Below are 57,671 nucleotides of genomic sequence, written 5' to 3' on the forward strand. Positions count from 1 at the left end.
GCATGTATTAGGCCTGCCGCTAGCGTTCATCCTGAGCCAGGATCAAACTCTCCATTGTAAAATGTTTTGTTTGTCTCTGACCCTATTATTAATAATAGAATCTGTATTATGTATCTTTATACAGTATCCTGCTATTCTTATAACTCACCGGAAGGGGTTTATTTCTTCCGATCGTTACGCTACATGATTTTCTATTTCTTAAAAGAACTTTTCGCTTCCCCGTCCCGGTTCCGCTTTTTATATGTTTTGTACTTCTTGCGTTGTACCTAACTTTTCATTTTCTCTCCGCAGGAATCGCTCCTGCTTCGCTTCTTTGTTACTCGTTAACCTTTGTCAACTTTCACTTGTTTTTCCCCTCAACCTCACTCGGCGTTGCCGCCTTTTTTCTTCCTTCGTTTCGGGAGTGCAAAGGTAAAAACCTTTTCCTATTTTCCAAAACTTATTTTTTTTATTTTTCTTTCGAATTTTTATAAGTTTCAGAACCCTTTCCTCTCAGACTTTCGTCCTCCGTAGCGGGCTGCAAAAGTGCAAATTGTTTTTCATATCCGAAAATTTATTTGAAGTTTTATTTGGTGCTCTTTTCGCTCTTCTTCTTTCTCTCCTACCTTCAAAAGCTCCACTTCAACTAACCTTTCTAAGAACAATCCCACTTCCTCGTTTGCGGGGTGCAAAGATAGCCACTTTTCTACCTCATCCAAACTTTTTTATCCCAATTTCATCGATTACTTTCAAGAGCCTGGTTATCAGGCAGGAAAAAATTGAAGACTGTAGCCTTTTTGATTTCATATTCCCTAAATCATCCTAATGTATAGCTCTAAAGCCACAACCGGGGGCTAAATTATCTCCTTTGTTATATCACCAATAGCGTTATCCTATTGACTACAAGTACAGGAGAGAAATCGCGCATATCTAATTTAATCTTTACTTATTTAAAATTATACAGGCTACAGTTGATGATGCCCAGTTTGTTTCAGGTATTTCAACCATTCTTCAGGAAGATTGGTTTGAATAACATTTACATACTTTGTTCTTGTAAGTAATGCTTTAAAACCAAAATGTGATGCCAATTCAAGATCATCATACGTTCCAAGAGAGTTACTCCAGATCCTGATATGCTGATCGGCTATTTTTTTCATTAAGCTATCGGTATAAAACTTTTCATCTATATGGATCACTTTAGCAATTTTCATGTCCAAAATTTTATTAACATCGTCTTGCTTGTAAGCGCGTGGCATTATTTTAACATCGGGATTTATAGCATGTACCGATGGTGTGTTTTTATATTGATACAGAAAAAATAAAACCTGGTTGGTAATTTGAGTTTCTTCAATGGTTTTGTAAGTCCTTTTTAAAGCGTCTTCGTCTCCCAGCTTAAAATCAATATCAACCAGAATTTTCCCTTTAGCCATTTTAAGAACCTGCTCCAGAGTAGGAACTTTTTCATCGGTTGGCTTTCCATTCTGCACTAACCGCAGTTCCATTAACTGCTGGTAGGTAAAATCGACTAAATTGCCTTTGCCATTTGTTGTACGATCAACTTTATCGTCATGCATAATAACTAACACATGATCTTTCGTTTGCCTGATATCCAACTCCACAATATCTATTCCCAGACGAATAGCTTCCTGAAGAGCCCCTAAAGAGTTTTCGGGATAATGGGTATGTACCGCACGATGAGCGGCTACCATGATCTGCTCGGGATGATTAATAAAAATATCGGTCAGCTTATCTGCCTTAGTTTGTGCTTCAGAAAGCTGTATCATAAATAAAAATGAATATACGGCTAAGAAAAGGCTTTTTTTTAAATATAGTATTCATAAATGATAATTTTAACAACCTGCACTTTGCAGGAATTTAATCAATGAAGTCTCAATTTTAATTCCAAATAAAAAGCAGGTCATTATAGCGTCTGCACAGCTAAACACGTAAGATGCGTGTTACAAACGATTCTTCAGAAATTTATTGAGTGGCTAATAAAAATTAATACTAATCAGCAGTTGCCCCATGGCTGTTGAAAACAACAATATGAGATTTTTGGGTGTATCTGTAATTTGCTTATCTATTCATAAATCCGATAGACCGGTTTTCCTGTTGCTTAACAGCTAAGCCTTGAACAAATAGCTGGCCTTCTTCTATTTTAAATTGCAGACTATGCTCGTCTGGTTTAAAACCATCGATTTTGAGCATTTCTTTGATTTTTTCGATAAGTTCTTTACGATCGAAAACTGGGCTAACCTTTAGCTGATCATTTAATGGTTCTAATACTATACCCTCTGCTTTGTATGAAAATAACTTTGATTCCATAGGATAAATATAGTGGATTAAATGGTTTTAAAATTCCACTTTTATAAACTACCTTAAATTGTTAAAAATCAGTATAAATTATGCTTAAGCAATTAATAGGTATTATTCTGATCATTGCTTTTGCGGCAAAAGTTTCCGCTCAAAATTATGATGAAACTAAAGTTCCCGCTTTTACGCTGCCGGATATTTTAAAAACTACAGATGGGCGAACTGTTAAGACAATTGAAGCCTGGGAGCAAAGTAGAAGACCTGAGATACTCCGTATGTTTGAGGAAAATGTTTATGGTACAATGCCCAAAACCTATGACCGTATAACATTTAAAATAACTGCTGAGGATAAAAATGCGATGGGTGGTAAAGCGCATTTAAAGGAAGTTACGGTAACCATCTATAATTCTAATACATCCGTTAATATCCATTTAACCTTATTTACTCCAAACAATGGAAAAACTTCAAACCCCGCTTTCTTATTCATTAACAATCGCGATACGACTAATACAGATCCAACTCGAAAAGTTAAAAGTGATTTTTGGCCCGCTGAAATGGTTATTGACAGTGGGTATGCTATTGCCGCGTTTAACGTTAATGATGCTGCACCTGACAATAAAGATAATTACACAAACGGCGTATTAAAATTATATCCCGACCAGCTAAACGCTGATAAAGGCATGAAAGCCATAGGTTGCTGGGCCTGGGCCGCAAGCCGGGTAATGGATTATTTAAAAACTGATAAAGATATTGATTTTACTAAAGTGAGCATTGTGGGCCATTCCCGTGGTGGAAAGGCAACTTTATGGGCCGCAGCTGAGGATGAGCGCTTTGCTATGGTATTTGCCAATTGTTCTGGAAATACAGGTGCTGCCTTAGCCCGACGACAGTTTGGCGAAACTGTAAAAATTATTAATACCCATTACCCTTATTGGTTTAACAACAATTATAAAAATTACAATGATGCTATAAACAGCCTGCCAGTTGATCAACACATGCTTATAGCATTAATGGCTCCGCGGCCGGTTTACACTACCAACGCTACAAAAGATCTGTGGGCCGACCCTTTAGGCTCATATCTCTCGGTTTATTATGCTCAAAAAGCTTATGAATTATATGGAATTAATCCCGAACTTAAATTTACTCCACCTCCTGCCAACAGCCCAATTATCAATCAAACCATAGGTTATCACATCAGAGAGGGTATTCATGATTTAACCCTGTATGACTGGAGCAACTTTATCAGGTTTGCCAATATTCAATATTCCCGTCTTGTTGCAAATAAATAACCAGCAAAAAACAAAACCCCGCTTTATACATATAAAACGGGGTTTGATAAACGATGTCTTTTGTTTACGCAGCGTTTTCTTCTCTATTATAAAAAGGATAATCTGTATAACCACGGGCGTTGCCACCGTAAAAGGTTTCACGATCATAATCATTAAGTGGCAAACCTTCCCTGATGCGTTCAACCAGATCAGGGTTGGAGATAAAATATCTGCCAAACGCCACCAGATCAGCATCTCCATTTTCTATTACGGAGTCTGCTGTATCGGGCTTATAACCACCAGCAGAAATGATAGTTCCATTATATACTTCCCTCAGGTGAACGACAGCCGTAGGTTCAAGGTTTTCTGCAACTTCAAAGCTACCGTTTATACGCGGTTCAATAATATGCAGATAAGCCAAACCAAACCTGTTAAGTTGCGCTGCTGCGTAGCTGAATAGGGCGTTAGGGTCTCTGTCAAACATATTGCCGAATGAGCCGCTTGGCCCCAGGCGCACACCTACCCTATTACCTCCCCATACAGAAACCAAACCCTCCACTATTTCTAACAAAAAACGCACCCTGTTTTCAATTGGGCCACCATAAATATCTGTTCTTTTATTAGAGCCGTCCTGCAAAAACTGGTCAACCAGGTACCCGTTTGCTCCGTGCAGTTCAACACCGTCAAATCCAGCCATTTTAGCCAGTTTGGCTGCATTTATATAATCCTGTACTTGCTGACTAACTTCGTAGGTTGTTAAAGCTCGGTTTAAAGTAACCGGCACCCAGCCATTTTTGGTAAATGTAACATCGTCATGCTCAACAACTGATGCGCCTAAAGGTAAAGCTCCATTAGGTTGTAAATCAGCGTGCGATTGCCTGCCTACGTGAAATAGTTGCATAAAAATATATCCACCCTTAGCATGCACGGCCTCGGTGATTTTTTTCCAGCCTTCTACCTGTTCATCTGTATATATACCAGGGGCACCAAGATAGCCATGCCCGGTAGGCGATATTACTGTACCTTCCGAAATTATTAATCCGCCTTTGGTAGCTCGTTGGGTATAATATTCCTCCATCAGATCGTTCGGAATGAAGCGATGATCTGATGTACGCATTCTGGTTAAGGGAGCCATTACTACGCGATGTGTTAATTGTAATGCTCCAAGTTTTATAGGTGAAAATAATCCGTCGTTATTATTTGACTGTTGATTAATTACTGATGAATGTTTCATTTTGAACTTTAATTATCTGATTTTGATAAATCAAAGTTCCGGCAAAATGCTATCCTTAAAAATGAAGTTTACCAAGAAATAAGGTTGAAGTTTTTCAACTTTTTTTAACCCTCTTGTTACGGATCTTGCTTAATAGTTCATGAGAAATTCCGAGGTATGAGGCCAGCGCATATTGCGGTACACGGGCGGCAACAAGAGGATACCTGTTTAAAAAGTTTTCATATCGTTCTGTAGCTGTCAGGCTGATATCCGCCAATATTCTTTTTTGCAGATATACATATCCATTTTCTGCCAGTTTACGGTAAAACTTATTAAACTTAGGCAGGGTTTCTGTGAGCTTTTGCTCATCATCATAAGATATTTGTATCAGCGTACTATCTTCCAGCGCCTCTACAAACAGCGTTGCAGGTTGTCTGAATAAATAACTGTCAAAATCTGCTATCCACCAGTCATCTATACCAAATGCAACAGTATGATCCTGGCCATTTGCATCTATCAGGTATGAGCGCAATGCACCTTTTACAATATAAGTACGATGATTGCAAACAAAATCGGGCTGAACGATGAACTGTTTTTTCCTGATCTTTTTTATCTTGAGTAAGGATACATAATAAGCTATCTCCTCATCTGTTAAATGAATATGCCTTCCTACATAATCAAGAATAGGTAAAAAATCATCCATTATGTAAAAATAACTTATTGCAGTATACTAATACAAAATATGTTTACTGCAATAATGTTATTCTTAAAGCCAGGTCTTTCACCATTTAAACTAATTATCTACGATATCTTATTGCCTGATTAAGAACAATCTTCTCCCTGTTTATGATTGATAAAAATAAAACTTTCGCAAGCATTGATAACATATATACCTTCGTATCGGCAACCAGGCCAATACTGTTTTGAATAAAGGGCCACGGGAGATTCTTTCCATGGAAGCATTTTTACAATTAGGACAATCTATGTGAGAGTTTATTTTAGTCATGATTTCTTAATTTTCAAGCCCGGTCATCAAATTGACAGCCGCTTGTGTTCTTAAAAATCTGTGAACCTGTATAATTTAATGAGGACACAGTTACATTGTGCGTGAATCAATAGTTCTATTGATCAGACGGTTAGCAGATAGTTAAATCTGCCCCATTTGTGAGAATTAGGATATTGCTAAAGTAAATTTTAAACAAAACGCAAGAAGTCTGCTCAGGCCCACTTTTTGGCTGCTAAGGCTCATCATGCCTAAGTAATCACTCCTACCGTTTGCAATAGAATAGCTGTTATTTACAATTCTTATTATGTAAACCTTAAAATTTAATATAACTTTATAGTATACAGCCTATTACCCCACATGGCAATTAAAAAAGATATTTCATCATTAAGCTGGGTTATAATAACAGGTGCAGGTTTTGTGCTTTTTGTTGCTGCCGCTATACTTCTGATTATTTTCAGCAACAAAATGGACAGCTTAAATAAGCAGGTCTATTTCTTTTTGCTGGTGTTTGTTGCACTAATAGCAGCAGGCTTTTTATTCGGCTCATTAAAATCACACGCGAAATACAGTGGTCAGGTATATAATGGTAAACTTGAACTTGGCGGGCCTACAGTAATTTTTTGCCTGATCATATATTTTGGATTAAAGCTTGCTCCTACTGCCGATTCGTTCAGCTTGAAATTTATTGTTTTTGGCGGTGAAAATAAAGACGAACTGGTAAGCAATGGCATGCTAAAAGTTCTGTTCAATAAACCCGACTCGGCCAGGATTGAGAACGGCGTTGTTACTTTTACTGATCTGCCGAGCAGTCTGTTAGGCAAGTCAATAGACGTTATTCCTGCAGTAAGCGGCTATTTCAGGCAATCTCAACAGGTTACTATCCCAACAGACAGGCAATCTCCTGTTGAACTGCATCTTAAAAAGCAAGCTGATTCATTAACCGTTAGCGGTTTGGTTATAGATACCAAAGGGCAACCCGTTCCTGGTGTACAAATTGTAATTGCCGATGGTTTGTATAAAGCTCAGGCTGATGAGCTGGGCAATTTCCGCATTACCTTACCTCTTAAAGATGGTACAGAATTACCTGTAAGGGTTTATACAAAAAACAAACTTCGCTACAACAACACACAGGTCTTCTCTTCAAAAACACCACTAACCTTTCAATTGCATTGATCATGAAAGCAATTATCAGCATCATGGTTTTGTGTAGTATGTGGCTGGGCGGCTTCAGTCAAACAGTTGTATTTAAAGGCCAGCTGTTAAACAACAATGTTGTGGTGAAAAATTATACGGTGATCATTAACGGAAAACCGGCTACTACAGATGATTCGGGGGTATTTACAACTGCCATAGATGGTAAGATGACCCAGGTTAACATTCAACCATCCGATAAAAGTTACATTATTGCATACCCCCTTGCTGGTAGGATATTAGTACCCAAAGACCCAACCTTATTAACCCAGATAATACTGGAAGGCTTTCAATCAAACGATAAGCTTAAAACTTACCTTTCATCATTATCTAAACTAAAAGATGCGGCCAGCAAAGGACAATCAGAAACAAAAGCGCTACAGGTTAAGATAGATTCGATAGCTGCGAATCTTAAAAAATTAGGATATACTAATGATGACCTTAGAATTGCCCGCGAAAAACAAGATGGTATTGATCTGTTTTATCCGGAGATCAGCAGTACGTTGCAGAACTATATTTTTCAGGCGCAAAATGTAAAGAATGCTTTTTTATACACTTCAGATTATGCTTTTACCAATTCAAATGCATTGATCCAGCTGGCTCAGATCACGAATGCATATAACCTTGCCTTTGAAAAACTTAACACTAATTACCCTACCTACTCTAAAAAAATAGCCGATTACTGGGACGATCCATCACTGAAAACTACATTTGATGGGATAGCCGATACCCTAGTTAATATCATTCATATTAAAGACATACTGCCTTTAAATGATCTTAAAAATCAGATCAATGAATATTTCCTTTTAAAAGGCTCAGATAAAAGTAAAGAGCCAACCAAACAAAAAATACAGTCACAGATCAAAGCCTTAGCGCCCATGCTTACAGATCAGCTGAATAATATGGAACTATGTATACAAAAATTTATTGGCCGCCTAAAAAACTAATACATAATCATACACGCCATGAAAAAAACAACCCCTTGTTTGTATATTATTATAGTAATAATTGCAGCATTCGCTTTTAGTAATTGCAGTAATTCAAGTGATCCGGCACCTACGGATATCTACTTACCTGACTTTAGCCGAAACTGGGTTAATAATGCCAACCCGGACGATCAGTTTTTCTTTTTGAACGCACCAAGCAATCAGGCCACCGGAACATTTACAGGAAATGAGTTTACAGGAGGCGAACAGGTTGCAACATTTGAAGGCACGTTTGATCATTCTAAAGTGAGCTTTAAACTTACTTTTTTAAACAATAGCCCGGGCAAAACTTATACCGGTACTATGAGCGGAACCGGGAACCGAGTATTAACACTTACATCTGCAGGCCAAACTCTTGTTTTAAAACAACAGTAGAAAAGAAAATATCATTTTTATTAGCATTAATTTCGCATATGCAGATTCCGCCCTCTCCAGATTTAGCTCCATATATCAGGCATTACCTCCTGATCAACCGGCATTCAGGAGAGGCAGAAAGGCTGCGTTTTTTTTCTGATGGCAGCACAGGCCTATTTTTTAGCTCTGAAGAAGCGGGCTTATTGCAAATGGATAATGAATCAGGTAGTAGATTCTCTGACGCATTTTTCTATGGCCAGCTTTCCAATTACCGGGATATTACCTTCCAGGGAAACGGCTCATGGTTTATCATTGTTCTTAAGCCCGACGCAATTAACCGCTTACTCGCTATTCCGGCCATTGAACTGAAAGATCAGGTAATTGATTTGACCGATCTGTTTGGCCCATCTTCAAGGGAATTGCCTGAACGTTTAAAGGAGAAAACTTCGATTTCGGATAAAATCAACGTAGCAGAAGCTTTTTTTCGCAAGCTTATTAAAACCAAACATGTGCTTAATGACCCTATGGTATCCGCCGCAATTGCTTACATGGCTCGGCACAACGGTATTGTTTCTGTAGAACAGCTGGCTTATTTCACCGGCTATCAACAGCGCCAGCTCGAAAGGCGTTTTAATCTGGCCGTGGGTTTAAGTCCAAAAGTGTTGGGCAACATTATTCGCTTGCATGTTTTCTTAAAACAACTGCGGTTAAACTCATTTTCTGAACTGACAGCCCTGGGCTACGAAAGCGGATTTTATGATCAATCGCATCTCATAAGAGAGTTCAAAAAAATAACCGGCCTTACTCCTTCCCAATACAAGGCACATACAAATCCACTGGCCGTCAACTTTTTGCGTATCGACGATAAGACTTAGGTAAATCCCCTGAAAATGCTTTGATGTCGCATTCGTACAATTCGGAGCCGAATGAATCATTGAACTTTACGAAAAAAAATCAATGGAAAATCTAAAAATCGCGACTGTACAGTTTGAGCACAAAAGTGCTGATAAAGCTTATAATTTGGCCATGATAGAAAAGTTTACTGCCCTGGCTGCTGCAGATGGAGCCAAAGTGGTTGCTTTTCATGAATGTTCTGTAACGGGCTATACTTTTGCCCGCAAGCTTAACCGGGAACAAATGCTTGATCTGGCCGAACCTATTCCTTCAGGACCAAGTATTATTAGGTTAAGGGAGATTGCCGCGGCTAACAACATGGTGATCTTAGCCGGGCTTTTTGAAAAGGATGATAACGAAAACTTATACAAAGCTTATATATGTGTAGACGGCAACGGAGTGGTTGCCAAGTTTCGCAAACTACACCCGTTTATTAATCCGCATCTTTTGCCTGGTAATGAATATTGCGTTTTTGATCTTTTTGGCTGGAAGTGTGGTATACTCATTTGCTACGACAATAACATTATTGAGAATGTACGTGCCACACGTTTACTCGGTGCCAATATCATCTTTATGCCACACGTAACTATGTGTACGCCATCAACACGCCCCGGTGCAGGTTTTGTTGATGCCAGATTATGGGATAATCGTATAGCCGACCCTACTTCTCTGCGCATTGAATTTGAAGGAATGAAGGGCCGTGATTGGTTGATGAAGTGGCTGCCAGCAAGGGCTTATGATAATGGTATTTACTGTGTATTTGCCAACCCGATAGGTATGGACGATGATCAGCTTAAAAACGGACATTCCATGATCATTGATCCCTTTGGTGATATTCTGGCAGAGTGTACTGAATTAAATGACCAATTTGTAAGCGTAGTATTTACACCCGAAAAACTGGGGCAAGCTGGCGGATACCGCTATATTGAAGCCCGCCGACCAGAACTTTACCGCGACATTATTGGGCAGGACCATCAATCGGCTCAAAAAGTTTCATGGCTGAATGAAAATTCTCAAAGTTAAACGTACCTGGTACCTCCTTAGTTTTTAGCAGGTAGCTTTATTCGCTCATATGATTTATGAGGGTTGGCAGGGTCAGTGATTCAGTAGGTAAGCGCATGCCAGGAAGCTCCATAAGCTATATCATTGTCTGGTCGCAATGTTACCGGCTCCCTGCCCAACCCTATTTCCTTCTGCCTGATGAAACCAATTCAAAAGGTTCTTAACTTGCTCGTACAGATTAACCACGACATCTCACGAGCTATTTTCAGAATTGACGATATATAGTACCTAACATACCTTATCAATCAGTTTAATTAATTGATATACAACATATTTTCGAAATGGCATGAAAATAGATTAACATTTAAAACTCAGAATCAAATGCTTAAGAGTTTGTGTTCATGCAACTATCATGAGCCAGGCGTCAGCAAATAATCTTTGTTACGGTCTATTCTGAATAATATCATTTAATGAGCATACTAATTATCATGAAAAAGCAAAAACTCATATTGACTGTATTGTTTGCTGGTGTTTTTTTGGGTGCGAACGAAGCTTTGGCACAAGGGATCTCCTCCAAAAAATTCGGAGTCATTTACCAGGAAAATATCAAGTGGTTGCAATTTCCGGCATTTCCACCCGAAGCCCGTTTAGCCATTTTGGTGGGTAATCCTAAACAGGCCGGTCCTTATGTGATTAGGGTTAAAGTACCTGCCGGTGTAATCCTCATGCCACATATTCATCCCGAAGACCGGATATATACTGTTATATCAGGTGTGTTTTATATAGGTTTAGGTACCAAGTTCGATGCTTCTAAATTAACGGCTTACTCTCCTGGCAGCGTGGTCATATTGCCCGGTAACACACCGCACTTTCATTGGGCAAAATCTGGCGAATACGTAACACAAGTTACAACTAACGGCCCGCTCGGAATTAGTTATATTAATCCTGCAGATGATCCCCGGAATAAGAAGAAATAAAAGCCGATGGCATACTGTTTCCATGCTATGAATGATTAACCCCATAAATGCTTATACAAAATATTAAAATATGACTATGAAAGAGATACAACCATTGGAAAAAATCAGTCAATTTGTAAAAGAGCGCTTCAATGAACATCACCATAATGAGTTAAAGTTTCACAATTTTGAATTGGTAAAAAAAACGCTTGCAGCGGCTCGCCTGATTGCAGGCCATTATAACTTATCTGAAGATGACCGGTTTGTTCTTTACGCCGCCTTATGGCTGAAAGATATAGGCTTTACAGAAGACCCGAGAAACCATGAAGCTGCCGGATTAAGTATAATTCTGAATTTTCTTCAAACACTTAATTTAGATGAAACAGTTGATCAACGCATTCAGAGATTGTTAGGGTTAACTCCCTCCACTCAACAGCCTTTAAGCCTTATTGAGCAAATATTTTTAGATTCCTCAACATTTTACTTTAGTAAGAAGTCGTTCTCCAAAATGAATGAACTACAACGACAAGAACAATCTAAATTACAATTCAGGAAAATAAACAAGATGGAATGGCTGCAGCAATCAATCAACTTAATGCAGGATCATAAATATTATACAGAGGCCGCCCAAAGCCTCATGGATATCAAAAAACAACGCAATGCAGCCTTACTTAAAAGTCAACTCCCCGAAATCAATGAACAACAGGTTAATGTATTGCCAGAAGATATTCTGAATCACCTATCGGCTTCACCAAAGAAAAGTAAAGAGTTTCAGGAAAAAGGAATAGACACCTTATTCAGGATAGCACTGGCCAATAACCAGCGCATCAGCGGACTTGCCGACAATAAAGCCCGTATTCTGATTACCGTTAATGCTATTATACTTTCGGCTATTATAAGCTTGCTATTAAAAAAGCTTGATCAGGAACCCTATCTATCCTTTCCTACATTCACCTTAATAGCTGTGAGTTTGGTTACCATCATCCTGGCGATTTTAGCTATCCGCCCACATAACTCCATAGGAAAATTCAGACAGGAGGATCTGGAAAATAACGATGTTAATATACTTTTTTATGGTAACTTTTATAAAATGGACCTTCCTGATTTCAGGTATGCCATGCTTCATTTGATTAAGGATAATAACCTCATTTACGGGGCACTGATACAGGACATGTACGGCCAGGGCCATGCCGTAGGCCGCAAGTATGATTTGCTCAGGATAGCGTATACCATATTTATGTTTGGTTTAACAATATCAATCATTGCCTTCGTTGCCGCTACAATTATCCACTACGAATTTTCACCATCCATTTCTGCAGAGCATTAATGACTATTTAATAACAATGTTTTAAGTGATGTAATTAAATCTTAGGCGGCAGTCATGTATTAGAAAATAATCTCTTATCGCAGTCACCGGCCGATCAATAAGGGGCGAAATAATCCGCCCCTAACCTTTTATGTTTGTTGTTAAAGCCGTGCTGTATAATCAAGCAGGGTATCAACTGCTAAAACCGATGATGATGGGTTTTGTCCGGTGATCAGATGTCCGTCACGGGTAACAAATGGTTTCCAGTCTTCTCCTTTTTGAAATTTGGCGTCCCTCTGTTTCAGCATGTCTTCTAAAAGAAAAGGCACTACATTAGTGAGCTGTGCTGTTTCTTCCTCTGTATTGGTAAAAGCTGTTACACGCTTCCCTTCAATCAACCACCGACCATCTGGCCTTCTTACATACTTTAAGGCTGCCGGTGCATGACAAACCAGCGTAACGGGTTTGCCGGCAAAATAAAAAGACTCAATAAGCTTGGCCGAATCCCTGTCTTCGGCCAGATCCCACATCGGGCCATGGCCACCGGGGTAAAAAATGGTATCAAAATCACTTTCAGATACAGTATTTAATTTTACAGTATTGCTTAATCTGTTGATCGTTTCCTGGTCATTATAATATCTTATTGTGGCCTCAGTTCTATTTTCCGGAAAATCACTTTTAGGGTCAATGGGAGTTTGGCCTCCTTTGGGCGATGCGATGACAATTTGCTTTCCGAGGTCATGAAGCTTAAAGTAAGGAGCGGCAAATTCTTCGATCCATAGACCTGTTTTTTTGCCTGTGTTGCCCAGCTCACTATGAGAGGTGACAATAAATAGAATTTTCTCGATTTTCATAACTTTTCATTTAATTTAATCCCTGTATATTGTTTGTGGTTGAAGTTTTAATCTTAACCTGTTGATGAAATACTTAATATATTTGCTGCTCCCCTATAGCATTAAGTTTTCCCAAACCTATTTTCGTGCCACATTCAAACAACTGTATTTCAACGCTATATATACATAATAAAAAATAAACATTACTAAATATCATTATTAACCGACATTGATCGTGATATTTCACTGGGGAGTATCTTGTCTTTTAAAAGATGTCTGATATATTCTTTTTAATTTCAGGCAAACACACTATGGGTTGGTGTTTAATTCAGTAAAATATATTCAACAAGTTTTCATCTCTTAACAATTTCCCCTACCAGACCCACGCAGGTTTAAAAAATCGATCTTAAAACCACGCTATATCGTGACCTTTTTTCGCTTAATAACGACAAGCCGTGGTACACTTACCATATAAATATTTTTAATTAACTAATTATCAATTAATTAAAAATTGGAATGAAAATTATTTAAGAATCAATAGGTTTTCAAAAAATAAAAATTGAAAACATTCCCAAGAACTCAAAAATTCTTGCAATCACCTGTCCAGTTAAAACAATTAATAGATAATATATGAGCAGTAAACTGATTTCTTTGACCCGGCAATCACCAACTATCTGGCGGGTGACTTTAAATAACCCACCGGTAAATATTTTTGGCCCCAAATCAATTCCGCAGCTTAACGAGATCATTACGGAATTAGAGTCTGATAAAGAATTAAAGGTTGTTATTTTCGAAAGTGCTATCGAAGGCTTTTTTATGACCCATTACGATTTTCTTTCACCAGCCGAAGAAACAAATAATATTCCTCCCGGCCCTACAGGATTACTGCCCTTACCTGATATGCTTGTTCGGCTGAGCAGAGCTCCTGTAGTATCAATTGCCAAAATCAGGGGCCGTGCAACTGGTGTGGGGAGTGAGCTTTCACTTGCTTGCGATATGCGCTTTGCCAGCCGTGAGAAAACAATTATGGGTCATTTTGAAGTTGGAGCCGGTATAGTACCCGGCGGTGGCCCAATGGCCCGCCTCCCCCGGCTTATGGGACGTGGGCGTGCCCTTGAAGTACTTTTAAGTGCGAATGATTTTCCAGGCGACATTGCCGAACAATACGGATATGTAAACAGGGCCTTTCCCGATAATGAACTTGACAATTTTGTTGATTCGCTTGCCGAACGGATAGCTTCATTTGACAAACAGGCCATCAGCGAAACTAAACGTTTTGTAGATATAGCAAGCTTACCATCTGACATTGAAGCCGGAGCTGAAATGGTAGTTTGCTACGCATCGATCGGCCGCCCAGAAGCCCAAAGAAGGATTAAATTACTCCTGGACAGAGGATTACATCAGGCCGGAGATGTAGAAACCCGGTTAGGTTATCATGTTGGACAATTAGGCAATCATTAAAAAGTAAATTATGAATATCACACTTGAACAGGCCGAAATTGTCATCAAGACAGCAAAGGAAAAAGCCAAACAAATAGGCAAATTGATGAATATTGCCGTGGTAGACGCAGGAAATAACCTGGTTGCATTCGCCCGTATGGACGATGCCTGGCTCGGCAGCATAGATCTTGCCATTTGCAAAGCTAAAACAGCAAGGTATTTTAATATGACAACTGCGGAATTAGGTAAACTATCACAGCCGGGATGTCCTGCCTGGCAAATTGAGCAATCCAACGGCGGTTTGGTCACTTTGCCAGGAGGTATTCCTATTAAAAATAATAACGGCCAAATTATCGGGGCTGTGGGAGCATCAGGCGATTTCCCGGAAAACGATCAGGCTGTGGCGCAAGCCGGAGCGGATGCCCTGGCATGAGATAAAGCTATTAGAATGAATGAATTAATAAGGCCAGTTAGTTAAGGTGAAAGTCTTGCTTTAGTTTACAGTGTTATCAATTGATCCACTCCAAATAACGAAAACTTTCTGGCCGAACCGAAATAACCGCCGGGAACTGTTTGGACACAGACAGTCCTATAACAGCTGTTTTACGTAGTCCAACAGCATTGGCAGAACTATGGGTATGAAATACATAATACAGCATGCCATCCTTCGCTGTAAAAACATCGCCATGCCCACTGCCATTTTGCCCGGTATTTTTCCTGCTTAATATTGGATTGCCGCTATACTTTATCCAGGGACCGACAGGGCTTGCCGAAGTAGCGTAGCCTATTGCATAATTGATATTTCTGAAATCATTGGCCGAATAAAACAAATAATATAGTTTTCCAATTTTAGTTACCGTAGGCCCCTCTGATACAGGCCATTGTGAACCTTCGGCATTTTCCCAACCCGTTTCTGCATGGATACATTCTTTTATCGTTGTTTGATCAATATCGCTTAAATCGTCCTTTAACTTTGCCACATAGATCCGGTTACCGTTATCAAGCCGTACGTGATAGAGGTACAATTTACCGTCAGTATCTTTAAAGATAAATGGATCAATCTGTTTTCCATTTCCTGAAATTGGTTGATGTACAAGTTGAGTAAAAGGCCCTAAAGGACTATTACTTGTAGCTATTGCAATATGTTCATCGGCAGTGTAGGCCATATAGTATTTATTATCATGCTTAAATAGCTGGGGTGCCCAAAAGCCTTTGGTTCCATAACTATTCCCTTTTTCCAGAGCAAGCCGATTGTGGCGCTTCCAGGTTTTCAGATCAGATGATGTGTAAACCTCAAAACCATTGGGGTTGCCGGTTCCATACAGGTAATATACATTATGCTCAAAAAATATGGTTGGGTCAGCTAACCGGATGGTATCTTTCCTGCTTTGTGCCCGAACCGCACTCATTGCGCTCAAAAGAATCAAGATTAAAAGATGTTTTTTCATTAATGTATGATGTCGATAAGATTTGAAAGGTCAAGATAGTTTAGTTTATGAATAATATCCTACACTATTATAAATTTCTGATCATTCGGAAATACAGCCTGTCTTTCTAAAGACTTCAAATTATTTCCGAAAAAGAATAATAGGCTCAACTCATAAATTGGGGCAAACGACTACCTCATATTGTGAAGTATTTTCCTCAAAAAATTTATTTATCAACCAATAACTCCATGTTTAACAGCATATTTACCTTAGGTTAACAATTGGCATTGCATTTGAATTATACTTATTACCCTTCTAAAAGGGTTGTTTTTCATAGGTAGATGTAGGGCCGAAACACTGCGAGAGGGTTTCGGCCTTTTTTTGTCCAAAATTTCCAGCAGTAATTTAGTTCTCGCTTAAAGATATACAGTTTCAACATTAACAGCATCCAGACATCTTCTAAACTTATGATTGCACATCAAGTGGATCAGGTAATGTAAAAGTTACACCTTTTAGTTGTAAATGGTATGCAATTAAAAACCATAATTTATTCATATTTGTTATGTAGTTATGTTTAATAACTATAGATACCTAAGCGCCTTATCAATATGAATACAACGTACACGCAATTATACATTGAGTATTTGCAAGCTCATTCCCTTATTAATAAGTATTTTCATATATCTTTTGAAAGAATGCATACTACATCAGGTACCATTGTATTCCATAGAAAAAGTGACGATCAGCATTTCAAATGCAAATTCATTATCAGGAAACATTTAAGGGATACTGGTTATGACATTACTCTCATATCATTGAAACATCAGTTCAGTTATATAAACAACGGTTGCATTAAGCGGTCTCATTTCCTGACATCGGAAACCGATCTGTTTCAGGAAAAATTAGCTCAACTTATAGATATTGTATAATAGTTGTTTTTATGACAACTTCCTGTTTACTTACCAGCCATTGCAATTCACAAGGGCAAATGTATTGTAAACGCAGTACCTTGCCCCCGCCCGGTTTCCACAGTAAATTGTCCGTTATGCGCCTTCACTATAATATCATAACTCAATGATAAACCAAGGCCTACACCCTCTCCTGTTGGTTTTGTTGTAAAAAACGGCTGCATGATCTTGTCTTTAATATCATCAGGAATACCAACACCGTTATCCTGTACGGTAATTTTAATCTGGTTGGCCTCCTGCTCAATAAATACTTTCACAGTTGGCTTGTAATCAATACTCATGGTTTCTTCCTTTTGTCGCATAGCATAAAAAGCATTGTTAAAAAGGTTAATCAGCACGCGCCCAATATCTTGCGGAATCAAACTAACCAAGGGTAAGTTTGATTCAAATTTGGTGATTAATTCAACATTAAACTTTTCATCTTTTAGTTGAACCGACTCGTACGTTAAATTAAAGCACTCGCTAACAAGCTTTCGCACATCTGTAAGTTCCTTTTGCCCTTTGTGCGCTTTGCTATGCTCCAGCATACTTTTCACAATGCCGCTGGCACGCTGCCCGTGCTGGTAAATTTTCTCCAGATTTTGGTTCAGGTCATTGGTAATGGCATATACACCTTCTTTATTGCCGCTTTGAATTTCATCCTTCAACTCGTTCAGGAGTTCAACACTTACCTCGCTAAAATTATTCACAAAATTAAGCGGGTTTTGAATTTCATGAGCTATACCCGCCGTGAGTTCTGCCAGCGATGCCATTTTTTCGGCTTGTATCAATTGGGCTTGCGTATCCTGAAGCTGATAGAGTGTACGCTCGGTATTTGCCTTTTCATTTGCAATTACCTGATTTTTATCTTTTAATATTTTATTGGCCTGGTTTAGTTTTTTCCGGTTGTGATTAATGATCCATAAAATTATACAAAGAGTAGTAAGCGCCGCCAAAGCCGAAAAAATAAGCCAGTTCTGCTGTGAAGCTTTACGCTGATATTCAACCTCTTTTTTAGAGAAGGTATAGTCTGCCTTTAAAGCCATTGCCATACGCTCACTTTCCAGGTTCCTGATGCTGTCTGAATAAGTTTTAAACTTTTGATAATGCAGCAGGGCATCTTTACCATTACCCATACTGGCGTAAACCGTGGAAACAGTTTCCTGTGCATCGCGAAGTAAGTATACCTGCCCTATTTTTTGTGCCAGTTGTAAGGCCTCCAGTGCATTATCCAGTGCCGGTTTAAACATACCCTGCTTGTTTTGAACTTTGGCCAGGCCAATGAGTGCCTTTGCTGTATACGTTAAATTACCTTGCTTTTTGGCCAATACAACCGTATTGTTAAAATGAGCAGTAGCAGCTGGCAGGCTATCTAACTGGTAGGCAATATCGCCCAGGGTTTTGGAGCTGCTCATCAGCATTTCTGCATCGTTGATCTTGTGGGCTAATTGGCTTGCAATGTTCAGGATTGTTAAAGCTTCACGGGGCTTATGCCGCTCAAGCATAATTTCACCGATGTTATTGTAGGCTATAATAAGTCCTACTGTATCAGCCGTTTCCTTGGCTATCCCAAGCATTTGCCGGTAATCGCTTTCGGCCTCAGGCATTTTGTTTTGAAAGAAATGGATAGTGCCTATGTTATTCAAAATACTACCCGTTACAAACTGGTTATGATCAGCCTCAGCTCCTTTTAAAGCTTCATAAAAAATACGCAGCGCGGGGCTGTAGTTCCCCTGGTTTGAATATATGAGTCCAATATTATTTTGAATGCCCGGCAAAGCGCTATTATAGCCGTTCTTTTTGGCCAGCTGGTAAGCCTGTTGATAATATGCCAACGATTTGGCAAAATCACCTTTAGTTTGATAGGCGTTACCTAAAATTTTAAAGGCCGTAAACTCACCTTTTAAAAAACCAACCGCCTTACAATACCCGGCCTGCCGATTAAGTAACGCAATAGCACTATCGGGATAAATATCAGCATATATAAATCCGAGTTGATTAACAGTAGCGAGATAAGAAGTATCCTTAAAATAGTCTTCCCTTTGCTTAAAAGCGTTTATTTTTTGTTTGAGATTAACAAGATTGCCGGCCTGTGCAAATGCAGTTACTGTAAACAATAAGGGTAAAACGGGAGCAAAAAAAAGATGAAGATATTTTTTTATCATTTCGTGCAAAATCGGCACAAATAAGCCTCATTAAACATACATAAACTTTTCCTAACAAAAAAAGACCTTTTAACCGGAAATATTTCTGTGTGAGCAAATTACACCGTATATTCACTTGAATAATCCCTTTATTTAAACCAAACTTAAACACATGCAAAACACAACTAAACTATTCCGTAAAATAACCGGTATGGCATGCCTTATTGCGGCTATTAACCTTGCAGGCTGTAGCTGTAATTCTAAAAACACCAGCAGTACATCCTCAGATTCTTCAGCAACAAAAGATTCGGCCAGCGTGAAAACAGACTCGGCAAGTGTAATGAAAGCAGCCCCGGACAGTGCCTCTTTGAAAATGGCCCCGGTTGATTCGTTGGCAAGCCCTACAAGCAATGCTCCCAAAAAGGATACTACCATAAAACCCAGGCCAATTGACAGAAAAACCAGATCATAGCAGTTAGTTATGAACTTTCCATTTTTTAGTAAAGACAGATGTTGTTTTATATTAAAAACAACCATATGCAGCATTGCATTTTATTTACTAATGGCGTTTTGTACCAGCGCTTACGGACAAGTTTTTTTCTATTTTGAAGCAAAGGTGCTTACTGCAGATAAAAAGCCTTTGACGTACAACATCTTTTTAAACTCAAAATGGGACGGATCGGCAGCAGCGCGGATAAACTTTAAAGACCCTGCTACAGGTAAAAGCCGGCTGGTTAAATTAAGTTTGGTAGACAATGATTTTCCGGATGCCAGCGATACCGATAAGGTGGTGAATCTATTACCTTTTGGGGATGCTTATGACGAGAGCGATAAACCTGAAAAAAACTTTATGTTTCCGAGGTTTCAGTTTACTAAAACTAAATCATACGGCAACTTGGTTGGTGCAGCCGCAAAGGTTTATTTTAGTTATAACAACAAACAATGGTATGCACCAATATCAAGTACTTATCAAGAGTTTGAATATCGGACAGACGGTCCTGCCGGCCTGAAAACACAGGCTCTGGTAAAACGCTTTTTTAATAAAAACGAGGCGTTTTACCAAGGTTATTTTAACATGAACAATCCTAAGTTTACAGCCGATGAAAAACGCAGAAAGATGTTCTTTTTGTTTATTGCAGCTACAGATGATCCCAAAATTGGCATAACAACGCAAATAGATCTCATACACTTTCAGGACTTTTTGCTAAGTGTTGACGGCGGAACTCCGTTAAATCCTGATAGATTGGGATTCACTATTAGTTCTGACGAGGTTTCGGGAAAAAACTTTACAAAAAAAGCTGTAAATAATGCTATTGATAAATTGAAACCCGGCCCAAGAGATATCGTATTTATATATTATAGCGGTCATGGTTTTCGTTACAGTGATGACACCAGTAAATATCCGCGAATTGCATTGGTAGCCAACGGCAGCCAGTCGCCAGATAATGATAACATTGCGGTAGAGGACATATATAAACGTGTCTTAAAAAAAGGAGCAAGAGTAACTATAGTGTTGGCCGATTGTTGCAATGAAAATTATGGCTCCTCGCCTCGAGAGGGTAAATCTCAGCCACAGTATGCTAACGCTCCGGCTTACACACCTATGAATTATACCAATGCACGTGCGCTCTTTTTGCCAAGCAAGTCAGTTGCTATATTGGCTTGTGCAGCCGAAAAAGATCAGCTCGCGGCGGGCAATGTTCAATTGGGAGGATTTTTCACTCATTTTATATACACTGAATTGCGAAACAGTATATATGACAGGTATGGATATGCCGAAGCTTCATGGACAAGAATATTAAACAATGCTAAAGAATACACTCGCAGGCAAGCATTAACTGCAGATTGCAAAGGAGGCCCTTGTGATGGCGACCGGAGCCTTCAGAGGCCATTATTCATAGTAACTACAAAATAGCTTCAAAAAAATATCAATAGTTACAATTTTTATAACGTTTTAACTCCACATCTTCGGCTGCAATATCAAGCAATCTTGTGTATGGATTGAGGTGTCACTTGATATTTTACAGATGATATGTCATCAGCTACATTTTTTTAATTTTTTTTTAAAATCTTTTAAGGGTTCAATCGTCTGCTTCAGAGATACTATTTTTTTGATTCTACTGCATATAATGGCAAAACGATTTCCGCTGATTATCCTGCTCTGGCTGGGTACAGATCTATACTTTTATCAGGTCGTAAAAACCTTATTTATTTCCGGCACCTTGTTAAGGTACTATTGGCTTCCAGACTTGTTATTAATAACAGGTATTGTTGCTGTATTTTTTTTACAACGAGGCTCGCGCGTTTGGCAATCATCGATAAACTGGCTCATGGGGCTGATGCTCCTGACTTTTGTTCCGCGTTTATTTTCGTTACCTGTTTTGCTGATTGAAGATATTACGCGTCTGTTTCGCGGGTTTCCGCCGAGGGCATTTTGGGTAAGTGAACTCACTGTAGCTATTGCCGCCGTGCTTTTCCTTATCGTTTTGTTCGGCATTACACGCGGCAGGCACTTTTACCGGGTAAGAAGAGAAACAATCAGGTTTGCCGACCTGCCGGAGGCTTTTGATGGATTCACAATTACCCAGATCACCGATGTTCACTCTGGTAGCTTTACAAATGCTTCAGGCGTACAGAAAGGGTTGGAACTGGTGAATGCACAGCAAAGTGACGTTATCCTTTTCACTGGCGATCTGGTCAATAACCAGGCATCAGAAATGGATCGATGGATACCCGCTTTTGAGGGATTGAAAGCCCCCATGGGAAAATTTTCAGTGCTGGGAAACCACGACTACGGAGATTACATCCAGTGGAAGAGCCCTAAAGCTAAACAGGACAACCTGGACCGATTGAAGGAGGTGCATACAGAAATAGGCTTTCGTCTGCTGTTGGATGAGTCGATCAGGCTTCAGAAAAACGGACAGTCAATCAGTTTACTGGGCGTTGAAAACTGGGGTAAGGGTGGCTTCCACAAATACGGCGATTTGGGTAAGGCGACTGAAGGAGTGCCCGATGATGCATTTAAGATTCTGATGTCTCACGATCCGTCACATTGGGAAGCCGTTACGCTCGATCATCATCAGCCAATCCACCTTACACTTTCAGGACACACGCATGGCATGCAGTTTGGCATTGAGTTATTCGGCTTTAAGTGGAGCCCTATAAAGTACGTCTATAAGCAATGGGCGGGTCTTTACCGGCGCGGAGAACGTTTCCTGTATGTTAACAGGGGATTTGGCTTTCTCGGACTGAAAGGCCGTATAGGCATGTGGCCGGAGGTTGCGGTAATTACACTGAAACGCCGGTAAATTTCGTTCTGCTTTTTACCTCAAAATCTCCAAAACAAAAATCCGATCTTAAATTGCTTTAAGATCGGATTTCCTTTGTATTCGCCCTACCTGTACAAATTTCGAACCTTTTCCGGTATGATTCGCGTTGTTGTCATTTATACTCTTTACCTATTCTTTTTTATTGATCAATGCTTTCCATGAAAACATGATGCCATAACCATAAGGACAATCCAAACAAATTAACGCCCCCTCTCTTTTTTGGTTTATAGCATCGCATTAACTTTTATTCCTGCAGTTTTTTTCTGAGTTTATTTTTTTAAACACAATAAAAATCTTCGTTCCACTGTCTGAAAATATTTGAAATGTCCCCCTTAACTGCTTTGACAGCCCCCGCATTAAGCTGACACCCATTGACTTGGCCGTATCAGCATTAAAGTTTTCTGGCAAACCAATACCATTATCGGCGATTTCTAATCTAAATAAATCACCATCTACTTCGCTGAGGTCTATAGAAATTTCGGCATCGATGATTTCTGGAAACCCATATTTGATTGTATTGGTAATTGCTTCGTTAAGTATAAGCCCCAGTGGTACAATTTGCTCTACAGTAAAATTTGATGGCACACAATTCACTGTGAAACGTATATTTTGTTGAACCGTTTGGTACGTATACTTGAAATACTGTACCAGCTCCAAAATGTAGGATCGTATTTCTATCATTTCAATATCAGCGGCCATGTATAACCTTTGATGAATCAGCGAAATTGCCTGAATCCGGTCCTGGCTTTCTCTTATGGCATCTAACGCTGCATTATTGCTCAACATCGATGATTGAGTCTCCAGTAGACTTGTAATCATGTGCAGGTTATTTTTAACCCTATGATGAACTTCTTTAAGCAACCAATCTTTATCGGCTACCAATTGCTCCAACATTTGATTTTTGGTATTGATTTCCAATTGCTTTATTTTCAAATCTATATTACTACGATTTTTCAGACGATAAGAGTGGTAAATAAGATAGGCGATTACCAGGCTAACGATGATCCCAATTATTGTAAAATTTCGTTGAAGACTCACCTTTTGCACCTCCCCATCTCTGGTTTTAGCCTGACTTTGCAGCAGTTTGATAGATTCTTCTTTTTTAGAAACCTGATTTTCTACCTGAATCTCTGTCAGTTGGTTAAGTGATTGCTGGCTAAGTACAGAATCTTTAATCGCACGGTATTTTAAAAAATGAGTTAAACTACTTTTAAAATTTCCGAGTGCGGAATCTGCTTTAAATAACAAATGTTGCTCTTCAGCTATTTCTGATATTTCTCTGCTGTAATTTGTTGAACTACATTTTAGAAGATATATTTTAGCCTCCTTATATCGATGTTCACCCATCAAAAATCTGGCATAAAGCAGGTAAGCTTCCGGACTGGTCAAATGTTCGACCGATGAAATTTCTTTTTTGAGTTCAGTTTGCGATTCTTTATCGTCACGGAGCATCTGCAAGTAATACCGTTCTGCCAGTTGCGTTTTTTTTAAATATGCATAAACATTGCCGTAGCTGGCATGGATCGCCTCAACAAGAAGCGGAAACTGGAACCATTCCCTCTCTATAGATTCTAAAAACGCCAGCGCCTCGTTTGCCCGCCCAAGCTTTAACAGCATATTTACTACCTGATAGGCAGTATAATAAACATCAGGAAAGCCCATTTTATGTTCATCGTCAAATACTTTTTTATAATAGTTTAACGCGTTTTTATAAAATCCGATTTTTTCATAGATAGTAGCCATTCGCTCGTAAGCTACTATGGTGTAGGCTTGGTCTTTATTGCTTGCGGCGGCCAGTGCGAGGTTTTCATAATCAAGTGATTTTCTAAAATCGCCTTTTTGATAATAGGCTGTTGAAATTAGGCTGTAGGTATGTAGACTGACTTTCTTTTTGAGTTTTTGAAAAATTGAGAGAATCCGAAGCAATCGAAGTAAGGCGGAGTCGGCCTGGTTAAAATGGAGATTCACCTCTGCTACATCACGCAAACTATATGCGGCGTCCTCCTCATTGCCGGCGTGCAGATAAATATTATAAGCATTTAGGTTATAAGTTATTTTTAAACCTTGCGTACTGTCACTTTCGGGTAAGGTTGTGCCGAGCTTAGACCAATAATCCGCTTCTTTAAGCTTATCTCCTATACGATGATAATAACCGATGATCTCCAGGTAATTTTTTTGACCCAGACTTAGTTGATTTCCGATAAAATAATTCTTTGCCAACACAATTTGAGCCTCATCGTGCCAATGTCTCGAATTGGCTGAATCAGCTAATTTACGAGCCCAAATGCCATATTCCTGACTGGTATCCAAATTGCCCTTGTGACAGGAATCATCGTATAAATAATATTCCGCGATAATGATCAATAGCCTGATTTTCGCCTCACCATACGCACTATAAAGCAAAAGCTTGGCTGTTCTGATATCGCATGCGGCAGCGGCAGCTTTACATTTTAAGTAAACGGCCTCCACGTGCCCCGGCACGTACTTCAGTTTCTTGCTCAACACATCTGCTTTTTCGGCATACTGAATACAGGTGGCATAACCTTCTTTGGTATTTAAACGCCAGTATCCACCTGCTATTCTTTCGAGCAATATTACCCGGTTGGTATCATTGGGTAAATTTTGTAAGCCCTGCACTAATTTTTCAGTGGGGACGGAATCGCGCGGAATACCTATTGGGTTTTTTGTATGTTGGGCTAATACAGTTGAGGCAAGCAAAATTAAACTGAACAGTAAATAAACGCGTCTCATAGCCTGACCATCATTTGATTTATATTCTATTCCATACGACAAGTATGCTGCCGGGTAATCTAATTGAATTCTTTATCCAGTTCGATTCGGAACTTTTTTAATTTCGCTATTAACGTTCGATAAGGAATGTCGAGTATTTCGGATGCCCCCCCGGGTCCGGAAAGTCTTCCGTTGCAGCTTTCAATTACAGTTTTAATATAATCAATTTCCATCTCTTTTATAGACTTCATTTTCTTTAATTCAGGATGTAACGGCTGATCTTCCGCCAACAGTGGTAATTCAATGTGATCTATAGTAGACTGTGGTGTTAAGATCACAGTTCGTTCAATAAGGTGTTCCAACTCCCGGATGTTTCCCGGCCATTGATAGTTTCTCAACGGATTAAGCGCTTCAGGTGAGATTTGTTTAACCGGGATATTGTTCAGCTGACAGAAGTATTTTACAAAATGTTCAACAAGTAGCGGTATGTCATCTGTTCGGTCCCGCAGCGGCGGAAGTAGTATGGGAAAAACATTCAACCGGTAAAAAAGATCTATTCTAAAACGACCTTCCGCCATTTCCTTTTCAAGACTCCGGTTAGTAGCAACAATAATCCTAACATCAACTTTTACAGATCCTCGTCCCCCAATTCTTTCTACTTCCCGTTCCTGCAGAACTCTTAATAATTTTCCCTGCAAATCTATCGGTAATTCGCCAATTTCATCCAGTACAATTGTTCCGTTGTGTGCTTGCTCAAATCGGCCGATCCGTCTTTCCAATGCACCGGTAAATGCACCGCGTTCATGGCCAAACAATTCCGTTTCTATCAGGTTTGTTGGAAGCGCTGCGCAATTCACTTTGATCAACGGCCCGCTTTTTCTTTGAGAATTATGATAAATGCTGTCTATTATCCTTTCCTTACCGGTTCCGCTCTCGCCACAGATCAGGACGGTGGTATCTGTAGGAGCAACGATTTTTACCAGTTTGAGCACATCCATCAGTTTTTTTGACTTACCTATAATTCCGTCAAACGTTACTTTGCTGGAAAATGATTCCTGAATCACAGCTGACTCTTTGAGTTTTTGCTTCTGTTGGTGAATGTGATCAGCAATGTCAAGAGCAACCAGTACATCGCGCTCCCGGAAGGGTTTGATTAAAAATCCATACGGCTCGGTTAATTTGGCAGCTGCAAGGGTATCCTTGTTTGAGTTTGCGGAAAGGTATATAAAGGCAATCCCTTGCCTTTTCAAGTCCTGGGCAAGATCAATGCCTGTTTTTCTTCCACTTAGAAAAATATCAAGCAAGACAAAATCAACAATCTCTTTTTCAAGAAATCTTGTTGCATCGCTATAAGAATCAGCTAGGTGAGGCACTTCATATCCGGCCTTTTCCAGAATAATCCTAACATTATTGGCTTCTACAAAATTATCCTCAACTACCAATATTTTTTTACTCATATATAAATTTACTAATCTAATCCCATATGTCAGTTCAGAAGATATCTTTTGCTTTCAGTATCTTCCAATAGTTAAATTGGCCAAAAAGAATCTAAAACATCAATCTCACCTGTCAAAAGAAAGGTCCTTTTTTATTTTTAACTTTCTCATTTTAGAGTTTAAAGTTGAAGATGGTACACCCAGAATTTGAGCTGCCCCCCCTTTACCAAAAATTTTCCCTTTACATTGCTTCAATGCGCGAATAATCAATTCCCTTTCGCTTTGTTCAATTGTTTTAAGAGCTGCCCAGTTTTCATCCAAAATCGGATCTAAGCGCTGATGAGAAGGTAAACGAATATTCGTAATCGTATTTCCGGTTGTTAAGAGCAGGGAACGTTCTATAAAATGTTCCAGTTCACGTACATTTCCCGGCCAGTTGTAGGCTATCATTTCCTGAAGGGCTTCAGCTGAAATTCCGGTCACCTGCTTACCTAAATTCCTGTTGAGCTTCTTCACGAAATAAGTAGCAAGCATTGCAACGTCTTCCGGGCGATCCCTAAGGGGGGGCAATGTTATCGGAAACACATTTAACCGGTAAAACAAATCGCACCTAAACCGTCCATCGCTCACCTCCTTTTGTAAATCCCTGTTTGTTGCGGCTATAATGCGAACATTAATTTTTACAGGTTTTTTACCACCGATACGCTCAATTTCTCTTTCCTGTAATGCCCGTAAAAATTTCACCTGTAACTCAACAGGCATTTCCCCTATCTCATCTAAAAACAAAGTTCCATTATGGGCGAGTTCAAACTTTCCAATTTTCCGGTCGATAGCGCCCGTGAAACTTCCCTTTTCGTGGCCAAAAAGTTCACTTTCAATTAAACTTGCCGGTAACGCGGCACAGTTTACCCGAACCATCAAATTATCCTTTCTTTGTGAGTTATTGTGAATGGCCTTAGCAATCAATTCTTTTCCAGTTCCTGTTTCACCAAGAAGTAAAACAGTGCTATTAGTACAGGACACCTGCGACACCATACGAAACGTATTCTGCATTGCCGCACTATTGCCAATGATCTCGCTGTAGTTGCTCCCTATTGCTTCATGCAGGTATTCATTTTCATATTGCAGCCGCTGTTTGTAACCTTGAATTTCACTTAATTGACGGGATATTTCTTCGTTTGCAAGTGCATTTGCCAATGCAATAGCTATTTGTGCAGAAATCCCTTTTAAAAGCCTGTCGGTGATACATCCCTTATGGATGAGTAAAACCCCTACATCTTCATCCGCGACACGTAGTTTAATACCTAATATTTTTTTTGCTTCAATTGCATTCCAAAAAGCTCCTGAAGGAATCGAGTAATTTTTATTATCAATGACCTCATGAGCCAAAAACTCAACGGGATTGTCTGCTCTGAGCACAGCCGTTATTAAGGAACATTTTAAAGTAATGTCCTGCGCCTGGAACTGGCTAAATGTTTCTTCTCTTATTGCCGGATCATGTAAAAAATAATGGTAGTTCTTCTTGTCGTTGTTTCTAACATATATAATGTATTCCCCTGCGTGAAAAAGCCTGTTCAAACTCTGCTGGATAATGAATTTTAATCCATTGATATCTCTGGCAGCAGCAAGCTGATTACTGAATGATAACAACAGGGATTTTTCAGCTTCTTTTTTGACTATATCTTCGTTAATCAAGATTTTATCTGCGGCAACATTGATCTGATGAGCGATGCTGATAATCATCTCCACTTCTCTGGACTTGAAAAAGTTAGCCCTATTCATCCCAATAACCAACATACCTATGAGCTCTCGTTCTTGCCTTAATGGAACAACAACCGCAGACCTGACCGATCCGTTTCCAATCGAATTTTGGATTGCCCTGAACCAATGATTTTGCGGTAAAGTGCATATATCCGGAAACTCCAGCGATTTTTTATCTTTGAGATGATGCGTCCAATCCGATGTAATTATTTTTAGGTTTAAAAGCTGTTCTGGTGTACCGACTAATTCATCCTCAAATGATGAATTTTTGAAATAGAATTCAGTGGTTGCTGAGTCATTGCTTGCCAAACCAATAAAGCATTGCGAAGCGGGAAATAGCTCCCTCGATTTTACAGCCAACACTTTTACCAGATCGCCTCTTTTTTTAACCGTAGCAAGTCCGCGGCTGATCTCGAATAAAATTGATTTTTCAAAGTTTATCTGAGCAATCCGTTCATCTTTAATCAGGTTGGACAGCGAGATGGCAATGTGTGAGCAAAGCGAGGCGATCAACTCAAAATGTGCCGACCCTACAGGATGCATATTCTTCGAATAAAACATAGCTGCACCCAGTGTTGCTGAGTTGGTTTTTAAAGGAAAGGCTGTGAGCTGGTTAAATCCTGCTTTTATCCATTCCTGGTTCAACCCCTCAAATGAAGATAAGGCCGGGTGGTTGGTTAAATTAAACACTGTTGGGCGTTCTCCCCGGATAATTAATTCTGTAAGTTCCTGAATTTCTTTGTAAGAAGTATTTAGATCGGTGTCTCCTCCCTTTAGGACCATGATCATATTGACATTCTTTGTAAAAACCCGTAAGATCGGAGCTCCCGAAGTGTCGCACAAATAAATGTTAAACTCATCGTAATAGAACAACTGCCTGAATACGGTCTCAGAAAGATTGATTAACTCCATTTTAGTTTGAGCAGCAGCGATCTGATTAAAAATGTCAGGAATGGAAACATCTTTTAACTCCAGATCACTTAAGTCAGGCAGTTGAGGATTGTCAAAAATTGTTTTTACCATCATGCAAGAGGCTTTGACCACCTATTACAAGTCTTGTTCCATTGTTAACATATTGAAAATATGATAAATACAATTTCGATACATCAATTAAATTATTGATATTTCAACAATTTTACCAAAATTTGTTTATCAATTGAATGGTATGAAAAAAGAAATTAAAGATGAAACTGCCATACTGATCAAACGTGTTATACCGGAATTTGCCAGCGTGTTTAGTGCTGCAAAATTATTAGGACTAACATATAAGCAGGCTTCGTTAACTATAGCCTGGAAAAACAGATCAATTCAACAAACGCTTTCCGTTGGCGATGATGGTCAAATTAAAGCGGCACCAGAGCCTCCTAATTGGTTTCTTTGGTCTGATCATATTGCTATGGAAGATAATTTTGGATTGTATCAATGGCAAAACAATGATCGCAAATTGGTTAAATTAATTCCTGATGCCAGTATTGGTACTTTTTATCTACCCTTGCACGTATCCTCAAGCATAAAATGTATTGTAGAATTCAAGGATATGGTTACCACAAGATTTGCAAAAGATACTTTAAAGATTGTTGCTGATATTTTCGTTTTAGCTGCTCGTGATATAATCGGGTTAGATACAAATGAAAAACGAGCAAAAGAAACCCGTTCAAAGAATTACCGCGACGAAAGAAAAGGTCCTCAGGAATCTTCGCGCTCTGACAATGATAATTCTAAACTACTAAAGCTCAGCGAAGAAACTTCGCGTAGTGAAACTATGCGAGCTGTTATAGATACGATAACCCTGGTTGCCTCAACAAACAGCACGGTGCTCCTGCTTGGTGAAACTGGTGTGGGCAAAGAGCTTATTGCGAATACTATTCATTTGGCATCGCAAAGAAGTAATGCTTCAATAGTTAAAGTCAATTGCGCAGCAATACCCGGAGAATTGATGGAGACGGAATTATTCGGGTACGAAAAGGGAAGTTTCACTGGCGCAACCGACCGTAAGATCGGGATGTTTGAGGCTGCCAACCATGGCACACTTTTCCTTGATGAAATCGGAGATTTACCTATACACCTGCAAGTCAAACTATTACGTTCAATTCAGGAAAGAGAAATTGTCCGGATCGGAGGAACGAAGCATATCAAGATTGATGTCCGCATTATCGCTGCAACAAACAAGGATTTAACGAAAATGGTAAACGAAGGATTGTTCAGAGCAGATCTTTACTATCGGCTTTGTGTAATCCCTATCTCTATACCTCCTTTGAGAAAAAGATCAACAGACATACCTTCGTTGGTAACTGACTTTATCATGAAGTTCAATAATCAGTTTGGAAAACGTGTACAAGGAACATCAGCGAAGGTTATGAAAACACTGCTTGACTATCATTGGCCCGGAAATGTCAGAGAATTGGAGAACTTGATTGAACGTCATGTTTTATTAACAGCAGGCTCCATGATCAGACATATTGATTTACCGGCAGAGGTTGGGAAATTACAGGGGAAAACACCGGGTATCACTCCCTTTTTATCGCTTCAGGAAAATGAACGCCAGCATATTTTAAAGGCGCTGGCAAAAACAAAAGGTAAACTATTTGGAGATGATGGCGCTGCAAAATTATTAGATGTGAATATTTCCACGCTAAATTCGAAGATCAAGAAATTAGGTATTCAAAAGAAAACCATCGTGAAAATCCGGATAAAATAACAATAACGAAATAGAACAAATTGACGAAATAAGACAATCTATATACATTAAATACAGCATAAATCACTATAATCAAGTATTTAGGTTACAGGCACGCCTATTGTATATACATACACCCAAACGCAGTATAATAAAAACTATGTTGAAAAGATCAGCGGCAAAACTCAGAAACACCGTTTAGATATTGCAAAGTATTTACAGGCAACAACTTAATTATATGATTATAACGACAATTCTCTTTTCAATATCTTAATATCTTTAATTATGGATGTACCCCTATGCTGAAACTTCCAAAAAGCCGACTGCCGCGTTAATATGCAATTGGCAACAAGAATGCCTTTTTCGCCATTACAGGTTTCAATCAAATGAATATACTTAAAACACGATTCAAGAGCATCATATACCTGATCAATAACAGTTAAACTGATAGAACATGCCGGAAAGTTATGGTTATTTTGAAGGCAAAGTAAACCGTTGCTATTAATCAAAAAATCATGATCATAACCTGAGTTTTGCAAAGCAATAATTCGTTTAGTGAATGAATTATTAAGGATTTTGGGTTGTTTAATAATTGTGTTCATAATAGGGGTTGTTTTAATATTCACAAGTACACATTAAAAACCAAGCCAATATATTAATTAATTGATTATCAAAACATTGCAGATAATTCAAAAATTAAAGTGGCGAAATAACACCAATGATATTTCCGATTTGCTATATATCGCAAATAACAACTATTTAAAACCTTGATTACCAATATTTCGACTTGGTAGCATATTTGTTTTATAAAAAACACTTAGCAAATCATACAAAAAATGAAGACCATTAATTTTGTTTTGGCTTTGAATTGCTATAAACACTAGTTTTTGATGAAGACTCAACTTATAGTTAAATAAGATAATATGAAACAAGTTACCATCGAGCAATTAAAAGCTATCGAAGTTTTTGGTGGAGTACCTGATGAACAATTGGAATGGCTGCTGTCTGTTGGTACAAGCCAAGAATTGGAGGCCGGTGAAGTGCTGGTTACCGCGGAAACATTACTTGATCAGATGTATATAATTATATCGGGCAAAATCCGCCTTGGCCTGATCCAAAAAAAACAGTTTAAAGAAGCTGCAGTTATCGAAGGCGGATCAATTTTGGGTTATCTACCCTTTTCGAGAGCCACAAAATCAATAATCACGGCAGAGTGTATCCTGGCGTCCTTGATATTTACTATACCTGCAAACAAGATCAAGGCGGCAATACGCATGCATTTCGAACTGACCGAAGCATTAGTTCATGTGATGACTAACCGGGTGCGTAATTTCACCAGCCAGCAGCAGCAAATAGAAAAACTTGTAGCGCTGGGTAAACTTTCCGCAGGCCTTGCCCACGAGCTTAACAACCCCGCTGCATCCATTGTACGGAATGCAGCCTTTCTGAACAGTCAGATAGAGAATTTTTCAGGAATATTTGAGCAAATGGCTGCATTATGTATCGACTCTCAAAAAGTCAAGCAATTAGATCAGACATTAGTCATGATTATGAAGCAAAGAGATCGCTCTTTGCTTACTTTGAGGCAGCGTTCAGAGTTGGAAGATATTTTGAGTCTGGAACTGCAAAATCAGCAGATAGAGGATGATGAACTTGTTGAAACGCTCGCTGATGCCGGACTTCAACCGCAAGAAATTAACCGGATTATTCAGATCGTGCCCTCGGGAAGTTTGCAAACAGTACTAAACTGGTTGAAATACCAAATTTCCCTAAGTCATACTGTAAAGGATATCAAGGAGGCGTCAGAGCGTATTTCCGGTTTAATTACTGCTGTAAAAGGCTTTAGTCATATGGATAATGGTGTCGACAAGCAATATATCGATGTTCACAAGGGGCTCGAAAATACGCTTGTAATTATGGATTATAAATTGCGGATGAGTAAGGTTGCCGTAGAACTTGATTTTGAAAAAAATTTGCCACTCATTAATGCCATTGCCGGCGAGCTCAATCAAGTGTGGACCAACATTATTGACAATGCTATCGACGCGCTGGAACCCGGTGGTGGAGGTAAAATTGAAATAAGGACAGGTAAAGATGCTCAAAATATTTACGTCTCTATAAATGACAATGGTCCTGGCATACCAGAAGATATTCAATCCCAGATATTTGATCCTTTTTTTACTACAAAAGAAATGGGTAAAGGAACGGGACTTGGGCTGGATGTAGCGATGCGCATCATTACACAACATCAGGGTAGCATTCGTGTTAACTCCAACAACGCCGGTACATCTTTTGCAATTTGCCTGCCTATTGAAAACAATTCCTATAATCAAAGTCATGGAAAATGAAATTGGCGATTCCGCCACCTAAAATTTAAACATGGCCAATTCGATTGGTCCATTATATCATATCTTCAATATTCCGTTTTTAATCCAAAACTAACTCCCCATTTGTAGTAATTTATTAAATCACCGTTATAATCATTGCTTTCAGTAGCTGCACGAAACTTAGAAGCGGCCAGCAACCTTATCCCGGTAGCGTTTAAATAGTTAAGTAGTTCTTCCTAAGAATAAAATACTGCTTATTTAAACTGTCTGGATCCATAACAGTTCTGAAGCGGACTTGATTGCACAGGTGTCCGGCTCAAACGAGAATAATTTTTGGTTAAGGAAATAGGATAAAAATTATTCTTTCTCCTATCGCATTATCGCAGACATTTCTGCCGAATAAAAACAGCGACTAAAATGTAAATACATTATCAATTCCAGATGTAATCTCAGCGTACTTATTCCTCGTAACGGCAAGATTTATTGCTCAAAAACAAATCCTTTGCACGCTTAACACAACTTTTCGTAATATACTTACCATCGTCAGATGCTGTTAAAAGTGCTTCCACAAAACTCTCGCATAAAAGACGTAATAACCGGGTTTGTATCATAATGGCACTTTGTTCGTCTGATGCACCTTTGATAATATTGCTGACATTTTCAGCAATTCTATCCAGATTGAATTGGCTGGCAATTGTGTAACTATAATTGGTAAGGTCAACGGTGGATGCATTCTCCCAAGCTTCAAAAAACAAAGCTGTTATTTTGTCTCGCCACTTGATTACTCCTGTTTGATTGCTTCCCATATTATCATTAATTATTAAATGCCTGTTTTGTTTAGATACTTCATTTAATAAACGACTCAGGTTAAATTAAGGGAGGATCAATCACATCCATTATCTGATTGCTACATACCATATTCATTTATGTACCGCAGTGCTAAACCGGGTTGCTACTTAATCAAATAACTGGCAGCATTATGCAGCATAGCTTTTCAGTCCTTTAAAATTTCCACGGAACGCTTGGGCGGTAACACCTTCCTGAGTTTTAAACACCCTGCTAAAATAAGCTTCATCCTGAAACCCGATCTCATGGGCTATCTCTTTAACCGGTTTTTCACTCAGGTATAATTTGCGTTTTGCCTCAGCCATGATCCTTGACATGATAAGACCACTAATCGTTTTACCCGTAAATTGTTTAGCAACCCTATTAAGCTTTTTTACGGTCACATTTAAAAGCGAGGCATATTCTGTTGGCCCATGTAGCTTGATAAAATGATTCTCTATTGCATCCATCAGTGACCTGGCAAGTAATGACTCTTCACTTGATAGGAATAAAGGCTTATGCTGTCGGCTTACCCTTATTCTTGCGGCAGAAATCATAAAAATCTGTATCCAGGATACCGTCATCTCATAATGTCCTACATGATCAATCTGAATTTCAGTGACAGCACGGTGTAGTAAAGATAAAAGTTCATCAAGTTCCAAAGTTTCAAGATTCAATATCGGGGTATTCAGGGAATCACTGAACAAAGCTGCTTTAGACTGCATTTCCGACAAGAATTTATGATTCCAGAAAAAGTCGGCCTGAAATTGCAAAAAACAACCTTCTATTTTTTCACCGGCTATCATTCGGAACGGCTGATATACCGGAATCAGAATCAATGACGGCCCTTCAAATTCATGCTGGTGCATATCCAGTTCTATGATACCACTACCTGCCTTAATCAGGATGAGAATGTAAAACCTAAACACCTCAAGTTGTGGAATGCCCTTGTAACTATCAAATGGAACTATCTTTAATGTTGGAGTGTTCATTTGAGGATTTAGTAAACTATATCCGTTAATACCATTCATTTTGCTTCTCGATTAGTAATTTTAAAACCTTCGTTTATCAATAGTGAGGAACTGTTATCTTCAATTCCTTATCACATCAGTTTTTGACCGTACTGAACGCTTGATAATTGTTAAGATATTTTCCAAAATATTGAATACAGGTTGCCGTGCAACATGTAAAAACATGCCTTAAAGCTGACTGATATAAGACTCCAACGCTAAGGTAACGCGGTCAATAACTTCATCTTCCTGATAACCATCGCGCTGTTCCCAGCAAACGGGATCGTCGCATGTTTTTATTACTGTGCAGAAATGTTCATTCTGGTGTACCATAATGAATAGATCGGAGCATGGAATTACCAAAAGGTCACTGTATTCACCTGTTTCAGTAAGATCTACTTCCAGGTGAAAAGCCTCTTCCGGACCTTGTCCGCTTACATTTTCAAATTCTTCGTCGTTTTGCATTTTTTTGATATTTAATTAGTTTATGATTGGTAGATGGCCCTTAAAAGCATCGTTATCAACGCATTTTAAGAATGGAGAGAACTCTACCCGCATTTGATCTTTGCCTATGAACAAACCAAATCATAGTATAGGCAATGGCGACCGATGGGTCATGCTTGATTGCAGCGACAATATGAAATGGTTTTATATAGGATAGGATGTTCATAGCTTCATGTTTGCTTCAAAAAAGATCATCAGTAAATCATAAAACATATGTGAAAAACATGCCAATAGTACAAATTATTGAAAATCAGATATATAAAATAAAAAAGCACATAAATTAGTCGTATTTCGCTAAACTTTTTTTTCTAATGGCGACATACGACAAGGGCATTTTTCAGATTACCTCACGTAATCAGTTTCTACGTAAACAAAGGGGTCATTCGATAGAAGAATGCTTTTACTTTAGCCTATAGAACTTTGAAGTAATCAATGCAATCGGTAAACCAACGCATAACAAGTGCCATACAATACGGATAAAAGTTAATGTAATATCCAACTGGCCATCAATCATATTTCTTAAGGACATCACCAGCAGATTCATGAAAAGAAAAGTAAAACTCAAACCAAATCGAACTAATTATCTTCTACCACTTATTTTATTTTCGATCATTTTTTGAAGTCGCTTTTTAAACTCTTCGTCAAGTTTGACCTCATTAACAGGGGAGTTGAATAAACTTCGCACCATGGTATTGATCAGGATGCTTTGCTGTTCATACACCCGGCATATATAACATCCTGCCAGATGAAGCTTTAGTTCCATTTTTTCTCTTGGATTTAATTCAATGATCTGCTTTTTTTCGATGAGCAGGGTGGCCTTTCTGCAATTATAGGCTATCCTTTCGATTTCCGTTTTTAATTCCTTTTTCATTTCAGTTCCAATTTTTTTGTAAACAAGATCTTAGGTTCACTTTGGCCCGGTGAATGATCACCCAAAAATTAGACGTGGATATTCTGAGGTCCTCACAGATCGAATCCGTTTTTTCGTCATCCATATGTTTTAGTTTAAAAACGGACATCCACAATGGCGGCAACTTATTCAGGCATTTTTGCAGTACACTCATAAATTCCTTATTATGAAGTGGATCATGTACGTTATCAGCAAAAGGCGCCGGCCAATGTTCCTTTTTCCAATTATTCAGATCAGGATCAAAAAACTCCGCTTCGTCAGGTGGGGTACCATATTCATCTTTACTGGTGAATGCATTTGCCTTGGTACGATACACATCGATGACCTTGTACTTGATGATTGCTGTCAACCAGGTCCGTTCTGTACTGTCTCCTCTAAATTTTTCCTTTTTCTCCAGGGCAGCGAGAAAAGTCTCCTGCACAAGATCGCGCGCTGCATCCTCATCGTTTATACGTGTCATGGCATATTTGTATAAATAATCGGCATGCAGCTCCACCCACTTTTCAGGGGCAAGCAATTCTTTACCGGTGGATGCTGAATTCATGTCAATAACGGGTTCACTATACATAAATGTTCTTTTTCATTGTTGATGATGATACGCCTTAGTCGCATGAAGCAGTGATTTCTTACAAAAAACAAATTATTTTTTCATAAGAAATCATAATACTGATATTCAATAAATTAACCTACTGAATTAAAATTGAGGGAAAATCAATTTGCATTTTTAAACTTCGTCCCCCCCTAACTGCACGATGCATACGAGGATAACAGCCGCTTCAATGCCGGTCATAAAATAAACTGAATTTTCAAATAGCCCCTGCCCCCACAGTAAACAATGACTAATACTATGGAGAAGCCGCACGAAGCCGTTTGGTGATGTTCTGTGAAGAATTTACGATAGAGCGATAGTGGTAAACGTGCTTATATCGCCATCTTGCTGTAGATGACTATTAGTATCGCTTTTCCATCTGTGTGGAAATATACTCCAGAAGCCGTATGGCTTTATCCAGTTTCTCGGCCTCGATGCTATCCAATTTTATTTGCAGATTTTCAATCTCCTGTTTTGCCTCGATATTTGTTCTGTAATCGGCATCAGCCTGCATCCTGTCCCGCTCACCCTGCCGATTTTGTACCATCATAATAATAGGGGCTGTATAAGCCGCCTGAATAGAAAACAGAAGATTCAGTAAAATAAACGGATAGGTATCCCAGTGTCTGGAATAAGCTAAAAGATTAAGCGACATCCAGACAATTACTAAAATAGTTTGCAACACAATGAAACGCCAGGAACCCATTTGCCTGGCAACTGTATCTGCCAGCCTATCCCCGTAGGTTCTGGCTTCCATATCTTGACTGTGCCAGTTTTCCGCCTCTGCTTTTTCATCCATAATTGGTTCTTTCATCAAATGAAGTTCCTCCAGATTGCCTGACTTACAATTTAGTGTACATTGTATAATGGCTTCTAAAACCAGATTAAGCTTCGATCTTATCACCAAAATATACAAATAGGTACAAGGACCCGCCAAGTGCGGTTACATCTTTAAACAGAAATGACCCAAGATCAGACAAACGAGGAAACCCGTCAACCATATGCACCGCTCCTGGGGTAGATAATACCAGGGTACTTGTAATAAAAAATATCACAATAGAAATGGCTGCACCAATTAATCCGGCCTGCGGCTTAAAAATTCCGATGATAATCAGCAATGCTGAAATAATTTCTGTAATACCGATTAATGCTGCTCCTGTTCTGACACCAAAAATGCTATAGTCCCAACTGATAAGCGGACTATTGGTAACAAGTGGCGCTATGCCATTTGCTTCGATTGCCTCGAATTTAAATGAACCTATCCATAGCAATATTGTACAGATACCAATAGTAATAATGATAAACGGCAGATTTAGCGCTTTGATTTTTTTTGATAAGTTTAACATGTTCTTAGTATTTTATAGTTAATTATAACTGCTTTCAAACTCTCCTTTCATAATTGGATTCGCTGTCGCTTTACGATTGGCGGAAAGTGGTTTTCAATTGTAAAATTTTGCCGGGAAAACCTGGATTAGCATCAGCCTTCCTGTTACCTGCGGCTTTAAACGCCTCTTGGCAAGCCTATAGCCCGATGATATTTAAATTTTAATCAACAGAGAAAAAGTATCCCTGCGATATATTCCTTATGCAGGAGTACTTTGGAGCAAGCCAATGGCCTGCTCCAAAGCATTAATATCAACTTGGAAGCTTCTCCAGAAAATGCAGAATTTCTTCTCCGATTTCATTTACATGTGTCTCTAACGCAAAGTGACCAGTATTAAAAAAATTAATACTAGCTTCAGGGAGGTCTCGCTTAAATGCTTCTGCACCAGCTGGCAAAAAGAAAGGGTCTTTATCGCCCCATACAGCCAAGAATGCCGGTTGTTTTTCGCGGAAATAATTTTGAAAAACCGGATACAGCTTGATATTATTTGCATAATCTTTAAACAGATCAAGTTGAATTTCAACGTTGCCTTCCATATCGAGAAAATACTGATCCAATGTATAAGATTCAGGAGCGACCAAAGAAACGTCCACTACACCATGGGTGTACTGCCATTGGGTTGTTCCGGCATCTACCATCATCTTTAATGCGTTGCGGTTGGCTTCTGTTGGTTCATCCCAGTATTTTTTTATTGGGTTCCATCCATCACTTAAGCCCTCAAGGTAAGCATTGCCATTTTGCGAAATAATGCCCGTAATTTTGTCAGGGTTAGCAACTGCCAGTCGGAAGCCCACGGGCGCGCCGTAATCGAACACATATACGGCGAAACGCTTCAGGTTTAGCTGATCGATGAAACCTTGAATATGATCAGTCAAATGATCAAAAGTATATGCAAAATTAACATGATCAGGTTTATCGGTATAGCCGAAGCCCGGAAGGTCAGGGGCAATTACGTGGTATTGTTCAGCTAAAATGGGGATTAGATTACGGAACATGTGCGATGATGTAGGATATCCGTGCAATAAAAGCACCACCGGCGCCCCCTTAATTCCCGCCTCCCTATAAAAAATATTTAAACCCTTTACTTCTGTTTTGCGATAATTGATTATCCTTTTCATAAACTTATTGTTAGTTGTTAATGTCTATAATTGATCAGGTAGTTCTTTCCCTGCTTATAGCAAAGCTATCGGGCAAATTTTCTGATATGTTCGGCAATTTCCGCGTGATACTCATTTAAGGCCAGATGGCCGGTATTGTATGCGTATAATTTAGCCTCTGGCACTTCTCTTTTAATAGCTTCAGCCGCAGCTAATGGAAAGAATGGATCATTTTTGCCCCATACCAACAATATGTTTGGTTGTGTATCTTTTAAAAATTGTTGCCAAACAGGATATTCAGCAATGTTGGCTTTATAATTATGCAACAGTTCTAACTGGATTTCTCTTTGGCCTGGCCTGCTTAATGCATACAAGGTGTGATAAATATCATCAGGATTAATCAGTGTCTGGTCTTCAACTCCTCCAAGATAAAATAAGCGTATGCCTTCCAATGTCAACAAGGGCTCTACTAACTTGGTCGTTTCTTCATTACGATTTTCCAGATATGGTGCAGCATTTAGGAAAACAGGTCCTAATCCTTCGTAATGAGCAGTGGCATTTTGAAAAATATATTTTTTAAACAATTCAGGCCTTCGTATAGCTATCCTAAACGTGAGAACGCCGCCGTATCCTATCCCGTAAACTATGGGCTGTAACAGGTCAATTGCTTCAATAAAATGCTCTATGACTCCCGAGAGATGATCAAATGTATATTCAAATTCATTCGGGCGTGGAGCATCACTGTGCCCAAAGCCCGGAAAATCAGGGGCCACCAAATAAAATTCATTTTTCAGATCATTGATAATATCCTCAAACGCACTTGAGGCGTTTGGCATGCCGTTCAACAACAATAAATGAGGTTTGCTTTTGTCGCCTGCTTCGCGGTAGAAAATGTTGAGACCGTCAACATTTACTGTTCGATAATGTATAGATTGCATAGCTTTTTACATTTTCTTTTAAAAAATCCGAAATAAGTCCGATTATGATTGCGTAACACTTTCATCTAATTTTAAAGAGATTGAATTGATGCAGTATCTTAATCCCGAAGGTGCAGGTCCGTCTGGAAAAACGTGACCTAAATGAGCATCACAGGTATTACACTGCACCTCGACACGGGTCATGCCATAAGAACGGTCTACCAAATATTTGATCGCGTTTTCTTTGATAGGTTGCGTAAAACTTGGCCAACCGGTATTGGAATCAAACTTGATTGTACTGTCAAAGAGCGCCGTTCCACAACAGACACAACTGTAACGGCCCGGATCATAGCTACTGCAAAACTCGCCCGAAAAACTACGTTCAGTTCCGTGTTCACGAGCAATATGATATTGATCTGGTGTTAGCAGCGAACGCCATTCAGCGTCACTTTTTTCAACACGTGTATCGGGCTTCGGGTTGCCTTTTGCAGCGAAATCGAGGACTCTATTCCAGTCTAACATAGCGATAGATAATTAAATCGATAATACATTGGTTTCACCTGAACAACACAATTACACTGATACGGTATAACATATGTTCCTCATTTTCATGATACTAAGTTCATCGTTTTTCCGCTTAGTTAAAATGGACAATCGGGATAAAAGCCTGTATTTTTCGGCCGGGCATTATGTTGATATCTTTGTCTGAAACAATGTAAAATCCGGCTTTAATAATAATTCAGTTCAAATACTTCTTAAATTATTCCGGTTATTATTTACTAATAGGCAATCAATATAATGGTCTATATGTCCTGTAATTTTCTTTCGATCGAATCCATGTTTTAAGCACCGCAATCTGCGATCACTGTCTCATTACCCATTATTTGACAACTAATTATGAAACTTTACTCTCGTCAAATGTTGAAGTAGTTCATGTGTTTTTCCTAATGTAGTTCATTGCATCAGGGGGTATGTTTATCGCAATTTTGTATTGTCAGCGATGACGTAAACTTAACTAAAGATAAAACAATGGAAACGCAATCAATTTTTTCTGTACCTACCAGGGCAGAAGTATCAGCCTCCAATCAGGCTATATTCGATAATCTTCAAAAAGGTTTAGGTTTTGTACCTAACCTGTTTGCTTACTTTGCTAAAAACGAAACTGCTTTGGCTGACTACCTGGCCTTGCAAAATCGTAAAAGCACTTTACGGGGCAAAGAACGCGAATTAATCAATTTAGTAACCAGCCAGGTAAACGATTGTCATTATTGCCGTGCGGCACACACAGTACTTGGTAAAATGAACGGATTTACTGATGAGCAGATCCTCGACATCCGCAGAGGACATGCACCTTTTGACAGTAAATTGGACGCCCTTGCAAAATTCACCAAAGCAGTGGTCAATACACGTGGCAATGCATCTGCGGCAGTTGTAGAAGCTTTTTTTGAAGCTGGTTATAGTGAAGCTAACATGATTGATGTGATCATCACTATTGGTGACAAGATCATCACCAACTATATGCATAATCTGACTAAATTAGAGATCGACTTCCCTTTAGCTGATGATATTTAATTTTTAAGATAATTGTTTTTTGATGTTTGAGATGTGTTGAACTGCATTGATGTAGTCAGTAAGAGTGCCTGCCGGATATACTCCGGCAGGCTTGCTGGTTTTAAAAAAGGATAGGATTTTTCGAATCCTTAATGGAAATATGATCAGCCCATCTACACATCATGGACCATTAGCATTAGCGAAATGAGATAAATTAGCGAGATGTAGAAATGCTCGCACTCTGTTCAAGACGTTAGGGCTAAGGTTTAGATGATTTGGCTATTGGCACTACTATTGGTAACCGGTTATTTATAAATTAATCCTGGTTACTGTATTAATGCAACTTGCAGAATAGTGCTATTAAGTGATCTTTCGAGTAGCTTCGATTTCGAGGACGGTGCTATGTGGGTTTGTGAGGCAGAATGTTCTTGTGGCCATTGCATAGCCAGGAATCAAGTCCAAAAACTATCATGATCAACCTCAACGTTAAAATGGACCATAAACAAACAATTATCAATTATGCTAAGAAACACGTGTTACTCAGCGATGAGGAAGCCATTGAGTTCGCCGCAGCCTTTAAAGAATTGAAGGTAAAGAAGAGGCAATTTATTATTCAGCCAGAATTTACAGCTAAAAGTAAATATTTCGTATTGAGCGGATCACTCCGATCTTACGTAGTTTGCAATGAGGGACAGGACCATACTATACAGCTGGCTATTGAAGAATGGTGGATATCTGATTATAACAGTTATATCTTTCAACAGCCTGCGAGCATGTTCGTTGTAGCGATGGAAGACAGTCTGCTATTTCAGCTGACACACGACCAGGAGAACCGGCTCACAGCTACAAATCATAAATTTGAAACCTTATTCCGGATATTGGCTGAACAATCCGTGGCATTTATGCAGCGACGTATCATTAGTAATCTGACGCATTCTGCCGAAAAGCGTTATGAACTGTTTATGATAAAATACCCTGCCATGGGTTACCGCTTTCCTCAATACGTAATCGCGTCATATTTGGGTATGACAACTGAATTCCTTTCCAAAATACGCAACCAGCGTGTAAAACATAAAAGTTGAATCTACTAAGATTGCTTTTCAGGGTTATTTCATTCCTGAATAGTTTTGAATAATATTTTACGGACATCCCGTTTTTGATCATCCCACTGCCTTTAGATACAATAGATGTATTTCCCCTTAAAGTTTTCCCGAACACCACCGCAAGGCCATAGGTTTGACTGCCCAAGAGTATAGGTATTGTTTGAGCAACATTGGCTGTTTGAATAAATTAACTTAAAAAAGTGATTGTGGGACTGGTGAACAATAGCTTGAGATTTATTGGTATAATTTGGTATGGGGCTAAAAACAAAACCCTGTAAATCAGCTGATTTACAGGGTTTTGATACTTTCTGGTATCGCTTTTTGTCGGGATGGCAGGATTCGAACCTGCGGCCTCCACATCCCAAATGTGGCGCGATACCGGGCTACGCTACATCCCGTTCCCGATTGGGTTTGCAAAAGTAGGATTTTAAATTAAGTTTCAAAATTTTTTTTGAAAGAAGTTTAAGCTTATAGTATAACCTATTCATTTGCATAGGATTTAACTTTTTTTTTAAGATTTGTATCTTTATTTTTAAGATATATCTGCCAAGGAATAAACTAATATTTGAATATAAAACTATAAGTGATATTGTAATGTTATCATTTAAACCCCAAGCAGCACATGAACCTTTATGAACAGCAGCCTTATTGGCTAATGAAAAATGGCATTGTGGGCTCCTACCCTTCTCTGCAACATGACTTGCAGGTTGATGTTGCTATAATGGGTGCTGGAATTAGTGCTTCTTTAACAGCCTGGCATTTGCGCAATTCGGGGTTAAAGGTTGCGGTGTTTGATAAAAGACATGCCGGCATGGGCAGCACCGCTGCAAGCACTGCCTTTTTACAGTATGAAATAGATACTCCCTTAAGCACATTAAAAAATCTGGTTGGCGAAAAAGATGCTGTAAAAAGCTATGAGCTTTGCCGCCAGGCCATATATGATATTGCCGACTTATGTAAATCATTAAAACCTGCGTTTGACTTTCATCTGCGGCCAAGTTTACAGCATGCAAGTTTCAAAACGCATACCAGCCGCTTGCTTGAGGAGTTTAAGCTAAGAAAAAAGTATGATTTTAATGTGGAATGGCTTGAAAGTGCTGAGGTCAAGAAAACGTTTGGCTTTGATGCTCCCGCGGCGCTACTTTCGGCCGATGGTGGCGAGGTAGATGCTTACTTGCTTACCCATGCTTTACTAAAAAGCTTTCAGGAGGCCGGGCATAAGGTTTACAACAATACTTCAATAAATCATATCGAACATACCAAACAGCGGATTTTGCTGGTTACAAGCAATAATTTAACCATAAAGGCCAAAAGACTCGTAATTGCTTGTGGATATGAAAGTCTGCAATACATCCCCAAAAAGATCGCGGAAATAAATTCTACTTACGCCATGGTATCTGAGCCCATTGCTGATGAATTTTTTTGGTATAAGAACAGTTTAATATGGGAAACTGCCATACCATATCTTTACTTTAGGGCAGTTAGCGAAAACCGTATACTTATTGGTGGGCGCGATGATCCGTTTCATCATCCGCATATTCCGCCTTCCGTAATCAACAGAAAAACAGAGATGTTAAAAAAGGCTTTCCTTAAAAAAATGCCTCATATTCCGTTAGTGCCAGATTTTAGCTGGGCGGGAGCATTCGCCTCAACAAAAGATGGGTTGCCTTATATCGGCTCCATTGCTGAAAGACCCAATACCTTTTTTGCTTTGGGTTTTGGTGGCAATGGAATAACTTTTAGTGTTATAGCCGCAAAAATAATACATGATCTTATACTCCACAAGAAAAACAACAACGCTAATATTTTCCGTTTTAACAGATAAAAGTGTATCAACTTAGTTTACTCACCCTGTTCATGAGCGCTGCGGATACACCTACACAAATCAGGATACCGATCAATAAGCCGCCAAACAAACGACCCGAAAAATCAAGAAAGTTATTTCCCTGATCAACGTAGTTTAAATAAACAAGTCCGGCAAGGCAGGCAAACAAACCCCCTAAAACTAATATTTTAAAACTTTGAAACAGCGCCTCAAAAAAACTGAGGTTATTATCCTTTTCATTTTCCTTATAGCTTTTAACACCGAGGTAAACACCGGTCAATGGAATTAAGACAGATAAATATTCAACGGGGGCAACATGATTACCCGAGTTACTATATCCGAAGTTATGCATTACAAACAGCCAGGTTCCGCTAAAAATCCCGATAACTAAACCTGTTACAAATGCGTTTTTCATCTTCTCAGCATTGTTATTGCCTTGTATTAAATATACATATTAAAGAAGGAAAAAGCAAGGCAAGCTGTTTGTGTATCAAGAATATTCTACCATATAAAATAATCAACATCCTATAACTATTGGAAATATAAATTCCATTTAAAATACAACATCAACTATAAAATCACAGTAAAAAATCAATATTCAATAACTTTAAGTTATTAAACATTGCCAATTGTAATAAAAATCTGGTGTTATTTCCTTCCATTTTTGCGGTGTATTAAATAACACAAAATGCAAACTTCAAATCAAATCAGCAGTAATACAAGCACGTTGTTGCTTAATGTAAATTCAAACATCCGAATCATTATATTTTCAGCCTGTATAGTATTATGTTTAACGCCTTTTGTAAGCCCGGCCATTGCCTTATTAATGGGGTTGATAATCGCTCAGTTCACCGGGCATCCTTATCTTCATTTAAATCATAAGGCCACCCATGTTTTGCTACAGATATCGGTAGTAGGTCTGGGCTTTGGCATGAACGTTCACAGCGCCCTGCAAGCCGGAAAGGAAGGTATATTGTTTACAATAGCATCCATAACCGGAACACTTATTTTTGGATACCTGATGGGCAAATGGTTCCGTATAGAAAAGAAAACCTCCTTCCTGATCTCATCCGGAACAGCCATTTGCGGCGGCAGTGCCATAGCAGCAATATCCCCCGTAATTAAAGCCGAAGAAAAACAAATATCAGTAGCATTGGGCTGTGTTTTTATACTTAACTCTATCGCGTTATTTATATTTCCGGTTATAGGGCATCATTTAAACCTATCTCAAACACAATTTGGCTTGTGGTGTGCCATTGCTATTCATGATACCAGCTCGGTTGTAGGTGCAGCCAGCAAATATGGGCCACACGCTTTAGAGGTAGCCACTACTGTGAAACTTGCCAGGGCCCTATGGATCATCCCCGTAGCATTTATATCATCATTCATTTTTAAAAACAATTCTAAAAACATCAGCATTCCATATTTTATTGGCGTGTTTATATTAGCCATGATAGCTAATGCGTATATCCCTGCAATATCAGCAATAAGCCCATACTTTGTAAAAATTGCCAAGGCCGGCTTAACGCTTACTCTATTTTTAATTGGCGCGGGTTTATCACGTACCGTGCTTTTAGCGGTAGGGTTCAGACCATTGTTTCAGGGCGTATTATTATGGATAGCTATATCTGCAACGGCTTTGTATGCTGTAGTACACCTGGCATAAAATAAAAAATAAACCTATTTATTTAATTGATTATTAATTTCTTAAGTAAACCACAGATTATTTTCTTAAAACATCCTGTAATTTCAACAAAGAAAGAAAGCGTATTTTTACGTACTTTGGTTAATGGTTTTTTGTTTAATTTTAGCCCCTGCATGATACCTGTTGTTTCAAAACTCCCCCAAACTGGCACAACCATATTCACCATTATGTCGGCCCTGGCCAATGAAGTTGGTGCAATAAATCTTTCGCAGGGTTTTCCTGATTACGATTGCTCACCAGAGTTAATCGAACTGGTTAACAAAGCGATGAAAGATGGCCACAACCAGTATGCCCCTATGGCTGGCGTATTGAGTTTACGTGAAAAGATAGCCGAGAAAACAGAAAAATTATACGGAGCAGTTTACAATCCCGATACAGAAATCACCATAACTGCGGGTGGCACTCAAGCTATATTTACAGCTATAAGCGCCGTTATTCATCCAAATGATGAGGTAATCATATTTGAGCCTGCTTTTGATTGCTATGCACCCGCTATTAAACTGATGGGCGGTGTAGTAAAATCATTGGCACTTGAACCTCCTAACTATCGTATTGCCTGGGATATGGTAAAAAGGCTGATCAATCATAAAACCAAGATGATCATCCTTAATTCGCCTCATAATCCAACTTCAACCATACTGCATAAGGAAGATATTGATGAGCTGAGTGCCATAGTAAAAAATCAGGATATTTTGATTTTAAGCGATGAGGTATATGAGCACCTGATTTTTGATGGCGAAACGCACCATAGCATGGCCCGTTATCCTGAGTTGCAAATGCGTAGCTTTATTGTTGCCTCGTTTGGTAAACCTTTTCATGCCACCGGCTGGAAGATCGGATACTGCATGGCTCCTGAATATTTAATGAACGAATTCAGGAAAATACACCAGTTTTTAGTATTTTCGGTAAATACCCCTATACAATTTGCCATTGCCGAATATCTGAAAAATGAGGAAAGCTATTTAAGCTTACCAGGCTTTTTTCAACAAAAAAGAGATTATTTCAGGGAAGGGCTTAAACAAACCCGATTTGAACTATTACCTTGCTATGGATCATACTTTCAATCAGTACGTTACAGCAAAATAACAGACGAAACAGATGCCAACTTTGCTATACGTATGGCTAAAGAAAACAGAGTGGCATCTATACCGGTTTCTGCCTTTTATACCAAGGGGATTGACCACCATGTATTACGATTTTGTTTTGCCAAAAGGCAAGAAACCTTAGATAAAGCCGTTGATAGGTTAATGAAAGTTTAAAAATGGTGTTGGTTCCATGGTCGATGGAAACCATAGTCCATAACTGAATTTACTATTTAAAGCTTCATTAAAGAAGTAAAAAAATACAATTATACCTATGGACATCTGTTCATAAACTTAAATAAATCGGCAGGTTATCGACCATAACCAGCCGACTAAGATAACGCTTATGGATAATCTGAAAATTACTATTTTTCAAGGCTACCTCTTCTGGGAAAATACCGATAAAAACCTGCAAAATATCTCCCTGAGATTATCTGGCGGTATACGCGAAAAGACAGATCTTATTATACTGCCCGAAATGTTTAGCACCGGTTTTACCATGGATGCCGAGAAACTGGCCGAACCCATGGAAGGTAAAACCATGCAATGGATGCTCCAAACCGCCAGGCAATATGATTGCGTAGTAACCGGCAGTATCATTATTAAAGAAAACAACCAGTTTTATAATCGCCTGATTTGGATGCGTCCGGATGGCACTTATAACCATTATGATAAACGCCATTTGTTTGCACTCGGTAAAGAACACAATACCTACACTCCAGGCAACAAGAAACTTTTTGTTGAGCTTAACGGCTGGGTAATATGCCCGGTGATATGCTATGATCTGCGTTTCCCGGTATGGCTGCGTAATGTTGGCGAAAATCCTTACGATCTGCTTATTGTAGTAGCCAACTGGCCCGAGCGCAGAGCCTTGCATTGGCGCACACTCTTGCCTGCACGTGCCGTTGAAAATCAGACTTATGTAATTGGCGTTAACCGGGTTGGACACGATGGAAATGAAATATATCATTCAGGCGATTCTACCTGTATTGACCCTAATGGTAATGTGGTGTATTACAAACGTGATGAAGATGATGTATACACCTTTTCCATCATTGCAGATGAAGTAAAAAAAGCACGGAGGGCCCTGCCATTTTTAAAAGATGCAGATACTTTTGAGATAGAAATTTAACGGTTGCTGAAAGGCCTGTTCCTTCTTGTTTTTGTTTATGTTTAATTGCTTCAAAACTGGAGCAAAACCCGTGGTTTTATGAAATTATAAATTTATAGCCCCGGTTGTTAAATTATATCATAACATTAACCCATCTTCATGGAAAATTCATACCTGTTATGAATTTTTGTAATGTTGAATTGAAAGAGGAATATGTGTAATATAAAAAACCTGCTATTTTTATCATCTGTCGTATTTTTTAGTTTTAGTGCTAACCGGGCCAGTGCCCAAACAGATACGCTCAAGCTTAACTTCCAGGACGCCGAAAAACAGTTTCTTGAAAATAACCTGAGCCTTTTAGCCCAAAAGTATAATGTGGAAGCGTCAAAGGCGCTTATACAGCAAGCCAAACTTTGGGACAATCCCGTACTCAGTACCGATCAAAACATCCACACCGGGGGCGATAATAAATTCTTTGACCACAGCAAAGGTAACGGACAAGTATTTGTTCAGTTGAACCAGGTATTTACTACCGCCGGCAAACGCGGTAAACAAGTGCAAGTGGCAAAAGATGATGCCATGGTGCAGGAAGCCTCGTTTAACGATTTGATGCGCAACCTGAAGTATAACCTGCAACTTGATTTTAGTCAGTTGGCTACTTTGAACGCGCAGGAAAAAGTTTATCAGAACGAGATACAATCGGCCACAAACCTGGTACAGGCCATTCAAAAATCATTTGATGCAGGGAATACCTCCATGAAAGATCTGATCAGGCTTAAGGCTTTACTCTTTGGCTTGCAGAATGATATGGTGGAGAACAGCCGCCAGATCAATGATCTGCAAACCGAGTTAAAAACCGTGCTGCAAACTAAAGAAACCACGTTTGTATACCCTATTGTTAATGATAAACCAACCGAAACGGTATCATTGGACATTGCCACATTAATTGAGCAGGCCAAAATCAACCGCCCCGATTATCTCTCAAACCAATACCAGCTTAATTCGGCGACCCATAACCTGGCCTATCAAAGAGCCTTGGCTGTTCCGGATATAACCATTGGTGCATCCTATGACAAAAACAGTAATTATGCCCCTAACTATTACGGTTTAGAGATCGGGTTACCCCTGCCCTTCTTTAACCGTAACCAGGGCAATATCAAATCCGCAAAATATAACATCCAAAGCCAGGAAAGCACCTTAAAACAAAGCGAGTTCCAGCTTAAAAATGATGTGGTATCGGCAGTAAATCAGTATAAGTTAAACCAGCAGCTATTCTCAACCCAGCAAATTGAGTTTAATGATCAATATGATAAGCTGTTCAACAGTATGCTTAAAAGCTTTCAGCAAAGGCAGATAAGCCTTGTTGAGTTTGTTGACTTTTTTGATACTTATAAAGATACCAAGCTTAAAATATTGCAACAGCAATATAATCTTCAAAAATCCATTGCCGATCTGAACTTTGCCACCGGCACAACCGTAGTCAAATCCTAAATTTATATAAATACCATATAATGATGAAAAGAGAAACGCTGTTATCCGGCATCTCCGCTTTACTATTGCTTGCCGCCTGCAAAGGCAAGCCTCAACCCGTAGCAGAAAATCAACCGGTTACCGTAAGCGACTCCATGGCGCGTATGATAACTATTGATACGGCTAAAACTACTACCATGAAAGATGAGCTGAACTTATCAGGAGAGGTATCTTATGACGATAATAACGTGATTAAGGTATTCCCGTTTGCCGGTGGCCAGATTCAGGAAGTTAAGGTTTCCCTGGGCGATAAAGTTACCAAGGGCCAAACGCTTGCAATTATGCGCAGTGCCGATGTAGCAGGTAATTATACCGACCTTACCGCAACCAAATCAGACCTGGCTATTGCCAAACGTCAACTTGAGCAGGCCGAATACCTTTATAAAAATGGCATATCAAGCGAACGTGATTACACCGAGGCCAAAGAAAATTTCAATAAAGCAGCAGCAGCAAATACCAAAGTTCAGCAGCAAATTTCTATTAATGGCGGTGGTAACACAACTCCGGGTGGTACTTTAATTATAAAAGCCCCTGAAAGCGGCTACATCGTTGAAAAAAATATTACAGCAGGCAGCTTTATCCGCCCGGATAACAGCACCAATATGTTTACCATATCTAACATGAAAGATGTATGGATCTGGGCCAACGTGTTTGAGTCTGACATCAGCAAGGTGAAAGCAGGCTATACTGCTAAAGTTACCACAGTGGCCTATCCCGGTAAAATCTTTACCGGTAAGGTTGATGCTATTAGCTCGGTGCTTGATCCGGATAATAAAGTAATGAAGATCAAGATCGTATTACCTAATACCGATATGATGCTGAAACCTGAAATGTTCACCAACGTGATCATTACTAACAGTGATAAGGCCGAATCGGTTGCTGTACCTGCCAAGGCGGTAATTTTTGATAACAGCAAATATTATGTTGTTATGTACAACAGCAAAACTGATTTAAAAGTACGCGAGGTAAGTGTTATTAAAACGGTTGACGATGTAAGCTACCTGTCATCGGGCTTGAATGCAGGTGATAAACTGATCTCAAAAAATCAACTATTGTTTTACGATGCTTTAGTGGGTGATAAATAGTTTTTTAGAAGTATCAAGTAGTTAGTATCAGGTATCAAGACTTTTAACATACGTATAAAAGCAATCTGACACTAAATATCTGATACCAAAAACTAAATACTTGCTACCTGATACTAATTACTTGATAAAAAAGAGATGAATAAATTCATTAAAAATATAATCTACTTTTCGCTAAGGCACCGTTACTTCGTGTTTTTCATGACACTGGTATTGGTGGTACTTGGCGTATGGAGCTATTTAAATACCCCCATTGAAACCTTCCCCGATGTAACCAACACGCAGATCATCATCATTGCGCAGTGGCCTGGCCGTAGTGCCGAGGAAGTGGAAAAAATGATCACCATACCCATGGAGACCGTTTTAAACTCCGTGCAAAAAAAGGCTAACCTGCGTACTACCTCATCATTTGGCCTTTCATACGTACGTATCATTTTTGACGATGATGTGGATGATGCCTTTGCCCGACAGCAGGTTTTAAGCCGCCTGGGCAATGCCGATTTGCCCGATGGTGTAAAGCCCGAAGTTGAGCCACCCTATGGCCCAACAGGTGAAATTTACCGTTACACACTGAAAAGCCGTACCAAAAGCATTCATGATTTAACAGCAATTCAGGATTGGATACTTGACCGGCAGTTTAAATCTGTTCCTGGTGTTGCCGACGTAAACAGCTTTGGCGGCGAGGAAAAAACTTATGAGGTAAGTGTTAATCCTGCCTTGCTGCAAAAATATGCCCTAACTTCTCTTGATGTTTTCAATGCCATTAATCGCAGTAACATTAACGTAGGTGGAGATATCATTGAAAAAAATGACCAGGCCTACATTGTACGTGGTATCGGTTTAATCAATAACATTGAAGAGATACAAAACATCATTGTTAAAAACGTTAATAACGTTCCTATTTTAGCTAAGGATGTTGCCGAAATAAAAGAGAGTGGCCTACCCCGTTTAGGTCAGGTTGGGCGAGATAAGCATAACGACGTTATTGAAGGTATTGTGGTAATGCGCAAGGGTGAAAACCCTGCCGAGGTATTAAAACGGATCCGCGATAAAGTTGCCGACCTTAACGATAACGTACTACCAAAAGATGTTAAGATCGATACTTTTTATGATCGTACCAACCTGATGGATTTTTGTACCGAAACGGTTATCCATAACCTATGCGAAGGTATCATCCTGGTAACGGTAATTGTATTCCTGTTCATGGCCGATTGGCGCACCACGCTGATTGTGGCTATCATTATTCCGCTGGCTTTATTGTTTGCGTTTATATGTTTGCGTTTAAAAGGCATGAGTGCCAACTTACTCTCGATGGGGGCGGTCGATTTTGGTATCATCATCGATGGGGCCGTGGTAATGGTGGAGGGTATATTTGTTGCCCTTGATCATCGTGCCAAAGAAGTTGGGATGCAAAAGTTTAATGGATTAGCCAAACTGGGCCTTTTTAAAAACATTGGTGCCGAGATGGGTAAGGCTATCTTCTTCTCTAAGCTCATCATCTTAACCTGTTTAGTACCAATTTTCGCTTTCCAAAAGGTAGAAGGAAAAATGTTTTCGCCTTTGGCTTATACCTTAGGTTTTGCGTTGCTGGGTGCTTTGATATTTACACTTACCCTGGTACCTGCCCTGTCAAGTATCTTACTAAGCAAAAACGTTAAGGAAAAACATAACCCGGTTGTACTATTTTTTGAAAACGGTATCCGCCGCATGTTCAGCTACACTTACCGTAACCAAAAGCTAAGCTTAATTGTGGCTGTTTCGTTCATGGCAGTGACTTTCTTTTCGGCTAAGTTTTTAGGTAGCGAGTTTTTACCGCAGCTTAATGAAGGCGCCTTATGGGTAACTGCCCAATTGCCAATGAGCACATCGTTAGAGAGTTCGGTTAACGTTACCAATAAAATGCGCGATGTACTGTCTACTTTCCCCGAGGTAAAGCAAACCCTGTCGCAGGTTGGCCGTACCAATGATGGTACCGACCCAAAAGGTTTCTTTAACGTACAGATCCAGGTAGATCTGAGACCTCAGAAAGAATGGAAAAGCGGCTTAAGCGAAGAACAGCTTATTGCTAATATCGACAAAAAACTAAGCCAGTTTCCAGGTATCATCTTTAATTATTCGCAACCTATTATTGATAACGTGGCCGAAGCTGTTGCCGGCGTACCAGCCTCAATGGCGGTTAAAATATTTGGCCCCGACTTTACCGTATTGGATCATAAGGCTGATGCCGTGATGGATGTACTCAAACACGTTCAGGGTGTAGAAGACTTAGGCGTACTACGTAACCTTGGTCAGCCAGAGTTCAGGATTGAGCTCGACCAACGTAAGATGGGTTTATACGGCGTATCAACAGCCGATGCCAACTCTGTAATTGAAATGGCCATTGGTGGTAAAGCTGCTACTACCCTATATGAGGGCGAACGTAAATTTGACATCCGTATACGTTATCAAAAACAGTTCAGAGATACCCAGGATAAGATAGAGAACCTGATGGTACCTACCATGAACGGCTCAAAAATAGCCATCAAGGAGATCTCTAACATCACTACCCAAACAGGGCCTGCATTTATATACCGTGATAATAACATGCGTTACATCGCTGTTAAATTCTCGGTACGTGGCCGCGATTTAGGCAGTACCATTGCCGAGGCTCAGCAAAAGGTAAACAATGCCGTTAAGCTGGAGCAAGGTTATTCCTTTACCTGGAACGGTGAATTTGAAAACCAGATCAGGGCATCAAATACACTGGCTCATGTAGTTCCTATTTGTTTACTGGTTATATTCCTGATATTGTTCATAACCTTCGGCAATGCTAAAGATGCAACACTGGTTATATTAAACGTACCGTTCGCGCTTATAGGCGGTATATTGGCACTTCACATTACCAATACTAACTTTAGTATATCTGCCGGTATAGGCTTTATAGCCTTGTTCGGGGTGTGTATCCAAAATGGTGTAATCCTGATATCGGTATTTAAAAAGAACCTGGAAGAGCACATGCCGCTTGATAAAGCCTTATTAGAAGGTGTAACTTCAAGGGTAAGGCCGGTTGTCATGACCGCCCTGATGGCTGCTATTGGTTTGATGCCTGCAGCTATATCAACAGGTATCGGTTCCGAAACTCAAAAACCATTGGCTATAGTGGTAATAGGCGGTTTGGTTACCTCAACCATACTTACGCTGTTAATATTACCTATTATATATGCCATTGTTCACCGGTTAGTTCACCGCCGCGAAAATCGCAAACTATTGAAAAAAATGGGCGTTGTAAGAAATGTCTGATACCCATAAACAAAAACGCCCCGGCAAAATTGTCGGGGCGTTTTTGTTTATAAACTTATTCAGTTAGTTCAACTCGTTTCTAATAGTTGCTACTATAGCTAATTGTGATTTTTAAGTTTAATTTGCATATTACAAACAGCACGTTCATTTATGCCTTTTATAAAATTTGAGTTGCGTAGTATTTTAACAATTACCTTTTTAATAATTGCAGTAGCAACTGCATCGGCACAAAAAGCTCAAAAAACTGAAAAGAAAAAAGAAAAGGATTATGCTCAATTAGTTGATCCATTTATAGGCACGGGCGGGCACGGGCATACCTACCCCGGTGCAGTTGTACCGTTTGGCATGGTGCAGCTTAGTCCTGATACGCGCTTAAGCGGCTGGGATGGTTCATCGGGTTATCATTACTCAGATACCGTTGTGTATGGCTTTTCGCACACCCATTTAAGCGGCACAGGCGATCCGGATTATTGCGATATCCTATTTATGCCTACCACCGGCGAACCTCAATTTAAAAATACTGATTACAGGTCGGTATTTAAAAAGAAGAATGAACTGGCAATACCTGGCTATTATAAAACCTTACTTGACAAATATAATATTAGCGTTGAACTTACTGCAACTGCACGTGTTGGTGTGCATCGGTATACTTATCCCTCTACCGCCGAAAAAGCAAATATTATTATCGACCTGCAACATCGCGATGAAGTAACCAATGCCTGGATAGAGGTGGTGAACGATCATGAGATACGTGGTTTCAGGGAATCAAGTTCATGGGCACAAGATCAGCAGGTTTATTTTTATGCTAAGTTTTCAAAGCCATTCAAAAGCTATGGTATAGCCAGCAACGATCAATTATTGGATGGTAAGAACAAGGCCGAAGGAAAGAATATTAAAATGTACCTGCAATTTGATAACCCCGGCGAGGTAGTTTCAAAGGTAGGCATATCGGCAGTTAGTGCAGAAGGAGCCTTAAAAAACCTGGATGCCGAAGTCTCTGATTTCGACTTTAAACGGATACAAAAGGCGGCAAAAGCTGCCTGGAACACTGAACTGAATAAAATTCAGGTTGAGGGCGGGGCTCCCACTGTGGCAAGCGCAACCCAGAATGCCCAAGCAGATCTGCAGGAAAGCGGTGGCGCTAAGGGCAGAGTACCCAAAGACAGAAGACCTGTTGTACCCGATTATTCAAAGATCAAACAAACTATATTTTATACCGCCTTGTATCATACCATGCTTGCCCCAAGCATTTATAGTGATGTAGATGGACAATATCGCGGGCTTGATCAGCAAATACATACCGCACAAGGGTTCAACTATTACACCGTTTTCTCTTTATGGGATACTTATAGGGCCGAGCATCCACTGCTTACACTGATTGATAAAAAACGTACGCTTGATTTCATTAAAACATTTTTAGCTATGTATGAACAAGGCGGCATGTTACCCATGTGGCCGCTGGCCAGTAATGAAACCTTTGCGATGGTAGGCAACCATGCTATTCCTGTTATTGTTGATGCCTACTCAAAAGGAATACGTGACTTTGATGCAGCTGAGGCATTTAAAGCCATGAAAGCATCTGTAAATCGAAACCAGTTTGAGCTTGATAATTACCGCAAAACAGGAGCGGTTCAGGCTGATACAGCAGACAGGTCGGTTTCAAAAACATTGGAGTATGCTTATGATGACTGGTGCATTGCGCAAATGGCCAAAATGCTTGATAAGCAGCAGGATTATGTCGATTACATTCAGCGGGCTCAATACTGGAAAAATGTATATAACAACCAAAATGGTTTTATGCAGGCGCGCATTAATGGTGACTGGTACTCCCCTTTTGATCCTACGGAAATAAACCGCCACTATGCCGAGGGTAATGCCTGGCAATACACTTTCCTGGTACCACAGGATGTTGACGGCTTGATTAAGCATATGGGTAGCACCCAGAATTTTGAAAACAAACTGGATGAGCTATTCACCACTTCATCAAAATTAAGTGGCAGTGCCGTACCTGATGTCGCGGGCCTCATTGGCCAGTACGCGCATGGTAACGAACCCAGTCATCACATCGCCTACCTGTATAACTTTACCGACTCTCCCGATAAAACCCAATTTTACATTGATCGCATTTTGCGTGAGGAATACAGTGAAAAGCCTAACGGATTGGCCGGGAATGAAGATTGCGGGCAAATGTCGGCCTGGTATGTGATGAGCTCACTGGGTATTTACAATATAGCTCCCGGACAGACTGAGTTTTTGGTAGGCATACCACAGTTTGACAAAGCAGTTATCTACCTCGAAAATGGTAAAAAATTTACAATCATCAATTCGGGTGCCGGCATGAGCCGTAACAATATTTACCTGCAGGGCATGAGTTTGGCAAAAAAGGCTTACAATAAACTTTACCTCAACTATACGGACATTGCTGATGGTGGTGAATTTGAAGTATTCACCGGGAGGCTATCAAACAAACTTTTTCTGCAAGATCTTGAAAAACCGGTATCGCAGATTGCCGATAACCTGATCGTAGCTAATCCCTACATTACAGGGCCATCTAAAAATTTCAAGCTGCCTGCAACCGTTCAAATAAAAAGCGCAGATGCTGATGCCAAAATATATTATACCCTTGATGGCTCAAGCCCAACAGCAAA

At 39.4% G+C, this 57,671-nt stretch carries 47 protein-coding genes and 1 tRNA gene (1 of these 48 running past the window's edge); 25 read left to right on the forward strand and 23 right to left on the reverse strand.

Features of this window, described 5'->3' with window-relative positions; genetic code table 11:
• Positions 1-944: 944 nt before the first annotated feature.
• Positions 945-1,763 carry a glycerophosphodiester phosphodiesterase family protein gene (locus tag QWZ01_RS00005; RefSeq protein ID WP_290321146.1) on the reverse strand — a complete coding sequence of 273 codons (819 nt, stop codon included), beginning with the start codon at positions 1,761-1,763 and terminating at the stop codon, positions 945-947.
• Between the two features lie 292 nt (positions 1,764-2,055).
• On the reverse strand, positions 2,056-2,304 hold the full coding sequence (locus QWZ01_RS00010) for a hypothetical protein (protein WP_290321147.1): 249 nt from the start codon (positions 2,302-2,304) through the stop codon (positions 2,056-2,058).
• A gap of 80 nt (positions 2,305-2,384) precedes the next feature.
• Here QWZ01_RS00010 and QWZ01_RS00015 point away from each other — a divergent pair, with 80 nt between their 5' ends.
• Positions 2,385-3,581, forward strand: a complete 1,197-nt coding sequence (locus QWZ01_RS00015; RefSeq protein WP_290321148.1) for a glucuronyl esterase domain-containing protein — start codon at positions 2,385-2,387, stop codon at positions 3,579-3,581.
• 64 nt (positions 3,582-3,645) lie between these two features.
• Here QWZ01_RS00015 and QWZ01_RS00020 read toward each other — a convergent pair whose 3' ends face one another.
• Positions 3,646-4,794 carry an alkene reductase gene (locus QWZ01_RS00020; protein ID WP_290321149.1) on the reverse strand — a complete coding sequence of 383 codons (1,149 nt, stop codon included), beginning with the start codon at positions 4,792-4,794 and terminating at the stop codon, positions 3,646-3,648.
• Between the two features lie 94 nt (positions 4,795-4,888).
• A complete protein-coding gene (locus tag QWZ01_RS00025; RefSeq protein WP_290321150.1) occupies positions 4,889-5,476 on the reverse strand; it encodes a Crp/Fnr family transcriptional regulator in 588 nt (195 codons plus the stop codon).
• Between the two features lie 660 nt (positions 5,477-6,136).
• On the opposite strand from QWZ01_RS00025, the gene QWZ01_RS00030 reads away from it, so the two are divergent.
• From QWZ01_RS00030 to QWZ01_RS00060, 7 genes are all read left to right on the forward strand, one after another.
• On the forward strand, positions 6,137-6,952 hold the full coding sequence (locus QWZ01_RS00030; protein ID WP_290321151.1) for a carboxypeptidase-like regulatory domain-containing protein: 816 nt from the start codon (positions 6,137-6,139) through the stop codon (positions 6,950-6,952).
• A 2-nt stretch (positions 6,953-6,954) separates the two neighbouring features.
• On the forward strand, positions 6,955-7,917 hold the full coding sequence (locus QWZ01_RS00035) for a hypothetical protein (RefSeq protein WP_290321152.1): 963 nt from the start codon (positions 6,955-6,957) through the stop codon (positions 7,915-7,917).
• Positions 7,918-7,935: 18 nt separating this feature from the next.
• A complete protein-coding gene (locus QWZ01_RS00040; RefSeq protein ID WP_290321153.1) occupies positions 7,936-8,331 on the forward strand; it encodes a hypothetical protein in 396 nt (131 codons plus the stop codon).
• 38 nt (positions 8,332-8,369) lie between these two features.
• The gene (locus QWZ01_RS00045) at positions 8,370-9,185 is read left to right on the forward strand and encodes a helix-turn-helix domain-containing protein (protein WP_290321154.1); all 816 of its coding nucleotides are present in this window, start codon (positions 8,370-8,372) and stop codon (positions 9,183-9,185) included.
• 82 nt (positions 9,186-9,267) lie between these two features.
• Positions 9,268-10,227 carry a nitrilase family protein gene (locus QWZ01_RS00050; protein WP_290321155.1) on the forward strand — a complete coding sequence of 320 codons (960 nt, stop codon included), beginning with the start codon at positions 9,268-9,270 and terminating at the stop codon, positions 10,225-10,227.
• 467 nt (positions 10,228-10,694) lie between these two features.
• A complete protein-coding gene (locus tag QWZ01_RS00055) occupies positions 10,695-11,183 on the forward strand; it encodes a cupin domain-containing protein (protein WP_290321156.1) in 489 nt (162 codons plus the stop codon).
• Positions 11,184-11,259: 76 nt separating this feature from the next.
• Positions 11,260-12,489 carry a Pycsar system effector family protein gene (locus QWZ01_RS00060; protein ID WP_290321157.1) on the forward strand — a complete coding sequence of 410 codons (1,230 nt, stop codon included), beginning with the start codon at positions 11,260-11,262 and terminating at the stop codon, positions 12,487-12,489.
• A gap of 140 nt (positions 12,490-12,629) precedes the next feature.
• Here QWZ01_RS00060 and QWZ01_RS00065 read toward each other — a convergent pair whose 3' ends face one another.
• Positions 12,630-13,322 carry a type 1 glutamine amidotransferase domain-containing protein gene (locus QWZ01_RS00065; RefSeq protein WP_290321158.1) on the reverse strand — a complete coding sequence of 231 codons (693 nt, stop codon included), beginning with the start codon at positions 13,320-13,322 and terminating at the stop codon, positions 12,630-12,632.
• 609 nt (positions 13,323-13,931) lie between these two features.
• On the opposite strand from QWZ01_RS00065, the gene QWZ01_RS00070 reads away from it, so the two are divergent.
• The gene (locus QWZ01_RS00070) at positions 13,932-14,762 is read left to right on the forward strand and encodes an enoyl-CoA hydratase-related protein (RefSeq protein WP_290321159.1); all 831 of its coding nucleotides are present in this window, start codon (positions 13,932-13,934) and stop codon (positions 14,760-14,762) included.
• Between the two features lie 10 nt (positions 14,763-14,772).
• Positions 14,773-15,174, forward strand: coding sequence for a GlcG/HbpS family heme-binding protein (locus tag QWZ01_RS00075; protein WP_290321160.1), 402 nt, complete (start codon positions 14,773-14,775; stop codon positions 15,172-15,174).
• A 76-nt stretch (positions 15,175-15,250) separates the two neighbouring features.
• On the opposite strand, the gene QWZ01_RS00080 is transcribed toward QWZ01_RS00075, so the two are convergent.
• Positions 15,251-16,150, reverse strand: a complete 900-nt coding sequence (locus QWZ01_RS00080) for a glycoside hydrolase family 43 protein (RefSeq protein ID WP_290321161.1) — start codon at positions 16,148-16,150, stop codon at positions 15,251-15,253.
• Positions 16,151-17,144: 994 nt separating this feature from the next.
• Entirely contained in the window at positions 17,145-19,232 is a 2,088-nt protein-coding gene (locus QWZ01_RS00085; RefSeq protein ID WP_290321162.1) for a tetratricopeptide repeat-containing sensor histidine kinase, read from the reverse strand.
• Between the two features lie 199 nt (positions 19,233-19,431).
• Here QWZ01_RS00085 and QWZ01_RS00090 point away from each other — a divergent pair, with 199 nt between their 5' ends.
• From QWZ01_RS00090 to QWZ01_RS00100, 3 genes are all read left to right on the forward strand, one after another.
• Complete coding sequence (locus QWZ01_RS00090) at positions 19,432-19,731, forward strand: hypothetical protein (protein ID WP_290321163.1); 300 nt, start codon at positions 19,432-19,434, stop codon at positions 19,729-19,731.
• Between the two features lie 9 nt (positions 19,732-19,740).
• Positions 19,741-21,174 (forward strand): caspase family protein, encoded by a 1,434-nt coding sequence (locus QWZ01_RS00095; RefSeq protein WP_290321165.1) that lies wholly within the window; start codon positions 19,741-19,743, stop codon positions 21,172-21,174.
• A 214-nt stretch (positions 21,175-21,388) separates the two neighbouring features.
• The gene (locus tag QWZ01_RS00100; RefSeq protein WP_290321166.1) at positions 21,389-22,567 is read left to right on the forward strand and encodes a metallophosphoesterase; all 1,179 of its coding nucleotides are present in this window, start codon (positions 21,389-21,391) and stop codon (positions 22,565-22,567) included.
• Positions 22,568-22,825: 258 nt separating this feature from the next.
• Here QWZ01_RS00100 and QWZ01_RS00105 read toward each other — a convergent pair whose 3' ends face one another.
• The 3 genes from QWZ01_RS00105 to QWZ01_RS00115 all read right to left on the reverse strand — a co-directional run bounded on the left by QWZ01_RS00105 (position 22,826) and on the right by QWZ01_RS00115 (position 29,541).
• Positions 22,826-25,381 (reverse strand): tetratricopeptide repeat-containing sensor histidine kinase, encoded by a 2,556-nt coding sequence (locus QWZ01_RS00105; protein WP_290321167.1) that lies wholly within the window; start codon positions 25,379-25,381, stop codon positions 22,826-22,828.
• 17 nt (positions 25,382-25,398) lie between these two features.
• Positions 25,399-26,775: a sigma-54-dependent transcriptional regulator gene (locus tag QWZ01_RS00110; RefSeq protein ID WP_290321168.1), complete on the reverse strand. Its 1,377-nt coding sequence runs from the start codon at positions 26,773-26,775 to the stop codon at positions 25,399-25,401.
• A gap of 105 nt (positions 26,776-26,880) precedes the next feature.
• Positions 26,881-29,541 (reverse strand): sigma-54-dependent Fis family transcriptional regulator, encoded by a 2,661-nt coding sequence (locus QWZ01_RS00115; protein ID WP_290321169.1) that lies wholly within the window; start codon positions 29,539-29,541, stop codon positions 26,881-26,883.
• 139 nt (positions 29,542-29,680) lie between these two features.
• Here QWZ01_RS00115 and QWZ01_RS00120 point away from each other — a divergent pair, with 139 nt between their 5' ends.
• Positions 29,681-31,213 carry a sigma-54 interaction domain-containing protein gene (locus tag QWZ01_RS00120; protein ID WP_290321170.1) on the forward strand — a complete coding sequence of 511 codons (1,533 nt, stop codon included), beginning with the start codon at positions 29,681-29,683 and terminating at the stop codon, positions 31,211-31,213.
• Between the two features lie 221 nt (positions 31,214-31,434).
• On the opposite strand, the gene QWZ01_RS00125 is transcribed toward QWZ01_RS00120, so the two are convergent.
• Positions 31,435-31,794: a hypothetical protein gene (locus QWZ01_RS00125; RefSeq protein WP_290321171.1), complete on the reverse strand. Its 360-nt coding sequence runs from the start codon at positions 31,792-31,794 to the stop codon at positions 31,435-31,437.
• Between the two features lie 321 nt (positions 31,795-32,115).
• On the opposite strand from QWZ01_RS00125, the gene QWZ01_RS00130 reads away from it, so the two are divergent.
• Positions 32,116-33,540, forward strand: a complete 1,425-nt coding sequence (locus tag QWZ01_RS00130; protein ID WP_290321172.1) for an ATP-binding protein — start codon at positions 32,116-32,118, stop codon at positions 33,538-33,540.
• A gap of 437 nt (positions 33,541-33,977) precedes the next feature.
• Here QWZ01_RS00130 and QWZ01_RS00135 read toward each other — a convergent pair whose 3' ends face one another.
• The 10 genes from QWZ01_RS00135 to msrB form a co-directional block, all read right to left on the reverse strand.
• Complete coding sequence (locus tag QWZ01_RS00135) at positions 33,978-34,325, reverse strand: hypothetical protein (RefSeq protein WP_290321173.1); 348 nt, start codon at positions 34,323-34,325, stop codon at positions 33,978-33,980.
• 171 nt (positions 34,326-34,496) lie between these two features.
• The gene (locus tag QWZ01_RS00140; protein WP_290321174.1) at positions 34,497-35,375 is read right to left on the reverse strand and encodes a helix-turn-helix domain-containing protein; all 879 of its coding nucleotides are present in this window, start codon (positions 35,373-35,375) and stop codon (positions 34,497-34,499) included.
• A 168-nt stretch (positions 35,376-35,543) separates the two neighbouring features.
• The gene (locus QWZ01_RS00145) at positions 35,544-35,819 is read right to left on the reverse strand and encodes a hypothetical protein (protein WP_290321175.1); all 276 of its coding nucleotides are present in this window, start codon (positions 35,817-35,819) and stop codon (positions 35,544-35,546) included.
• Between the two features lie 619 nt (positions 35,820-36,438).
• Positions 36,439-36,729: a hypothetical protein gene (locus QWZ01_RS00150; protein WP_290321176.1), complete on the reverse strand. Its 291-nt coding sequence runs from the start codon at positions 36,727-36,729 to the stop codon at positions 36,439-36,441.
• A gap of 1 nt (position 36,730) precedes the next feature.
• Positions 36,731-37,312 (reverse strand): sigma-70 family RNA polymerase sigma factor, encoded by a 582-nt coding sequence (locus QWZ01_RS00155; protein WP_290321177.1) that lies wholly within the window; start codon positions 37,310-37,312, stop codon positions 36,731-36,733.
• Positions 37,313-37,718: 406 nt separating this feature from the next.
• Positions 37,719-38,171 (reverse strand): DUF1003 domain-containing protein, encoded by a 453-nt coding sequence (locus QWZ01_RS00160; protein WP_290321178.1) that lies wholly within the window; start codon positions 38,169-38,171, stop codon positions 37,719-37,721.
• A 70-nt stretch (positions 38,172-38,241) separates the two neighbouring features.
• Positions 38,242-38,703, reverse strand: a complete 462-nt coding sequence (locus QWZ01_RS00165; RefSeq protein ID WP_290321179.1) for a DUF417 family protein — start codon at positions 38,701-38,703, stop codon at positions 38,242-38,244.
• A gap of 289 nt (positions 38,704-38,992) precedes the next feature.
• Positions 38,993-39,859 (reverse strand): alpha/beta fold hydrolase, encoded by an 867-nt coding sequence (locus QWZ01_RS00170; protein ID WP_290321180.1) that lies wholly within the window; start codon positions 39,857-39,859, stop codon positions 38,993-38,995.
• A 65-nt stretch (positions 39,860-39,924) separates the two neighbouring features.
• Positions 39,925-40,776 (reverse strand): alpha/beta fold hydrolase, encoded by an 852-nt coding sequence (locus QWZ01_RS00175; protein ID WP_290321181.1) that lies wholly within the window; start codon positions 40,774-40,776, stop codon positions 39,925-39,927.
• A gap of 42 nt (positions 40,777-40,818) precedes the next feature.
• Positions 40,819-41,277, reverse strand: coding sequence for a peptide-methionine (R)-S-oxide reductase MsrB (gene msrB / locus QWZ01_RS00180; protein WP_290321182.1), 459 nt, complete (start codon positions 41,275-41,277; stop codon positions 40,819-40,821).
• A gap of 507 nt (positions 41,278-41,784) precedes the next feature.
• Here msrB and QWZ01_RS00185 point away from each other — a divergent pair.
• Entirely contained in the window at positions 41,785-42,327 is a 543-nt protein-coding gene (locus tag QWZ01_RS00185) for a carboxymuconolactone decarboxylase family protein (protein ID WP_290321183.1), read from the forward strand.
• Positions 42,328-42,776: 449 nt separating this feature from the next.
• Positions 42,777-43,388 carry a Crp/Fnr family transcriptional regulator gene (locus tag QWZ01_RS00190; RefSeq protein ID WP_290321184.1) on the forward strand — a complete coding sequence of 204 codons (612 nt, stop codon included), beginning with the start codon at positions 42,777-42,779 and terminating at the stop codon, positions 43,386-43,388.
• Positions 43,389-43,733: 345 nt separating this feature from the next.
• On the opposite strand, the gene QWZ01_RS00195 is transcribed toward QWZ01_RS00190, so the two are convergent.
• Positions 43,734-43,807, reverse strand: a tRNA-Pro gene (locus QWZ01_RS00195).
• 224 nt (positions 43,808-44,031) lie between these two features.
• Here QWZ01_RS00195 and QWZ01_RS00200 point away from each other — a divergent pair.
• Positions 44,032-45,234, forward strand: coding sequence for an NAD(P)/FAD-dependent oxidoreductase (locus tag QWZ01_RS00200; protein ID WP_290321185.1), 1,203 nt, complete (start codon positions 44,032-44,034; stop codon positions 45,232-45,234).
• Between the two features lie 7 nt (positions 45,235-45,241).
• Here the strand turns inward: QWZ01_RS00200 and QWZ01_RS00205 are convergent, their stop codons facing one another.
• Positions 45,242-45,649 (reverse strand): DUF4199 domain-containing protein, encoded by a 408-nt coding sequence (locus QWZ01_RS00205; protein ID WP_290321186.1) that lies wholly within the window; start codon positions 45,647-45,649, stop codon positions 45,242-45,244.
• 273 nt (positions 45,650-45,922) lie between these two features.
• On the opposite strand from QWZ01_RS00205, the gene QWZ01_RS00210 reads away from it, so the two are divergent.
• The 7 genes from QWZ01_RS00210 to QWZ01_RS00240 all read left to right on the forward strand — a co-directional run.
• Positions 45,923-46,900 carry a YeiH family protein gene (locus tag QWZ01_RS00210; RefSeq protein WP_290321187.1) on the forward strand — a complete coding sequence of 326 codons (978 nt, stop codon included), beginning with the start codon at positions 45,923-45,925 and terminating at the stop codon, positions 46,898-46,900.
• Between the two features lie 152 nt (positions 46,901-47,052).
• A complete protein-coding gene (locus tag QWZ01_RS00215) occupies positions 47,053-48,198 on the forward strand; it encodes a methionine aminotransferase (RefSeq protein ID WP_290321188.1) in 1,146 nt (381 codons plus the stop codon).
• Positions 48,199-48,367: 169 nt separating this feature from the next.
• The gene (locus tag QWZ01_RS00220) at positions 48,368-49,153 is read left to right on the forward strand and encodes an amidohydrolase (RefSeq protein ID WP_290321189.1); all 786 of its coding nucleotides are present in this window, start codon (positions 48,368-48,370) and stop codon (positions 49,151-49,153) included.
• Positions 49,154-49,345: 192 nt separating this feature from the next.
• Positions 49,346-50,623: a TolC family protein gene (locus QWZ01_RS00225; RefSeq protein ID WP_290321190.1), complete on the forward strand. Its 1,278-nt coding sequence runs from the start codon at positions 49,346-49,348 to the stop codon at positions 50,621-50,623.
• 20 nt (positions 50,624-50,643) lie between these two features.
• Complete coding sequence (locus tag QWZ01_RS00230) at positions 50,644-51,747, forward strand: efflux RND transporter periplasmic adaptor subunit (protein WP_290321191.1); 1,104 nt, start codon at positions 50,644-50,646, stop codon at positions 51,745-51,747.
• A gap of 135 nt (positions 51,748-51,882) precedes the next feature.
• Positions 51,883-55,023: an efflux RND transporter permease subunit gene (locus QWZ01_RS00235; protein WP_290321192.1), complete on the forward strand. Its 3,141-nt coding sequence runs from the start codon at positions 51,883-51,885 to the stop codon at positions 55,021-55,023.
• Between the two features lie 150 nt (positions 55,024-55,173).
• On the forward strand, positions 55,174-57,671 hold the 5' portion of the coding sequence (locus QWZ01_RS00240) for a GH92 family glycosyl hydrolase (RefSeq protein WP_290321193.1). The gene runs 118 nt beyond the window's last position; 2,498 of the gene's 2,616 nt are visible here — the first part of the coding sequence; it begins with the start codon at positions 55,174-55,176; its stop codon lies off the right edge, out of view.

Source organism: Mucilaginibacter aquaedulcis (genome assembly GCF_030409325.1).
GTDB classification, from domain to species: Bacteria; Bacteroidota; Bacteroidia; order Sphingobacteriales; family Sphingobacteriaceae; genus Mucilaginibacter; species Mucilaginibacter aquaedulcis.

Excerpts from the sequence above, each read along its gene's own strand:
- QWZ01_RS00005 (WP_290321146.1), bottom strand. The coding sequence starts at position 1,763 with ATGATACAGCTTTCTGAAGCACAAACTAAGGCAGATAAGCTGACCGAT.
- QWZ01_RS00010 (WP_290321147.1), bottom strand. The coding sequence starts at position 2,304 with ATGGAATCAAAGTTATTTTCATACAAAGCAGAGGGTATAGTATTAGAA.
- QWZ01_RS00015 (WP_290321148.1), top strand. The coding sequence starts at position 2,385 with ATGCTTAAGCAATTAATAGGTATTATTCTGATCATTGCTTTTGCGGCA.
- QWZ01_RS00020 (WP_290321149.1), bottom strand. The coding sequence starts at position 4,794 with ATGAAACATTCATCAGTAATTAATCAACAGTCAAATAATAACGACGGA.
- QWZ01_RS00025 (WP_290321150.1), bottom strand. The coding sequence starts at position 5,476 with ATGGATGATTTTTTACCTATTCTTGATTATGTAGGAAGGCATATTCAT.
- QWZ01_RS00030 (WP_290321151.1), top strand. The coding sequence starts at position 6,137 with ATGGCAATTAAAAAAGATATTTCATCATTAAGCTGGGTTATAATAACA.
- QWZ01_RS00035 (WP_290321152.1), top strand. The coding sequence starts at position 6,955 with ATGAAAGCAATTATCAGCATCATGGTTTTGTGTAGTATGTGGCTGGGC.
- QWZ01_RS00040 (WP_290321153.1), top strand. The coding sequence starts at position 7,936 with ATGAAAAAAACAACCCCTTGTTTGTATATTATTATAGTAATAATTGCA.
- QWZ01_RS00045 (WP_290321154.1), top strand. The coding sequence starts at position 8,370 with ATGCAGATTCCGCCCTCTCCAGATTTAGCTCCATATATCAGGCATTAC.
- QWZ01_RS00050 (WP_290321155.1), top strand. The coding sequence starts at position 9,268 with ATGGAAAATCTAAAAATCGCGACTGTACAGTTTGAGCACAAAAGTGCT.
- QWZ01_RS00055 (WP_290321156.1), top strand. The coding sequence starts at position 10,695 with ATGAAAAAGCAAAAACTCATATTGACTGTATTGTTTGCTGGTGTTTTT.
- QWZ01_RS00060 (WP_290321157.1), top strand. The coding sequence starts at position 11,260 with ATGAAAGAGATACAACCATTGGAAAAAATCAGTCAATTTGTAAAAGAG.
- QWZ01_RS00065 (WP_290321158.1), bottom strand. The coding sequence starts at position 13,322 with ATGAAAATCGAGAAAATTCTATTTATTGTCACCTCTCATAGTGAGCTG.
- QWZ01_RS00070 (WP_290321159.1), top strand. The coding sequence starts at position 13,932 with ATGAGCAGTAAACTGATTTCTTTGACCCGGCAATCACCAACTATCTGG.
- QWZ01_RS00075 (WP_290321160.1), top strand. The coding sequence starts at position 14,773 with ATGAATATCACACTTGAACAGGCCGAAATTGTCATCAAGACAGCAAAG.
- QWZ01_RS00080 (WP_290321161.1), bottom strand. The coding sequence starts at position 16,150 with ATGAGTGCGGTTCGGGCACAAAGCAGGAAAGATACCATCCGGTTAGCT.
- QWZ01_RS00090 (WP_290321163.1), top strand. The coding sequence starts at position 19,432 with ATGCAAAACACAACTAAACTATTCCGTAAAATAACCGGTATGGCATGC.
- QWZ01_RS00095 (WP_290321165.1), top strand. The coding sequence starts at position 19,741 with ATGAACTTTCCATTTTTTAGTAAAGACAGATGTTGTTTTATATTAAAA.
- QWZ01_RS00100 (WP_290321166.1), top strand. The coding sequence starts at position 21,389 with ATGGCAAAACGATTTCCGCTGATTATCCTGCTCTGGCTGGGTACAGAT.
- QWZ01_RS00110 (WP_290321168.1), bottom strand. The coding sequence starts at position 26,775 with ATGAGTAAAAAAATATTGGTAGTTGAGGATAATTTTGTAGAAGCCAAT.
- QWZ01_RS00115 (WP_290321169.1), bottom strand. The coding sequence starts at position 29,541 with ATGATGGTAAAAACAATTTTTGACAATCCTCAACTGCCTGACTTAAGT.
- QWZ01_RS00120 (WP_290321170.1), top strand. The coding sequence starts at position 29,681 with ATGAAAAAAGAAATTAAAGATGAAACTGCCATACTGATCAAACGTGTT.
- QWZ01_RS00125 (WP_290321171.1), bottom strand. The coding sequence starts at position 31,794 with ATGAACACAATTATTAAACAACCCAAAATCCTTAATAATTCATTCACT.
- QWZ01_RS00130 (WP_290321172.1), top strand. The coding sequence starts at position 32,116 with ATGAAACAAGTTACCATCGAGCAATTAAAAGCTATCGAAGTTTTTGGT.
- QWZ01_RS00135 (WP_290321173.1), bottom strand. The coding sequence starts at position 34,325 with ATGGGAAGCAATCAAACAGGAGTAATCAAGTGGCGAGACAAAATAACA.
- QWZ01_RS00140 (WP_290321174.1), bottom strand. The coding sequence starts at position 35,375 with ATGAATGGTATTAACGGATATAGTTTACTAAATCCTCAAATGAACACT.
- QWZ01_RS00145 (WP_290321175.1), bottom strand. The coding sequence starts at position 35,819 with ATGCAAAACGACGAAGAATTTGAAAATGTAAGCGGACAAGGTCCGGAA.
- QWZ01_RS00150 (WP_290321176.1), bottom strand. The coding sequence starts at position 36,729 with ATGAAAAAGGAATTAAAAACGGAAATCGAAAGGATAGCCTATAATTGC.
- QWZ01_RS00155 (WP_290321177.1), bottom strand. The coding sequence starts at position 37,312 with ATGAATTCAGCATCCACCGGTAAAGAATTGCTTGCCCCTGAAAAGTGG.
- QWZ01_RS00160 (WP_290321178.1), bottom strand. The coding sequence starts at position 38,171 with ATGAAAGAACCAATTATGGATGAAAAAGCAGAGGCGGAAAACTGGCAC.
- QWZ01_RS00165 (WP_290321179.1), bottom strand. The coding sequence starts at position 38,703 with ATGTTAAACTTATCAAAAAAAATCAAAGCGCTAAATCTGCCGTTTATC.
- QWZ01_RS00170 (WP_290321180.1), bottom strand. The coding sequence starts at position 39,859 with ATGAAAAGGATAATCAATTATCGCAAAACAGAAGTAAAGGGTTTAAAT.
- QWZ01_RS00175 (WP_290321181.1), bottom strand. The coding sequence starts at position 40,776 with ATGCAATCTATACATTATCGAACAGTAAATGTTGACGGTCTCAACATT.
- msrB (WP_290321182.1), bottom strand. The coding sequence starts at position 41,277 with ATGTTAGACTGGAATAGAGTCCTCGATTTCGCTGCAAAAGGCAACCCG.
- QWZ01_RS00185 (WP_290321183.1), top strand. The coding sequence starts at position 41,785 with ATGGAAACGCAATCAATTTTTTCTGTACCTACCAGGGCAGAAGTATCA.
- QWZ01_RS00190 (WP_290321184.1), top strand. The coding sequence starts at position 42,777 with ATGATCAACCTCAACGTTAAAATGGACCATAAACAAACAATTATCAAT.
- QWZ01_RS00200 (WP_290321185.1), top strand. The coding sequence starts at position 44,032 with ATGAACCTTTATGAACAGCAGCCTTATTGGCTAATGAAAAATGGCATT.
- QWZ01_RS00205 (WP_290321186.1), bottom strand. The coding sequence starts at position 45,649 with ATGAAAAACGCATTTGTAACAGGTTTAGTTATCGGGATTTTTAGCGGA.
- QWZ01_RS00210 (WP_290321187.1), top strand. The coding sequence starts at position 45,923 with ATGCAAACTTCAAATCAAATCAGCAGTAATACAAGCACGTTGTTGCTT.
- QWZ01_RS00215 (WP_290321188.1), top strand. The coding sequence starts at position 47,053 with ATGATACCTGTTGTTTCAAAACTCCCCCAAACTGGCACAACCATATTC.
- QWZ01_RS00220 (WP_290321189.1), top strand. The coding sequence starts at position 48,368 with ATGGATAATCTGAAAATTACTATTTTTCAAGGCTACCTCTTCTGGGAA.
- QWZ01_RS00225 (WP_290321190.1), top strand. The coding sequence starts at position 49,346 with ATGTGTAATATAAAAAACCTGCTATTTTTATCATCTGTCGTATTTTTT.
- QWZ01_RS00230 (WP_290321191.1), top strand. The coding sequence starts at position 50,644 with ATGATGAAAAGAGAAACGCTGTTATCCGGCATCTCCGCTTTACTATTG.
- QWZ01_RS00235 (WP_290321192.1), top strand. The coding sequence starts at position 51,883 with ATGAATAAATTCATTAAAAATATAATCTACTTTTCGCTAAGGCACCGT.